Below are 50,211 nucleotides of genomic sequence, written 5' to 3' on the forward strand. Positions count from 1 at the left end.
AACAGGCTTATTGTGACCGTAATGTTGTCGAACGCTGTTTTGGTTTTTTGAAAGGTAATAGACGTATTGCAACACGCTATGAAAAAACAGCACGAAACTATCTGTCGATGGTGAAATTAGGCTGTATCCGACTCTTTTGCCGGAGATTATATAATTAAGGGACACTACCTAGTAGTAAATAAGTATCAAGGCGTTATCTGTCATTCCGCAGCTATATCTGTAATATACTGATTTAAAATCGTTTGTATAAAATTTATGCATTTGTTAATTCTTAATTAAAACAACAAATTATGAATGCGGTGCGGAATGTCGGGTTATAACTTGGAACATCTAATATTAATGTTTAAGGATACCTCCGATGCCAATGTTATTATCAAATACCCAAGAACGATTTTTTTTTGAATGGAAACTAACTCCCAATAGCCCTGCATTTAATACTCCTTTAGTATTCAAAATACAAGGTAATATAAATGTTAGTGCATTAAATTCAGCTTTGGCTTCAGTAGTGAAAAGACACAACACATTGAGAACAGTTTTTATAGAAGTCAATGATAAAGTTTTTCAAAAGATTCTGGATGATTTAGTTCCGGAAATGGAATTGGTGGATTTAACAGACATTCCTTCATATAAACAAAACGAAGTTAAAATAGACACCATAAATAAAATTATTAGTAAACCATTTGATTTAACAAAAGCACCCTTATTTAAATTTTGCCTAATTAAACTCTCATCAGAAAAATTTTATTTAGTTTTTAACTTGCATCATATTATTACCGATGGATATTCTGCAAACTTTATTCTACAAGATTTATCTTTCCATTATAATCAATTCATTATAAAAAATAGTGTCATTTTGCCAAATATAAATATCTCAATTAATGATTACCTAGATTATGAAGAGAATCTTATTAATAAATCTGAAGGATTTAAAGAAGGAATCAAATTTTGGCTTTCTGAATTAAAAGGGACTGAATTACTTATCAATCTACATGATAAAATTGCCGAAGAAACAACATATGATTTCAATGGAAAAAGATATTATTTTGATATTTCAGACGAATTAACCCATAGAATAAAAATTATTTCTAAAAAAGTAGGAGTAACTACTTTTATTTTATTAACTGGTCTTTTTAGCATATTAATTCGTTACTATACCGGGCAAGATAACATAACGTTAGGTTATACAAAATCAAATAGAAATAAAATGTTTAGCAATCTATTTGCCTGTCTTTTAAACCAATTGCCAATGCGTATAAAACTCAATGGTGATCTAACTTTTTCACAATTACTTGAACGTATAAAAAAGAACCGTAAGAATGCTCGTCAATATGAGAATGTTCCTACTAATATAATTCTAAGGTCGCTTAGAAAACAAGAAAATGCCTCCATACTCAGATTATATAATGTATCTATTTTAAGGACAAATTTTGTAACTTCAGGCCTTAATTTCACCAATGCCTGTTCTGAGTCTATTCTTATTGATACAAAAACCTCCAAGGACGATCTTACTTTCATCTATGACGAAGGTGATTCTCTTCAGTTTGCATTTGAGTATAAAACCGCTCTATTTAGCGACGAATATATTATTGAGATGGCACATAATTTCACTACTTTGCTCGAAAATATGCTCAAAAATCCAGATAGTAAAATCAGAAACATGCAAATTCTCGAAGATCAGAGATTAAAAGAAAAAATTCAAATAAATATAGAGCCTAGGATAGATAGATTACCTAACTTAACAATTTATGATCTATTTAATAAGCAAGTGTCGTTGGTACCAAATCATGTTGCGATAGAAACAAGCCATATAAAATTAACCTATGCAGAGTTGAATCAAGAAATAAATTCCCTAACAAATTTCTTAAAAGAAAAATTGATAAAATCCAATATAAATAAAAAGTTAATTGGATTATGCTTTGATCGTAATTATTACATGGTTGTTTCCATATTAACAGTATTAAGATTGGGTATAGGATATTTACCCCTTGATCCAGGATATCCAGAAGAAAGATTAAAATATATCAGCCAAGATGCTGATTTAGAATTGATTCTCACAAATACAAACGTGTTTAATAATAATAATTCGCTAAAATCAATTAACTGTGACTTAATTTGTGTGGATTCAATAGAATCCCAAGTAAAAAATGCAGTGATTAATTATCCAATATCACCGGATAATTTAGCATATGTCATTTATACATCTGGTTCTACAGGGAAGCCAAAAGGTGTAAAAATCACCCAAACGAATATAATAAGCTTTGTTCTCAGTGCTATTATAGAATTTAATTTTCAAAAAGAAGATAGTTTCTTGGGTATAACTTCATGGAGCTTTGATATTTTTCTTTTAGAAATATTATTACCTTTATTGACCGGAGGGAAATACATACTTTATGACCAATCCGATAAAAATGACTTTAAAAAAATAAGTGAATTTATAAAGCAAAAGAAACCTACGTTCGTGCAAGCAACGCCCACCTTTTGGGAAAGCATTCTAACTTTTCTAACTGGTTACAAAAATAAAATAAAAATCTTATGCGGTGGGGAACCTCTTACCACAAGTGTGAAAAATGGTTTGCTTAACATCAGCCAAAATGTTTGGAATGTTTACGGCCCTACAGAAACTACGATCTGGTCTACTGTTTATAAACTATCAAACGATCAAGCAATTAAAATAGGTTATCCTTTTAATAATACTGAATTATACGTCCTCAATAAAGACCTTAACCTCCTACCCACTGGCGTTATAGGAGAGTTATATATTGGAGGGCTAGGCGTTGGTCAAGGTTATCTCAATCAGGGGATTTTAACGAAGAAACATTTTCTACAAAATCCTTTTTCAAACTATAGCAATAAACTCTCATCAATAATATATAAAACCGGTGATTTAGTTAAATCAGGAAAAAATGGAGTGCTAGAGTATATAAGTCGCTGTGATTCTCAAGTAAAAGTCCGGGGGCATAGAATAGAGTTAGGTGAGATAGAAAAAGCGATTGAGCTTGAAGAGAAAATTGCTAAAGCAATCGTTGTTGTGGTTGAAACTAATAATGGGAAACAACTATTTGCCTATTATATAACTAAAAATAAGAATATCGTAGATCCAACAATAATACGTCAGCAAGTACAGCTTCATCTTCCATATTATATGGTACCTACACACTTTATTGCCTTACAACAATTTCCTACATTACCAAGTGGAAAAATAGACAGAAAAAAAATATCAATATTGAAACCCCAAAGTGGAGTTGTTGAAAAATATGATGAAGAGAGTTTCACAGAAACTGAAAAGCAAGTAGCTAATATTTGGAAGAATATACTGGACATATCCAGCCTAACTCATGAACAAACTTTTTTCGAACTAGGCGGTGATTCTATAACGGCAACAAAAATTATTTATCGTATAGAAGACTGTTTAAAAATCACCCTATCAATTCGTTCTATTTTTGAACACTCTACAATAAAAAGCCTATCAGAATTTATTGATAATAACATAATTAAAAATACTCATGCTATAAGTATTAAGCCAACACCATCACATATTAAATTATTGTCATTAAAATCCCCACTCTCAGATGCCCAAAAAAGACTTTGGTTTCTATATAAGTTAAATAAGCAAAGCCCTGTTTATAATATCTCTGAGGCCTTTATGCTTAACGGAGAAGTTAACGTTATTGCTATCAAATATGCTTTAGAACAGCTGACTAAACGACATGAAACACTACAAGGAAGATTTATTGATACTGACGGAGTAACTATTCAGCAATATGATAAAGATCCCCATTTGAATTTCCAGGTTATAGACCTTTCTACTTCAGAGAACCTAAAGAGAGAGAGTATTTCAGATATAATTTCAAATGAAAGTAATAAATATTTCAAGTTGGAAGAAGAATCTCCATTTAGAGCTTTATTAATTAGTATCAAGAAAAAAAAACATATACTGGTTGTTTCTCTACACCATATCATTTCAGACGGATGGTCTATGGGAATTCTTTTAAAAGAATTTGCCATATTATATAAAAATTATGTAGTACAAGATTCTGGAATCCTACCGCCTTTGAAATATAAATTCAGCGATTATGTTGTTTGGCGAAATGAAAGATTAAACTCATCATATATAAAAGAAGGAATTAATTATTGGAAAAAACGCCTCGAAGGATCACCTGCACTTCTCTCATTACCAACAGATTATCCTAGACCCTCCATCTTCAGTCACCAGGGTAAAAGAGCAAGTTTATCCATATCCAAACAGCTAAGTGATAGATTAAATCTATTATGCAATGAACATAACGTGACGTTATTTATGCTATTATTAGCGGCTCTAAAAACCCTCCTGTTCCGGTATACTGGTCAAAAAGATATTGTTGTAGGAACACTTGTTGCCAATAGAAGTCACCCAGATTTTGAAGATATTGTTGGGTTCTTTGTTAACACGCTCGCTATTAGAACAGAGTTGGACGAGAAATTTACTTTCCATGAAACTCTAAACATTATTAAAAATAATACATTAAAAGATTTTTCAAACCAAGAAGTACCTTTTGAATCTATTATTGAAGCTATCAACCCGACACGTTCTTTAAGTTATACTCCTTTATTTCAGGTATTATTTGTTCTACAAAACACACTACCAAGAAACATAGATTTAAGTCCCCTAAAAATAGAATTAATTGATCCTCAATTGAATGTTGCAAAATATGATCTAACGCTTTCATTAAATCCGACAATACAAGGGTTACGAGGATACATTGAATATAGTACCGATCTTTTTACTGAAGAAAGCATCATTAATATTATTGATAATTATAAAAACTTATTGGAAAAACTTACTCAAAATATTGATAAAAAACTAAGTTCAATAGATTTTATTTGTTCTAAACAAAAAAGTAATATATTAACTGAATATAGCGGCAGCAATAAAAAATATAATCTTAAAAAAGATATTATTCAAAGATTTGAAGAGCAGGCTACCCAATACCCTAACAATACTGCAATTATTGACAATAAGGCACACACTTCAATTGATTATCAAACATTAGCCAAAGAAGTCGAAATATTAGCTAGATATTTACAGTCATTAGGAATAAAAAAGCAAGACAAGGTTGCAATTTGTCTTCAACGTTCTGAATCACAAATTAAAATTATATTAGCTGTATTAAAAATTGGTGCTATATGTGTTCCTATTGATAACGCCATGCCTAAAAATAGGATTTTATCAATCTTACATGATGTCACTCCTGCTATTCTTATTAGCGAACAGATTGGCGAAATTGAGAGTTATGACTATTCTAATATACAATGCTGTCAAGTGGCCGAGCTTCTTCACAGTGCATTTAATCTTAATATAAGTAACGGTTATATAGAAAGAAATAATAATTTTAATACAACTGATTTAGCCTATATTATTTATACTTCTGGATCGACCGGCGAACCTAAAGGTGTTGGCATAACTAGAGGATGTCTATCAAATTTAATTGATTATCATATTGCTGATTTGAAACAAGACACACCGATATCAACACTCTATTATTCACCTCTAACATTTGATGTCTCTTTTCAAGAGTTATTTAGCACCTTATCTTGTGGTGGTACATTGCATATCATTCATGAAGATCAGAGAAGTGATTTTAGATGGCTATCATCGTATATTGATAACAAAAAAATAGAGCGAATTTTCTTACCTTATGTAGCACTAAATATTTTATCTGAAACAGCAACAAGTATTAATATATTTCCTAAACAGCTAAAGCATGTCATTACAGCAGGTGAAAAATTAGTCGTCACACCAGCAATAAGGACTTTCTTTTCTAAATTACCAGGTGCAAACCTTCATAACCACTACGGTCCAGCAGAAACGCATGTTGTAACAGAATTTATCCTAACCGGACAGCCAGAAACATGGCCTGATTCTCCGCCAATTGGTCAGCCAATAAGAAATGCTGAGATATATATCTTAGACTCAAATCTTCAGCCATTACCTATAGGAGGAATCGGTGAAATTTTTATTGGAGGTATACCTGTTTCGCCTGGCTATATAAATAAAGTAGATGAAACCGTTGCTAGATTCCTTTTTAATCCGTATTCCAATGATGATTTTAATTTATACCGCACCGGTGATATGGGATATTGGAGATTTGACGGTAATATTCAATATATCGGTCGGCAGGATTATCAAATAAAGAACAGAGGATTTAGAATTGAATTAGGGGAAATAGAATCAGCATTAGATAAATCTAAGCATATAAAAAAAGCTGCGGTTATTAATAAGCCTTTAGGTCAGGAAAAAGTAAGAATTGTCGCTTTTTGTATAGTGAATGAAACTAATTTATCCAGTGAAAATTATATAGAAATTATATTTAACGACTTAAAAGAATCCTTACCAGATTATATGCTTCCGGCAAAAATATTTATAGTTAAAGAATTACCAATCACGGCCAATGGTAAGGTTAACAGAAAAAAACTACTAAGTGTCAAAGAAGAAAATGAAGTTAAAAAGGTTAATAACAAAAACCTTAATGAGTATGAAAGGAAAGTATTCCTTATCTGGCAAGAAGTATTAGGTCATGATAAATTCAGTATAACCGATAATTTTTTTGATGTTGGCGGTAACTCCCTAGCGATGGTTCGAGTACAAAATGCTTTATCTAAAGAATTTAATAAAGAAATTAACTTAATTGAAATGTTCAAATACACAACCGTATCTTCAATAAGTAAATATTTAAACACACCACACATAGAAACAAATAAAAACCAAAGCATTGCAAGTGAAAAATTAATATTACGTAAACAGTTTCTCCTGCGAAAGCAGAAGAATAAATCCTAATTGGAGCATGGCAACATGAATATTGAAAATGAATTAACGTGTGATGATATGCTTAATGATGTAGCTATTATAGGAATGGCAGGACGATTTCCGGAAGCTGACAATATCGATCAGTTCTGGTCTAATTTATGTGAAGGGAAAGAGTCTATAAAATTCTTTTCCGAAGACGAATTATTGGCACTCGGCGTTAAAAAACAAGTTATAAAGCAATCTAATTATGTACCTGCAAAAGGTAGTATTGAAAATTCTGAGTTTTTTGATGCAGAATTTTTTGGGTATACTCCTTATGAAGCCGAATTACTCGATCCTCAACACCGGTTATTTTTAGAAACGGCCTTTCATGCATTAGAAGATGCCGGATATGACACTCTAAGATACAACGGTAATATTGGCGTGTTTGCTGGTGCTGCAATGAACACTTACTTAATAGATCTGTATTCGAATCCAGGAGATATCGACCCGGTCGGCGGTCTACATCTAATGTTGTCAAACGATAAAGATTATTTACCTACTCGCGTATCATATAAACTCAATTTAACTGGACCAAGTGTTAATATTCAAACAGCTTGTTCGACCTCTTTAGTTGCTGTCCATATGGCATGTCAAAGTGTTCTAAGCGGAGAGTCTGATATAGCTCTCGCAGGTGGTGTTTCGATTTCTATCCCTTCACAAACCGGTTACCTCTATCAAGAAGGCGGTTTTTTCTCTCCTGATGGACATTGCCGAGCTTTTGATGAAAAAGCCCAAGGGACAACTGACGGTAATGGGTTAGGCATTGTAGTATTAAAAAGATTGGCTTCTGCAATTGAAGATAAAGATCATATCTATTGCATTATCAAAGGATCATGTATCAATAATGATGGCAGTGGTAAAATTGGATACACTGCACCAAGTGAAGAAGGACAATTTACAGCAATTAATACTGCATTGAACATATCTGGTGTCAACCCAGAAGACGTCACTTATATCGAAACGCATGGAACAGGAACAATATTAGGCGATCCAATTGAGTTATCTGCCTTAAAAAGAGCTTACGCAAGCAAGAATAGAATTTCTCCTTGTCTGATCGGTTCCGTAAAAACAAATATCGGTCATCTTGGCATCGCCGCTGGAATAGCCGGTTTAATTAAAACTTCTCTTTCCCTAAATAAAGGAATAATACCATCATCGCTTAACTTTGATAAACCAAATCCAAAATTAAGACTTGAAGAAAATATATTTTATGTCAATACAAAGCTAACATCATGGAATACCATCTGTGCTAGGGAAAAGTATGCCGGCATTAGTGCTTTTGGCATAGGTGGAACTAATGCACATATTGTTCTAAAGGAGTACCAAGACCATAATATAAACTCAACCAATAATAAAAAAAATCCACACCTAATTATTTTGTCTGCTAAACGTGCTACCGATCTGGCTGTAATGTGTCAAGAATTATGCCATTTTCTAGAAAAAGAGAACTCTCCTAACTTAGCAAATATTGCTTATACTTATCAAATTGGCCGGAGTCAATTTGACTCAAGAGTTTCATTAGTATGTCATAATAAAACCGAGGCCATTAAACGTTTGCAGGAACTTCTTCATTCAACATCTGCCACAAAGGAAATTAACAACGACAAAGTGGTTTTCATGTTTCCTGGTGGTGGCACACATTATCTAAGAATCGGACAAGAGCTGTTTGAAACTCTCCCCATATTTCAAAAAACATTTAAACAATGTTCAGATCTATTATTAACTCAACTAAAATTAGATTTATGTTCAGCACTATACTCAGGGGACCTCCCATCTGAAGAAATAGAAACGTTACTAGAAAAAACATCTATTTCATTGCCATTAATTTTTTCAATCGAATACTCTTTGGCCTGTCAATTAATGCACTGGGGGATTCAACCGCATTCTATGATAGGTCATAGCCTAGGAGAGTATGTAGCTGCATGTATTTCAGGTATTTTCTCACTTGAAGACGCAATTTATTTAGTTGCATGTCGTTCTCGCTTATTAGAAGAAATCTCAGGTGAAGGTGCTATGCTATGCATTATGTGTAGTGCCGAAAAAACATTAGAATACCTAGACGGAACCGAGCTATCTTTAGCTGTTATCAATAGTCCTAATCAAACTGTCGTGTCTGGCCGTCCTGAAGAAGTACAAAAGCTTGTAGCTCGTTTAGATAAAAATAGAATCGCATATTACAAAATTCCTATCCATACAGCTGGCCACTCTCATCTCGTTGAGCCTGTCCTTAAATCATTTGAAGAGGTTCTGCAAACAATAAAGTTTGGTTTACTAACTATTCCATACGTTTCCAATGTAACCGGTACATGGATAACACAAGAAGAAGCACAGAGTAAAAAATATTGGTTAGAGCATTTAAAAAATACTGTAAATTTCAGTGCCGGGATAAGTAAGCTACTAAAAGATGACTATCAAATATTTCTAGAAGTAGGGCCGGGTAGGGCTTTAACAACGCTTATCAAGGACCATAATCCTATCAGCCCGATATTAGCAATAAATTGTATGAAACGAGCTAAAAGTAATGATTCTGACTCATCAATTTTATTAAATGCAGTTGGAAAATTATGGGAGACTGGCGTTACTGTAGACTGGTCTAAGTTTAATGAAGAAAACAAATTTAGTCGGGTTAGCTTGCCTAAGTACCCATTTCAGAGAAAATATTTTTCAAGAGCAAGAAAGCCAGAGCTTCCGGCTCTACTAAATGATCAACTATCTTCATCAATTGCAATTGAAAAAAGTAAAAATATTGATAGGTGGTTGAATATTCCAATTTGGAAAGAAGCTATTTTATTGTCGCAAGAAAAAAAACCTGAATGTGTACTCGTTTTCCTTCATAAGGAAGATAGCATCTCTTGCCAGCTTTTAAGCAAGATTCAGCGCATAGCTGAAAATACTATTATTGTTTATTCCGGAGCTGAACCATACGAAAAAGCAGAAAATACTTTTTATATCAATCCTGGCGATCACTCACACTATGATAAACTCTTTTCAGAGCTTGATAAAGAAGGGAAGACTCCAGACGTCATAGTTAATTTATGGCTCATACCTAATTATACATTTAACGAAAAAGTTGATACCGTACTTATTGATTATTCTTTTTATAGCATATTATATATAGCGAAATGTTTGTCACAATACGCGATTGGTAAAGATATAGCGCTGTATTACTTCACCTGCCAGTTAGCTACTTTTAACATATATGATATCCCGAATGCTCTTAAGTCACTCATTCTTGGACCGAGCAAATCAATCTCTCAAGAATATCCCAACATTACCGTTCAATGCGTAGATATACCCACTGAATCAGAAGATCCTCAATATTATTTAGATGCTTTAATTAAAGAGGTTTTTTCTGAACCAGAAAACTCTAATTTTATTTACCGTCAAGGAAAACGTTGGAAACAAAATTATATAACTTTACCGACAACAGACGCTATAAAAAACACTTCTGCGTTGAAATATAAAGGAGTCTATTTTATCACCGGTGGCTTAGGGCGTGTAGGTTTAATCCTGGCTGAATATCTAGCTACTCATTTTAATGCCAAATTAGTCTTGTTAACGCATTCAGATTTTCCTCCCGAAGAGGAATGGGATCGTATTGTTTCGCAAGTAGAAAGTAATCCAAAAATTATAAATTGCATAAATAAACTTTCCCAATTCAAAAAATTAGGCTCAGAAATAATGGTAATAAAAGCAGATGTTGCCAGTAAAGAGCAAATGAGTGAAGCGATCAACCAAACCTTAGCAAAATTTGGAAAAATTAATGGTGTTATCCATGGCGCAGCTACGGTGGGGGAAAGAGCGGTTAGGTCTGTAACTGAATTAAATAGGAATGATCTTGAATTACAGTTAAATACAAAAATATATGGAACGTTGGCGCTTGCCAATGCTTTGGATAACGTTGAATTAGACTTTTGTATTTTAATGTCATCACTATCCGCAATTTTAGGGGGATTAGGGTATTCAGCATATGCCTCGGCCAATGCCTTCATGGACGCTTATAGCCATAATAAGGGTAGGCCGTGGGTTAGCATAAACTGGGATCTTTGGGATACAAATGATGGGAAGGTTTTTGGTAAAAGTTTATCAAAACTACCTATGTCTCCTTCTGAGGGGGCGGAAGTTTTTCATAGAATTACAGGTTTAGCTACCTTTTCTCAAATTGCGGTTTCAACCGGTAATTTGAATTCTCGTATCAACCAATGGGTAAATAGAGAAGGTCTGCAATTACATGATAAAATAGCTGGAAATGATGTTTCCTGTCTAACAACTTATCCTCAATATACATCACAATATGTTATCCCGGCCAATTCACTAGAAACTGTTATCGTCAATATATGGCAAGAATTATTTGGTATAGCCGAGATTGGTGTAGAAACAGATTTTTTTGAAATAGGTGGGCATTCCTTATTAGCTGTACGTCTAGTTTCCCGAGTTCGAGATGTACTTAAGATTGACTTTCCACTACGTGAATTATTTAAAGAGCCGACTGTTAGAGCAATGAGTGGAAAATTAGAAGCAATTGGTCATGAAAATGGTATTAATATTCATGAAATCTCAGATCTTTTAATTAGGATAAGTGGCCTATCCGAAGATGAAGTAAAAAAGGAAATATGGAAGGAATTAAATGATTAACTCTATATCACAACAACAATCATCTTGTTTATTGGAAAGCGAAGATCCTTTATTAAGTTCATTGATAAACAAAGAATCTAAGCGCCAAAAAAATGCTCTATCAATGGTAGCATCGGCAAGTGTTGCCCTACCAAGCGTTATTGCTTGTGAAAATACGACATTAATCAATGTTACAACAGAAGGTTATCCGAATTCACGTTATCATGGAGGTTGTAGGTTTGTTGACCAAATTGAAGAATTAGCTGTTGAAAGAGCAAAAAGCGCATTTAGCGCCAAATATGCAAATGTCCAACCTCATTCAGGTTCCTCCAGTAATGAAATTGTAATCTTTGGCTTGCTAAATCCAGGAGATCGCATTTTGGGGATGGATATTTGTAGCGGTGGTCACTTAACTCACGGTGCTCCGGTTTCTGCTATTGCTAAATATTTTGAAGTCTACTCTTATGGAGTTGATCCAAAAGGATATATTGACTATGAACAAATAGAAGATATAGCTTTACATTGCAAACCAAAACTTATTATTTGTGGTGCAAGCTCATATCCGAGGAAAATAGATTTTGCCAAATTCAGAAAGATAGCAGATAAGATCAACGCCTTTTTATTAGCTGATATTTCTCATATAGCCGGCCTTGTTGCTTCCGGGCTACACATGAGTCCAATAGACCATGCCCATATCACAACAACTAGTACATATAAGCAATTATACGGCCCTAGGGGAGGATTGATTTTATGTGGTAAAGATTATGATATCTGCGTAGAAAAAAACGTCACATTATCCCAAAAACTGCAAAAAGCAGTATTTCCGTTTTATCAAGGGACGCCGATCTTAAATGCTATTGCAGGAAAGGCAAGGGCTTTGGATTTTGTTAATAGTAAAGAATTCGCTTTGTTAATGAAAAACGTTATCTTGCATTCTAATACATTAGCCAATAATTTAATCGAATTAGGGTACAACGTTATTACTCAAGGCACGGATAATCATATGGTTTTAGTTAATCTGCTTGACAGAGGAATTACAGGATATTGCGCAGAAAAATCATTGGAAAAATGTAACATCATTGTTAATAGAAACCGTATTGCCGGAGATAATAAATCATCAATGATAGCAAGTGGGTTACGTTTTGGTACAAATTCCTTAGCTTTTAGAGGACTTGGTCAACCAGAATTAAAACAATGCACTGAAATTATTAATGAGATTCTAACCCACACAACCGTAATATCCGATACACAATTCCGATTGGATGAAAGTATAAAGAACAAAGCTGTTAACCAAGTAAAAGCTCTGTGCGATCAATTTCCACTATATCACGTATAGCATGTTGCTGATTTTAGTAATTAGAGTTAAATGATGTTTAGATCATAATATTTGGAGCGATTTATGGCAGTAAAACTATCTAAAGGGTTCCCCATTCTTTCTGAACAGCAAAAAGAACTGTTTGATCTACTACTTAAAAAAAAGGGCATTCAACTGGCAGAAAAGGAAAAAATACAACCAACGACCCAAAGTGAAATCCCTTTGTCTCTTGCTCAAGAGAGGATTTGGTTTTTACATCAATTAGAGCCTAACAGTGCATTTTACAACACTCCTTTTGTCATTAAATTAAAAGGGCAACTGGATTATTCTGCACTGGAAATGGCGGTACAAACGGTTATTGATAGGCATGAAATATTACGAACCATTTTCCCTACCGAAAATAACATGCCACTCCAAAAGATAATGCCATCTCTTAGTATAAAGCTGCCTATCATTGATCTCAGTAATTATGATGATATTGGTGACAGAGAAGCAAAAGCGCACGAAATTACAGATGAATCAGTACAGGATATCTTTAATTTAGAAAAAGGGCCATTAGTTAAAACCAAGCTAATTAAATTAAGTAATGTTGAACATTGGTTTATATTCTTAACACACCATATGGTATTTGATGGGTGGTCTGTACCTGTTTTAGGGCGAGAACTAACTATTGCATATAATGCTTACCTTGAAGGCGTTAAGCCAAATTTGGATGTATTATCAATACAATACAAGGATTTCTCTGTTTGGCAAAGGGAGCGATTAACGACAAAAGAACACTCAGAAAAACTATTAAACTACTGGAAAAAAGAATTAAATAATTTTATCCCTAATTTAACCATTGATGGGGACTATTCAAGACCTTCTATTCAGAGGTATAATGGAGCCTCTATATTTTTCGATATATCCCAAGAAAAAGTTAAAATATTGGACAAAATTTGTCAGGAAAATCATGTAACCTTATTTGTCGGTCTATTAACAGTTTTTAAATTACTAGTTTATATTTATACGGAAGAAACAGATATTACGATTAGTACAGGGATAGCTAATCGTAATAGAGCGGAAATAGAACCACTAATAGGATGTTTTATTAATATATTGCTATTACGTAGCGATCTTTCGAACAATCCTACATTTATTGAGCTAATCCGAAGAATAGGTAATAAGACAAGTGAAGCTTTCTCACACCAAGATCTTCCTTTTGAACTATTAGTTTCAGAGTTACAACCGAAACGTGATTCTAGTTTTAGCCCTTTAGTACAAATGATGATCGTATTCCACAATGCAGACTTAGAAGTTGATACAATGAATAATCTTTTTTCAGAAATGATTTCACCTGAAAAAAACATTGCACAATATGATTTGTTATTACATTTAATTAAATCAGATAACGGCGTTAAAGCTGTATTAGAATACAATACTGATCTTTATAAAAAAGAAACGGCAAGAAGTATTACCCAACGTTTTAATATTTTATTAGAAAAAATAATCACAAATCCGGCAATAAATATCAATAGATTGAATTTACTTAATCAAGGTGACGAGTATTTCCTAGCAAAAGTCAATAATACAACAATACCGATAGAAAATATTCAACTGCATGAACTTTTTGAAAGGCAGGTAGCCAATAACCCACAAGCAGTTGCCGTTTATGACGGGGAACAGGTTATAACTTATTCTGAGCTGTCTCATAAAGTTAATCTGACTGTACAAGCTCTTTATCAGTTTGGTGTAAAGCCTGGAGCGATAGTAGCAATCTGTGTAGATCCTTCCACAGAATTAATTCAATATATGCTTGCTATTTTAAAAATAGGCGCTGCTTATCTTCCTCTAGACTCTAGTTATCCTGAAGAAAGATTACAATACATGCTAGATAATGCAGAGGTAGCAACGATAGTTACTCAGAAAAAGTATGTTAAAAATATCAATACCGAAGAAAATAATAGACAATTACTTATTGTAGAAGAAGTAAACAATAATAGTCTACCGACCGACTCTAAACTCTCTTATCATGCGGATCCTGAAAGTTTGGCCTATGTAATTTATACATCAGGTTCGACAGGAAGACCTAAAGGAATTGCAATCAAACATCGAGGAATTGTAAATAACCTGCTCGACTTAAACTTAAATTTTTCTCTCAAACCAAGCGATCGGCTAATATTAATTTCATCAACAAGCTTCGATATGTCTGTCTATGAAATTTTTGGTACTCTAGCTGCCGGTGCGGCTGTAGTTATACCAGAAAGAAGTAAACATAAAGATCCGCGTCACTGGGTTGAACTAATTGAAAAATTTAACATAAGTGTCTGGAATTCAGCTCCAGCAATATTGTCTCTGTTAATAGAATCAATAAAAATCGTAGATAAATATAAAATTCAATCAATTAGATTGATAATTTTAGGTGGTGATTGGGCCCCTATACCATTGTTAAAGAATATTAAAGAAGAGGTGATACCTAACTCAGAGATCGTAGTCCTCGGTGGTGCTACAGAAGCCTCTATCCACTCCATAATCTACCCAGTGAAGTCTATTCAAGACCACTGGAAGAGTATCCCTTATGGACATCCAATGAAAAATCAAACGGCCTATATATTGTCAAAAACATTGCAGCCGCTACCAATGGGTATGCAAGGTGAACTATATATAGGCGGAATAGGGTTAGCCAAAGAATACATAAACAACTCCTCTTTAACAGCAGAGAAATTTATACCTAATCCTTTTTCTAACATTACTGGAGAGCGACTTTATAGAACTGGAGATTTAGCTCGTTGGATGCCAGATGGGAATATTGAATTAATTGGCCGTATAGATACCAGCCAAGTAAAAATTCATGGCCTAAGAATTGAGTTGGAAGAAATTGCCAACGTTATAAAAAAAATACCTGGTGTTTTAGATTCGCTAGTAATTACTCTCAATAATGAGAATACTTCGAAGAGTTTAGCTGCATTTATTATTATGGCTCCAAAAGTGGAAACTACAGTTACACAAATTAAAAGCCATATTAGTGATTACCTTCCTACATTCATGGTACCTTCTCATATAGTTTTTATCGAAAAAATCCCTCTTTCGCCTAACGGTAAGGTTGACAGACGGCAATTACAAGAGTATTGCTATTCAAAAATTGAGTTACGTCAAGATATTACTCTTCCTATAACTCAAACAGAAAAAATGCTCACCGCAATTTGGAAAGAAATCTTAGATGTTGAAACAATATCTATAGATGATGATTTTTTTGAGATCGGAGGCAACTCTTTAAAATTAATCAGAGTAATACAAAAACTACCTATTAATATTAATGTGATCGATTTAATGCGAAATCCAACTATTTCTCAGCTAGCTACTAAGATTGATAATTATAACTCTTACCAAAAAGATGAAAAGCTCATATATCAGTTCTCAACCAATGCTAATCATGTTGAAGAAAAGAAAACGATTGTATGTGTACCTTATGGTGGAGGGAGTGCAGTTATTTATCAATATTTAGCAAAGTTAATCGAACATAAGTTTAATGTATACGCAGTAGCAATTCCAGATACTCAAAATAACAACAAGTCTATAGAAAGCATAGCCGAACAGTGCACAAATGAGTTAAAAACTGTTTTTGGGGAAACAATATCTCTTTATCTTTACGGGCATTGTGCCGGCGTTGCTTTGGCTCTTGAAATTGCTAAGAAATTGGAAAAAAATGGTTTTAAGGTTGAAAGAACATTTGTTGGTGCCGCATTGCCATGGGCAAGAAACAAATTATTAAAAGCAATAGGTAATATTCAACTAGTTAATCCTTTTAGGAACCAACAAGCTATATTGAATTACATACAAAAGTTAGGGGGAATTGAAGAGATAGAAGATCCAACAAAATTATCTTTTGTGACAGAAGCATTTGTTCGTGATGCTAATTTGGCTGAAGACTATATATATAATCACCTTAAATCAAAGGAAAAATTAAAATCTCCAATTACGTGTATTATTGGAGGAAATGACCCATTGACACCAAATTATATGAAAAAATATAAAGAATGGAGCGCTTTTAGTGACCAAGTTGATTTAGTTGTAATAGAAAATGCTGGTCATTATTTCCTAAAAGATAAAGTTACAGAGTTAAGCCGTATTCTAATCGAGAGTACTAGTAATATATCATCTGCTACTAATGGAGAATAACATGGAACAAGTAGAAGTATGGATGTTATACAAGGGGCTTGAAAGGAAAAATCTTGAAAGAGAAATGATCTATATTAAAGATATTGAGCCGGAGGAAGTGTTAGCTGAACCTCTTTATGGATGCTGGGAAGGTAATATGGAACACGCTTTAGAACGCCAACCAATTGACATCTGTAAAGAAAGAAAGGAGGACAAAGTTGTTATTGGTAATTCAGGTGTTGTTCGCATTCTCAAGGTTGGTAATACTATAAAACATTTACGAGAAGGTATGATCTGTATTTTATTTTGTGGTGAAAATACAAGAAATGATAAATTTCCGCAAAAAATTTATGCCTATGATCAACCTAATACAATAGGATTATTATCGAAAAAAGTTAAGTTACATCATAAATATCTTATTCCAATACCTGAAAACTCAAAATATACGCTACCACAGTGGGCTGCTTTTTCTTTACGTTATATTACAGCCTGGTCAAATTGGCAAGTATCTTATAACTGTTGGCTAGCTAACATTAAAAACAATAAAGCTGCATATTCTGATGCCTATGTATGTGCTTGGGGAGGCGGAGTTTCATTTGCCTTTGTCACTCTAGCAAAAATTCATGGTTTTAATGCAGGACTTATCTCATCGAAAAAAACGATGTTAAAATATATTACAGATGTCGGTCTTGACTCAATCGATAGGAACTTATTCCGCGATCTGGCTTATAATGAGGAACTTTATAACACGGATAAAAATTTCAAAAAAAATTATCGGCAAGCTGAAAAAACCTTCTTAAATATTATTAACGAAAAAACTTCTGAAAAAGGCGTTGCTATTTTCATGGATCTAGTAGGTTTTCCAGTGTTCAGGGCAACATTAAAGGCATTAGCTTCTCCAGGCGTAATAACAACGTCCGGTTGGAAAAAAGGAATGCATCTGACCTCTTCCCGGGCTGTGGAGTGTATTAAGCGCCACACTCATGTTCACACACATTATGCTTCTTATGAAGAAGGCCTAGACGCTGTTACCTTTGCAGAAACAAATGGTTGGCTCCCCCCTATAACCGATAAAATATGGCAGTGGGATGACATCCCTCATCTTTCTAAGCTCGGTTTATATGAAAGTTTAGACACTTATTTTCCAATATACCAAATTAATCCTATCTAATAATTCAGGAAATAGACTTTTATGAAAAAATTGTTTAAATATTTTTTTTTCCTGTTCTGTTTCTCAACTTTCGGTTTTATTGCCTTAGTCGGCTATCTGTACAACTCGACCAGTCCAAAACATGACGGGCAGATTAAATTCAAAGGGTTATATGGAAAAGTTACTATTGCGCGCGATGAACTAGGTATTCCTCGCATAAAAGCCGAATCAAACGATTTAGATGCCTACTTCGCTTTAGGATTTACTCATGCACAAGATAGATTTTGGCAAATGGAGGTCCAGCGGCGTATCGTTCAGGGTAGGCTCAGTGAAATCTTCGGGGAGGAAGCGCTTGATAATGACAAGATTCTTAGAACCTGGCAATTTCAACGAGCGGCCAAGTCGTCACTCGATGTTTTGAATGATAATACTCAAAAAATTATAGAAAGTTATACTGCTGGCGTTAATGAATTTTTAAAGTTAAAAAAGTACCCTATCGAAATTTTACTATTAGGATATGAGCCAGAACCCTGGACGAATATTGATACTATATCCTGGCAAAAAATGTTAGCTTGGAATTTAGATCGTGCCTGGGAGGAAAAATTAAAGAACTATCTTGTGATAACACAACTTGGCCAAGAAAAATTTAATCTTGCAAGCATAAGCTACCCCAAAGATGCGCCTATCACACTTTCTGATAGTGATTGGACTTCTTCTATAAGGGAAAGCAATAAGTTAAATCATAGTGTTAGTACTAATATATCTACAATAAAGAATATTAAGAAGAAAGATCTGTTTGATGGAAAAATTAGTTCTTATATTAGATCCGTGGAGTCTTATGGTCTTGGTTCTAATGCTTGGGTTATCTCTGGGCAACATACAGAAACAGGGAAACCAATATTAGCAAACGATCCTCATTTATCTTTTTCTGCACCTAATTTATGGTACTTAGCTACCATGCAAGGACCTAATTTAAACGTAACCGGAGCAACAATTCCCGGTTTCCCATCGATAGTAATTGGACACAATAAAAATATTACTTGGGGAGTTACTGCCGCAGTCATTGACAATCAAGATTTATTCATTAATCCTTCAAACCAAGTGATAATTGAAGAAAGAATCAAGGTAAAAAACAAACAGGACGTACTCTATTCTGTAAAATTAAGTGATGAAGGCCCTGTTATTAGTAGCATAGAACCTATAAATAGGATTGGAAAAGATATTGCAATAAAGTGGCCAGCGCTTATGCCTAGTGATAAATCTGTGCAAGCACTAATAGCATTAGGGTATGCAAATAACTGGGAAGAATTTAAATTATCTTTAAGCGAATATGTTGCACCCGCACAAAATTTTCTCTATGCAGATATAAAAGGTAACATTGGGTATTATCTGGCTGCAAGGATACCAATTAGGAACAATATCGACCCGAGATTTCCAGTAAATAGCGGTAGTTGGACAGAATATATTCCCTTCAATGAAATGCCCCATGTTTTAAATCCAGAAAAGGGTTATATTATATCAGCAAATAACAAAATTATTTCTGAACAATATCCGTTTTCACTCACCAGCAGCTGGAATGTTCCCCCCTACCGCGCAAAACGTATTACCGATACAATCATCAATAGTCAAAAAATCAATATTGAAGATACAAAGAAGCTTCAAAATGATGTAAAAAGTTATTTATGGTTAGATTTTATGCCTATCTTATTGGAAAAAACTAAACCAAATGACGATCTTAGTGAAGTCGCCCTTGAAAAATTACAAAAATGGGATGGTGAAATGGTTAGGGATAGAATTGAACCTACAATCTGGTCATATTGGTACGAAGAATTATCCAAAATGAATAATATAATTGATACGCCCTTTAAGTGGTCCGAATCATTATTCCTTAAAAAACAGCTAAGCTCTGAAGGCTCTTTTTGTCTTACAGAATTTACACAAAATTGTTCAGATTATTTATCTAAATCACTTCATGCGGCGATGACTAGGCTTAAATCAGATAATGGAGATAATTTATCGAAATGGCAATGGGGAAGGGTACACCAAGCCCAATTTAAAGGATTAGTCATTGGTGAATCGCCATGGCTAGGTTGGTTATGGAACAGGAATATTGCCACTAGTGGCGGGAAGTATACAGTAAATGTTGGAATATATGATGATGACTTCAAAAACACCGTTGGTCCAGGTTATAAACAAATTATAGACCTAGCAGATATAGATAATAATAGCCTGTTTATTTTATCACTAGGTCAGTCAGGAAATACTTTACATAAAAATTATGATGATATGTTACAATTATGGCAAACGGGCGATTATATTAAATTATACAATAATAATTTTATAAAAAAACTTTCTTTTGAACCATCATCTAAATAGATTGTTATTAACAACCATATAAGGATTTCACATTATGAAATCAGGCTTGCTTATTATAGATATGCAAAAAGGCTTGTTTATGTTAGATAAGCCAATTTATGATGAAGTACGATTGATCAAAAATATAAGCTCTCTTATTAGTCAGGCTAGAAAAGCTGGAATACCAATTATATATATGCAACATTGTGGTGGTGAATGTCATCCGTTGGAAACAAATAATATTGGCTATCAATTTGTTGATCAGATAAACGTAACGCCCAATGACATAATAATTCAAAAAAAACACCCGGATTCCTTCCAGTCAACAGAATTACATAGCGTTCTTAGTGAGTTAGCTATTAATAACATTATACTTGTTGGAATGCAGACTGAATATTGCATTGATTCTACTTGCCGCCGAGCATACTCATTAGGCTATAATGTTACGCTAGTTGGGGATGCCCATAGTACTTGTGATGGCGATGTATTAGATGCTAAACAAATTGTTGCTCATCATAATGAAATTCTTGGTGCGCTATTTGCGTCGGTCATCTTAACTGACAAAGTCATATTTAATAATAATTAGAATCCCATCATCAGCTATACCTGTGTTCAATGAAGATACTTGATTTCCCCCAAGAAAGTGATCATGCAGGGAAAGATCACTGAAAGTGTATTTTTCGAATATAAATCGCATGTTTCCGTAACTAAAATGCAATACATCCATCAATCAGATATCCAACTAACCATAAATATGATTTGATATTATCCATTTGACATAAAATGGAAACGACATAATGAATCTGTAGAACCAATTTAGTAATGTCACTTTTTATGGCATAAAGGATAAAACCCTTATTGCCATAAGAAGGACATTCGGATGTTGGTAATTATGTCAGATAAAGCATTAAACCGAGTTAGCGTTATTCAGATCATGATTAGAGTCTAATCATATGATTACCCGATACAGAAAAGCATACTGGGCAAAACCAGAAAGAATGACGATAAAAAATTCAGCATGAAAAAATGAAAATTACACACCATATAAAGTGTTATTTTTCCTGTTTCACCACCACCATAACACCACAGGCAGCCGTCGGAACATAACGCCACTCATACAGTAAGTTTTGTAATGTAATTCCTGTTCGCTCCCAGCGAGGGATAACCACGTTAACCATCCGGTAACGCCATGTTGGATAACGTGCCAGAACCGAACAGGCCAGCTGTATCTGAGCCGGCCGCATCAAATGAGAACGAAACAGAATATCCCTGTCTGCCCGCAAAAATGCCCCCTCAAGTTCGCGAACAAATGCCGCATGAAAACACCGGGTTCGGCTTCGCGTCAGACGCCCTATCCTGTCAGTCGGGGACAGATGAATGACGTAATACCGTTTTTTCCTGTGCCGGAAACCCAAACAGATAAATCCCCGCCAGGGCGTTAATCTACTCACCAGTGCAAAGCAAGGACAACACAAAACCACCAAAATAAAAATCAGATATACGCACATGTTACGTTTTTATTTACAGCAGGTAATGACATAGGCTGATTCGCTGCTTTGGTGACCCACAAATTTAAGTCCCGCCGCATAATATCCGGGCTTACATCGGTGTTCAGCGAAATCACGTCCGCCCCAGTTTCCATCCCGATAACATTGATTCTGCTGCAAGGTGGCTTCTGCTTTTGTCCACAGACCGGACTGGCAGGACAGTATAGCGCCTTTGCTGTCGCGGCTAATCAATCCGTTGGGTAAACAGGCCGTACCCGCCACAGCCACTTTATCAAGTTGTAAAAACTCCCCTGTCGACAGACGACCATCAGCCCGAAGGGTGCCGCTTTTGATTTGTCCCTCAGTATAAACGCTTTTATTATTGACACTGCGAAGCCAGTTGCTGTCTGACATCATCCAACCACCACCATAGGTTTCATTTAACCAGCCTTTATTCTTTGTCGTCACAATCCAGCCATCGTGGCTACGAATATCCCCCTGAAACTGGCCGGCATTCGCCCGGATATCACCACTAAAATGTCCAGCCTGTGCATTCACAGTCGCCGTATTGTTCAGGTTGTTGCCTCCCATGTTAATGTCAGTATGCATTTTGTTCAGCTCCGGACGACCGGGAATAGCAAAACGGTACAATCGGTCACTCTCCTCACGAGCAGTGGATAACTCATCTGCGCTCAATAACACGGCCAGGTGACCTTCACCACTGTTTATCCCAAAATCCAAAGGCACCGTCCATGAACTCATTGCGCCAGTAGCCGTCTTTCCATCCCGAATATATCCCCCCAATCCGCTAGAGATATCCATCGATATCAGGCGCAGGGCTTTATAAGGTAATGGACTCCCTTCTTGTGTCACTACTATTGCCTGCAATAGTGCCGGATCCTGGGTATTGCGCACTACAGCGGTCTGATAGCGCTGTCCTGAACTGTTGGTGTCTTTGAATCCGGATGGCAACAGCCCCGTTTTTCTCAACATATCCGGGGTGATCATCACCGGTTGGGTTGTCGTTGCTGAATTCCGTAACCTATCATAATAACGGCCAATATAAGCTTTCGACGCGGCACTGAAACGACTGCTTTGCGCCGCCATGACCTGCCAGGACTTCTCTGTCAGATAATCGTTGTAAATGCGGGTTCCCAACGCCGCCAGTACCAGCAATATCATGAGTCCGGCAGCAGTGCCCAGCATCATATATCCCCGGTCAGGTTCACTGTCGTTACAGCCATTTCTTTCTGTCATTACTAGATTACCCATATTGGCTGATATAATCGCTCCAACAACATGACCACACTCCCCAAACTAAGCCAAGGCCCCAGCGGCCCGCCTTTCGTACCTTGATGAGGTAATTGTGCCAAATGCCACAACACGAAACCGGATAAACCCATCAAGCAACCTATCAGTGCCGGTAACCCTGTCAGCCAGGCACACAGTGCTCCCATCAGCCAGACATCCCCCATCCCCAGCACTTCACATTGAGAGTGCCAGTTCATCAGCTCGCGTAACACTCCCATCCCAGCAAGCATAAGCACCGTAGCCAAAAGAGTTATTGATACTGACGGCAACGAAATATTGATCAATACACCGGACACCAGACAAGCCAATGTAAACTGACGAGGAAGCCAGCCACTCAAAACATCCATAACCGATAATTGCAGCAAAAAACTCAGCAGCAACAGTGCGGCTATCCGCTCCATCAGCGGCGCTGGTGATAACAACATCAATGTGCCCGACACCACATACAAACAGATAGCTATTCTTGGTGCCGGATGCACTGAACACATCAACAGACCGTATTCCTGCAAAAATTTACTCACCGGACTAAGCAACACGCATCCGATGACAAATAACGTTATCATAACCAGAGGGGTATATTCTGTAGGAAAGCTAACCGCAATCAGTGTCTTCATTTAACCGTTAATCGTAAAGATCAGTTTATTGGTACCGGTACGACCGTTGTTCCTTGTGCATTCTGTACTGGCACTTTCCAGTGTCACCTTGCCATCAGCGTGATGAGTATTATTAATAGTAATCTCTGACGCACTTCCTCCCCGGCTCATCCCAGTCGCTAATGAAACACAGGCAGACTGCGGGACTCTCTCGTAAGTTACCGTGAACCCATTATTAAATCCCCCCGTGCTGCTCGGTCCGACCTTAACCTGACCACCCCATGTATTCCACAGCGTGGCATTACCGACAGTTGTATCTCCGCGAACCGTCATACTCTTCGGCACGCCACCCAACTGAATCAGGACACCGGTCATCTTGTCTGCATGACTAAATTCATACCCGCCGCTTCCTTTCATTAACCCCTGAGTACTGGAGATGATAGTTTGCAGATTCGTTGTTTCCACAACCGCATCCTTACGGTCATACAACATATAAATTCCCCCCAAAACCACAGTAATCACGGCAATCACAACCAGAGCAACCGCACCATTTTCCAAAATAGCCCAACCCCGTTCAGGGGAACGGACCATTCGGTCTTGTTTCTGTATCACCATGTACTGCATTGATTTATTCCTTATATGAAGTGTTCTTTACGGAGAAAGTCGTTAAAAGGAGGTTTAATTTAAAGGGATTACGGCATGATGTTAGCCATATTCTGTATTTCCATGACGGCCAGCAAAATCAACATAAATGCCCCGACAACCAGCAACAGTGAACACAACATGACCAAATTGGCCCGCCTGTTCACCCGAACGATGGTTTGGTCCAGCCACCGCTCACCATAGCGTCCAATCATGTCAGGAGTGCCATCACCTTCCGTCAATAATGACAGAAAATTCACCGCTTCCTTTGACGGAAAGTCATAGCCACAGTGATGCAATGCCCGGCCAAAGTGATCCCCTTCGCGGACACAATCAGCAATAGACTCCAGACGAATCTGTAACCAGGGAGATGCAAAGCGTTGCAGGATAATTAACGCATCCAGCGTCTGAACCTGGGCACGCAAAAGGGAAGCCATGTTCAGTAAAAAAATGGCACCCTGAATATCGCTATAGATCGACCAGGGGATAAAATGATCCGCTATGCGGCGCAGACGGTTGACCCACTGCGGTAGCGAATACGCCACGCCCACAATAAAAGAGAGCAGTAAGACACCACACCACAGAAAAGCATGCTCAAAGAATGTCGCCACCCCGTTCAGCCATGCCAGCACACCCGGCCAGTTTTCCGGATCGGCAATATTTTTTAGCGTTGGTACCAATTCTGTTGCGGTGATCACCAGTAATCCCGCCATCAGTAGCACCAACAGCAAGGGATAAACCATCATTCTGAGCGACACCATCAGAATACGCTGACGGCAACCTATCAGTGTAATAGCCTGACTCAACGCTTCAGGCAAATGACCGCTGCGCATACCCGCACTAATTAACGCCGCCTCTTCTACCGGTCCCCAAACAGCCAGCACATGTTCCAAAGTATTCGTTTGACTGTTATCAGTGAGCGCCGAGATGCAATCGTCAATGAGTTCAGCAAACGGATGCCAATGGGTATCGAAATGAGTATACACATCACGTATCTGCCGCAACGCTTTCAATAACGGTATCTTGTTTTCCAGTAAAAAACGCAACGCCTCATAAAAAATGATGCGATAACTCGGTAAGAAAGTGTGGCGAACTAACACATAGCGCAGACGCCTGCCCGATGACATTTCACGCATCACACGGCTCCATCAGCAAATAATCATCTTCATCCAGCGGACAAACTAAGTCGGCTTCCAATGGATCAATCAGCCCGGCATTCAGCTTATGCAGTAGATGCTGGCAACGAGTTATTCCACTTAAATTCGATACCCAGTGTTGTCTCGCGGCCTCTTTGCCCTCAGTCATCAACAAGGTAAAAAATCGGGCATCTGGCCTAATGACTTCTGCCACCACGCTACGACCGGTCACTCCCCGGTTAACAATCCGTCCGCTCAGGGTAATCGTCTGGCAACAATGTTCACATCCTTCGGGATGACGAAAATACAAATTCTCTATGCAACAGGTACCGGGAGCATGGCAATAACGCATCAGATAAGCCCGTTGTTCCTCATCCAGTACCGCCTGTTTCTGTGCCCAAGGTACTCGACAGTACGGACATAATGTCTGTACTAAACGCTGACTAATCAACGCAATCAAAAGCTGTGCATCGGCAATCAACCCCGCATTCACCCCCATGGTTATCATGCGTTCAGGAATACCGACTGCGCTATTGGTATGCAGCGTCGTCATGACACTATGTCCCGTTTGCGCAGCATAAATTGCCGTTAGCATGGAAGTCAGGTCTCGCATTTCGCCTGGCATAACGGCATCAGGATCAAGACGCAGCGCAGAGGTGAGCGCCCGGTGCCAGGCAAGCCTGACCGCCTCTTCATCACTTTTGTCACACACGATGGGCGTTTGAATCGCACCGGCAATCCTCCCCTCCGGAGGGTCTTCAACGGTCAATAACCGCTTTTTACCTCTTGTCCTGTCAAGATACTGGCGACAAAAAGTGCGTAATGTCGTGGACTTCCCAGAACCGGTTGGTCCCGATAACACAATCAGGCCCTCGGGCAGTCGCAAAATACGGGAAACCAGTTTGATTTGCTGCGGCAAAAAACCTAATTGTGTCAGTGTAGGCACTTTGTCACCATCATCAGCAATCACACGCATCACAACATACAAACCATCTGCGGTTGGCGTATGGCTGTACCGGGCACCATACAAATGTACCCGACGCAGAAAATCCGCTTTAATCCTCCCGTCCTGCTGACGGCCGGGAAAAAATTGCGTTTCAGTGACATCACACATCGACAGGATGATTGTGGATGCGAGTGCCATTCCCTCCTCTTCCGACAGTTCATTGACAACTTCCAGCTCACCGTGAATACGCATTTCAATTCGGGTTAACCCTGGACTGATAGTCAGGTGAATATCTGACGCATTCAGTTTTTTTGCCAGTTCAAAACAGGTCAGTACCTGCTTCTGGCGTTCACTCACATCAGTTAGGTCCGACAGACACACGCCCTGTTCATTCGTCCGCTGATTTTGTTTCTGGCGGTTCGCCTGCAATTCTGACAAATTGACAAAGCGAATTTCTGCTTCTGGCATGGCTTCAAGTAATTGCATGACCCGGGTCTGGACCTGTGGATCGCCCCGACGATTGTTGTCAATTAATACCGTAGCCTGCTGTTCTTCACATAACAGCAACACAGCATCATTAACCTGGATGTTTTCTTTCATTCCCTGTCTTCCCTCAGAACGTGAGTACCGAACCATCACTTAGCGTAACCGCAGAAAGCGTGATCACCTTAACTTTGAACTGAGTGCCAGGCACTGCGTCACCGACAGCTAATTCCATCACACCGCGGCCCGGCAGGCTTACGCTAGCCCGCAATGCCTTCCCCCGACCATAAATCTCCTGAACCACCGGACGGGTCACAGGTTGTCCCGCCGTTATCACAGGCGATACGGTCACCGGCAGACCAATATCATTACTGCCCGTCAACCCCAAAGGCTGACTTTCTGTCAGTTGGCGTTGTAATTTAGCCCGCTGCAATTCCGCTTCCAGCAACAAATTTTTCGCGTGTAAATGCTCTAACTGCCCCACAGTCACACCCGCAGATGCTTCTGTCATCCCTGTTACCGAAAGAGCGCTATCCTCTGTTGCCCATACGGGTGAACTGATAAAAATTAGCCCACTTAACACACTGATACACAAGGCAGTATTATTTCCGGGCATAAATGTATCCCTCAGTCTGATAGGTTAACTGTCCCTGTGAGGTCAGGGTAAACGTGAGGCTGTTCAGTCGCAGCCCTGTATCATCCAGTTCAGCAAATAGCCATGCTGGCATCACCCGACTACTGAAGCTGAACAGGTATTCTCGCCAATCCTGGGAAGGTATAGATTGCCCGTCTCCCGGTAATGCCGATGCGGGAGTCAGTTCATTTAACGTCAGAGGGATCTGCCATTGCTGGAAATTCGAAACCATCTTCATCAACTGTACTGAAACAGCAGGCACCGCTTCATTGCGAACCGGCAAAGGTTTCCACGGCAGGAATACCCGGCCTTCTTTTGCGCCCTGAACCAGGTCAAAAACCGGTGACTGCTTAAATACACTCTGTACACGCTGAACAAAATGCGCTGCTGTACCGCCAGGCATAATCTCGTAGTGAAGGCGGACGCCATCTTTTCGGCATGAACCTGCCGTCAAGCGCCAACCCGCCAATAACACAGGGATCGTCCGACTGGTCATGACACAACGTGCCAAAAACGCGGGTAACAACGGCTTATCGGCCCACGGATGAGGTAAGTCAACCGGTTTTGGCGTTTCTTCAAACAATCGTGATGCCCTGACTTGAACGGTTTCAGTCATCGGTAATCTCTCATCGGGAGATTTTCCTGACTGCAATAACCCCCATACGACAATCAACAACATGATAAATACGGCCATCAACAATAATGGTGTCCGCCACCGCCGTTGCAGGCGACACATCCGATACTGATGAGCAGACAAAGCAGAAGTTATTGAGCGCCAATGCGCCGGATTATCAGGGTCAGATACTACCCGCCAGCTTTTATCTGGAGCCAGGTTAAAAGTTAAAAAACGGGACAGTGCTGCATTGACACTCTCGCGAGTTCCAACAATATCGGCCATTACGGACGGCAAACCATTCTGCGTCGCCAAAAATAACCATTGCCCCTCGCCCAAATCGTAAATCCCGTACCCGTTTGGGCCGGAATGCGATAAAAAAGCGATGGCTAAAGAATACGGTGTGTGACGGCAATACAATTTCCTGATTATTCCCGTTCCCATCATGCGTGTAGTCTGCTGACGTCTCCCCGAACGATTGCCCACGACCCGATGTACATCGGCGTATTGAGATCGACTGGCTACCGGACGAACACGTTGCCTTCTGCGGGGTCCCCGTTTCACCTTCATGTACGGTGACCAGCGTAGGCCACCGATCCAACAATGGCGCTCGGCCTTTACAACCGTGACTTCGGGTATCTCACCGGGTATTTCTAAATCGATGCTTTTCATTGATTCATGCAGCCTTTCATTCCTCAATCCAGTAATACGGGGGTGATCAAAATAACCAACGTGCTGCGCTGATTCTCTCCGGACTGTCCTCCCCCAAGCAGGAAATTACCTGGTGTAAAGGTTCCCGTCTTAGTCACCCGAGTATCAGCCTGTTCAAATCCGGTGAGTACCAGGGCCTGCCCGGCACGTAGATTCACTTTCTGACTCAGTGAACGTAACCGGGTATACGGCATCTCGATATAAGAATTGCCTTCTTTAGATGTGAATGAACGGATAGTCGGCGGATCAGACAGGTTAAAAGCCACTTGTAACTGAACATCACCATTACGCTGTATCAACGGCAATAAGGTCATATTAAACCCGGTAGTAATCATCCCGGGTGTCAGAGCTGTGGTCGAGCCCACATCTGCGGCAGTCGTTGTACTGCTTTGAGCCACATACACCGTCTGATCAGCCATCTGTATCGGAATGGGGGTCAAATTAGTGGTCGCACTTCCTTGAGAGGTCACCACACTGACATTACCTTGCTCGCTCAACGCCTTTATCAGCAGGCTGGAACCGGAGAGTTTTGCCGCTTTCCCTGTGGCACTTTCCAAAATACTGACACCCGCAGACGTTGCCCCACTGCCCATACCGCTAAAACTGCCAGACAGCGTAGCCCCCAAATTGTGCAATGAGTTATAAACTAATCCCCAGTCCAACCCCATTTGCTCTTTACGGGTAGTGCTGACACTCAGCACCTGAACATTCAACAAAACCTGACGGTTGAGAACAGTATTTTGCTCTTCCACATAACGGGATACCGAATCGAGTACCGCCGGCGTGTCTGTTACCATCAGCGTTCCACTGGAGCTTGACAACCAAAAACGACCACGCTCAGGCGTCAGCATATTCTCTACCGTCTTACGGATGTCTTCATATAAATCACTGTTCAGATCAACCGTCGTTTTCTGTGAAGAACTGGCATCCCCAGAGACAGAATTGTTGACATTACCACTGCCCCCTGATGTCCCCATACTACTGGTTGACCCTGAGGCAACACTGGCATTACTGCTGGTACGGGTGTTGAGAACATTTAACTGAAATGTCCGGGTTTCAAATCGATAAAACACGACGGCCCTGTTATCCCTCTTCCATGCAATCCCTAACCGGCTGGCAATATTGTCTAAAAGCCCCGTCAGCTCCCCTTGCCAATTGAGACCCGTGAGGACTTCTGGCTCTCGACGCTCATCAGCATCAATTGAGTGTATATCGCGATCATCCAGCCAATCCAATGGCATACGTCCCTTATCATCAGCTGTCGGTAATGCCCTATTCATCTGGCGCGTCAACCCACCGGCAGTGGTTGATACTCGTGATAAAACATCGGGCGCTACCGTGACCCGAATACCACAAAGTTGGGTAATGCGTTGTCCCAGTTCAGGTAATGTCAGCCCGACTTTACTGTTAATCGTTATCTGACAGGACGGTAACTTTACCGATGCGACAGGCTGAACTACCGGTTTCAGATTCACCCAGGGTTTATCTACCCAGGTTACCCCCGGTTGTTTCAGGCTATGCTGTTGGTGCAAATGTTGTTGTACTACCCGACTTTGCACACTGGCCTCACGCGCCATATTATCCACTGCCGGCAAGGTACAACCGGACATCAGCGCCATGCCTGTTACCGCCGCTAATGGAACAAGGCAAGTACAAAGCCTGAGTGAATACAGTTTATTTTTCATCACATCCTGTCCGTCTTTTCAGTTGAAATACACCACATCACCATCGCTAATCCCGTCAGGAAGAGTGAGTCCTACCTCTCGACCAGATAAGCCATACAACCGTCCCTGCCGGACTTCACCAATCAACATTGACCCCTTAGTGCGTTCGCGCAGAGCAGTTACAAGACCGGGTATTTCCGGCATCCACACCCAGAGCCGGCCTTGACTGATAACATGCCGGATACGGGCATCAGGCTGAAAAGGCAGAATGAGCTTACGAAGATCCACCGTGTCATTTTTAGATGAGCCGCCACGCCAGTGATTAATGGCACTGGCTAATAGCAACATTTGGTCTGCCAGTATTCGAGCCCTTGCGTTGTCAAGATTGACGTGCAATTGTTCTGCCTGCCTCATCTGTACACCACCTGCAATCAACAGAAAAACCAAAGCAAATGCACTAATGACGTACCCCATTATGGTTTACCGTGCCACAGGTTTATCACTGACTGAAATCAGGCACTGAAAACGACTGACTTCGGCAAACAACGGCTTCTCAGCCTGGCGGTAAAGATCAAACACTTGTACCAACAAGGACTCAAAGTTACCTTTGAACGTCAGCGGTGCATCAATGCGGTAATCCGTTGGTGACGACCACACCACTACCCAGTGTCCCCCTACCGGACAATCAGTCGCGTTGGCCCACCGCTCCAAAGTTCTACGCAAAGTGGTTCCTGTTTCCGCATGCCAGATGTTTCCTACCGGTACCGTTGTCACTGGCGTACTACCGCTGAGTAGGGATTTAACAGGCTGAGTGGGTAGTACAGAAGAAATGGCAGTAGGTTTCCCTCCTGTCACAGGAATTTTAGGGGTATCTGTTTTTGGTCTTTCAGTTATCGCTGGCTTCTCCGGTAACGGAGTAGCTAATGTGCTGTTGGACAATGTAAGTGCCGGTACCCGCATTTTTGGCGGTGCCATCCGGCCAACCGTTGTCTCGGAAAATTGACGATATTCATCACGTAAAACAAAACACACTTCACGGTTCACCTCATCTACCCAGATACGCCATGCAGACCCGGCAACAATCTGTAACGCTTCACTGAGCCGTATCGGCCCAATTTTGCGTTGAATAGCCGGTAATGGCCTGCCTATCAATTTAACGAAATGGGGTGCGGTGGTATCACACAACGAATAACCGGTTCCAAATAGCAGATAGCGCAATCCATCACCAATGCGTTGTACCAACGGTACTTGCATGGTGATATTGATGATTTGATTTAGCGGTTCACGTTGTGCAGCCTGGCTGCCTACACCCACCAAGGTATAACGATCATAGCGTGTAACTTCCGGTGTCAGAGGATAAATATCGGATACGGCGGGACGTGTCTGATGAGAATGGTGAAAACTTACACCTGACGCGGTAGTCTCCTGAGCTTGTCCGGTACACCCAGCCAGCACAATGACGGACAACCAACTAAGTGAGAAAAAAACAGGGTTTTTCATGCGCATTCCCATGCAGGTGATCCTAAATGCGGCTTACTGTGCGGGGATCCGGGACTGTGCTCAATGCAGAACTCTTTTTACAAAATCAAAAAAAACGCACCAATCGAAGTCAGTGCGTCAGATGAGTCAATTCGTCAGAGTGAAAAGTTAATGCCAGAACAGATCTGCCTGCCAGTTATGAGCAAACCCAGAGCTACGCAGATAAGGCTGAATCGCCGGATATCGCTGTATCAGATCATCAATCGTGTCAAAAAAGTTCAGGCTGGTAATACCGAGTGTTTTTATCATCTGATTCATGATTACCAGAACATTATAAAGGCGATTCGTCTGTAGCGGCGCAACGGTAAGAAGATGCATACGTCCCGTTGAAATATTTAGCTTTATAAATTACTGTGCGCGGCAAGTGTGTGATCGAGACGGCTGCGTAATTTAACTTCCAGTCCGACGATGACCTTAAAAAGGTAAGCTCGGAGCTCTTCATCAAACCGGTAAATCTGAACGCCATGCTCAAAGAACGCTGTCGGACGGTAATGCTTACCACCGGGGCTAGCCGGATCGAGGAACAGATGCAGGTAAATTTTGAAGTGGTGATAGCTTATCTGGCTAAGAATTTGTTCTGCATCGGCAGTATTCTGAAACTGAAGATACTTAGCCTGTAAATCGGCAACAAGATCCCCCCAGTGAGCGATACGGCTTTGGATAGAAGGCATAAGGCATGATTAGCAGTCATCCCTGAAGGGGAAAAAAGAGGCCAAAAAAAAGCCCACTAACATCCCCTAAGGGAACATTGCGAGCGTTGTTAAAGCTAATACTACGCCTGACGTAGATTTTGTCAACGCATTTTGACACTTTTGTCAGATTCGCATAGGGTTATTCTCGGTATCTGTGAGTAACCAGGCTTTTGAATTGCCCTAGAATATTAAACTGCAACATAGTGTGGTGAAGATAAAGGCAACCAATCCCACGCTATTGAATTGGCAAAAACCATTGCCACGCAATGGAAGGAGTAACCGATGAAAAGCCAAGAAGTAAAATTCAGCCACTACGATACTGCCGATTATCTCCAAACAGAAGAAGATACTGCGGCGTATCTGGAAGCTGTGATAGAAGATGGTGATCCTTCCCTTATTGCAGCTGCTTTGAGTGACATAGTACGAGCCCGTAACATCAGCCAACTAGCAAGAAATGTTGGAATGAACTGAGAAGGGCTTTACAAGGCCCTTTCTGGCAAGGGAAACCCTACATTCACAATAATCACAAAGGTTGCTAACGCCTTGGGGCTACATTTTATTATGCAACCCATTAGAACACCGGCAACGCACACTCAATAGGATCAAACCTTGTTTTTCTCCAACATATTGGACTAATTTTCGATCGAAGTAGAATAGGTGGAAAAGACGGACATAAAGCCTGTTTCTATCTACACAAATTCCCTGTTGCAAAATAGGGAATCTTTTTGAACTTATCGTAATAACAACAATCAATCCCTTAAGACAAGAACATAGAGTAAGCCTCTGGTTTGAAGTCACCTCCCCAGCGGTTTCTCATCAAACCGTGCTTCCGATTACTCTACACACAGCCTTGCTGTGTGGTTAAGATTTACGGTTTATTCAGGTTCACTTTCGTTACAGTTTGCCCGCCCTGACAATCTGTGGTAGGAGGGAACTTGTTCGGCATTATTTCCATGCTTCAATCACCATCTACACATATGACATAGCTACATCGTTAAACTAACCAACTACGGCGACAGGACTATTACCTGCAAGATATCAAACAGTTTTTCAGTCCATTCAGAACGGCTATGAATACTAATGGATATCTAAAATCAAAAAGTACTAATATTTTCATTAGGTTAATGAAAGATCTTGAAACGTAAATTATTTTGTCAATTTAAAGTGAATTTTCTAAACAAAACTTACAAGTTCTGGTTGATGGGTTGATGGTCAGTAACCAACAATAGTGAATAAACTGCCCCCCAACATCATGATAATAGATGACACCATTCCCTGAAAATTATTTCAGTGCGAGTAAATTGGCCCCTTCCCCAAATTTAATACCAAGCTCAATCAGAGAGCTTCGTCTTTCTGGTAAAGTTGGATAAATTCCACCGGTGTAATGATTTTTTAATGGTCATTTTTTCCTGCCGAAACAGTAATATCAAAACCATTTCAGCTCTTGGTTGTTGCAAGAGCGCTATAGTAACCACAATAAACCACTTTAGCTGACTGACAACGCTACAACCCCTATCAGCTATTACAACAATAATGTCCTTAGGACATTATTGTTGTAATAGTAACATGTTGTCAAGCTGTTTTTTTGTTTCCCTTTAATTCATGCAGTTACAGTCTCATTTCGAAGTCTTAAAACTTGACATTAAACATCTGTCAATGTATAAGTCCTTAGGACTTATACATTGACAGGTATCATATTAAATATGAAGAAAACAACTTCACTGCGAGATGCACTAAGGCTCATAATTCTTAACTATCATCCTAAACCGATAATTGCTCTTCATGAACTCAATATGTATATCTACATGCTCTACCGTGACAGGATGTTTGATGGTATCCGCATTGGCAAAATCCAGGCAACTGAACCGGACAAACGAATCATGGATGATGCTCTGGAAGACATGGTTAATCAGGGAATTCTGTCACCCATTATTCCTAGTTTTATCTGGCAAATCAGTAACAAAAACCAAGCGAGTGCTCAGCAGATTGCCTGCTGTCTCACACCTTACTCCCATCTTGCCTATCTGTCCGCAATGGAATGGCATGGCATCACCGATCGTATTCCACATATTGTGCACCTGATCCAAGCACCTCTTAATACTGCCCGGAGCCTTTATCAGGAACATTTACTGAAGGATTTCCCCGCTATAAGCAACATGCAACCTCTGATGATCCGCGGGTTCACTCCATACGAAAAAATCGATGGCAAGGAGCTGATTTTCCATACCCATAGAAACTACAGAAAAAAGCAGGAACTCCATGACTCCGGTGGGATTCGGGTAAGTAACATAGGTGAAACCTTTCTGGATATGCTCAGGGAGCCGGATCTGTGTGGCGGTTTCTCGCATGTACAGGATGTGTTCCGTGAATATGCTGGTGAATACCTGCCTGTAATCGTCAAAACAGTTGATAAAAATGGAAAAGGTATAGATAAAGCCAGGGTAGGTTACCTTCTGGAAGAAGTCTGTGGACTAACCCACCGCACGATTGAAACATGGAAGAAGACTGTTCAGCGTGGAGGAAGCCGTAAATTAATAGCATCAAACCCTTACAAAAAGACATACTCCGAAGTATGGTGTATATCCATCAACAACTGATAAATACTCTATATGGAATACTTTATAGAAGACTGGATCGCCGATGCGCCACAGGACCGCATCACCTTCCGCCAGGCCGTACATATAGTTCTACAGGCCATTGCCTCCAATGAATACCTGAAACCAAAAATGATAATGAAAGGCGGGATACTGCTTGGCCTGAGATATCAGAGTTCAAGATTTACTGAAGATATTGATTTCTCAACGAATATGCGACTTGCCGATATAGATCAGCAGACTTTCCATGAAGAGCTCGACGATGCCCTAGCCATTTCTTCCGCAGAATTGCCTTATCAAGTGACCTGTGCCGTTCAAAGTCTTTCCATTCAGCCAAGGAATACCGAAGAGGCAACCTTTCCGTCCTTCAGACTGAAAATAGGATATGCCAGGAACAACAATAACGGTGAAATGAGACGTCTGCGACAGGGACAATCTCCCCATACCGTCAAGATTGATTACAGTCTGAATGAACACAGCCTGAATGTTGATCACATCACCCTAACAGATGACAACGATATCCAAGCTTACAGCTTCACGGATCTTGTGGCCGAGAAAATTCGTTCAGTGATCCAGCAGATTGTCCGTAACCGTTCACGTCGTCAGGACATCTACGACCTCAATCTGCTTTTAGACAGCATCCAACCTGAAAACAAGGACAAATTGGCTATACTGACCACACTACTGGAAAAATCCACCGGTCGCTTGGAAGACGGAATGGTCAACCCCGAAACCCTAGGCAGAGTGGATATACGTGAACGATCCTCACGGGAATATGAACTCCTGAAAGACGAGGTCGAAGGGGAACTTATGGACTTTGATACCGCCTATACACGTATTGTGGATTTCTATAAATCCCTGCCTTGGGACTTAGTAACAGGTTGGCAGAATGTTGCAAAATAGCCTGTATCTGTGTCATCAGGGGCAACGAGACGAGCAGCTGGATAGATTTTTCTTTATCAACACTGGTGTATGTTCGGTCTCCGTGATGGCAGATGGATTCAGCCACTGCCATGCCAGTCCGCATTATGTTGACTGGCTGGGTGAACAACTTTATGCACTGGAAAATACCGGAAGTTGCTGCAACGAGCTGTGCGGAGAAGTCCTCCGGATCCTGAGCTGTAATGACTGTTATCCGGGAAAGGCTAGTATTGCGGTTATCGTGTCTGATCAAGAAAAATACCGCTATGCCACTCTGGGTGATACACGGATTTACTGGCCCTCACACAGCTTCAGAACCACCGACCATTCACTGGCCCAGCGCTGTATTGACCGAGGAAACTGCCCAGCAGAAAAACTTCGTGACCACCCGCTGCGTAACCAGCTCACTCAGTTTGCCGGTGCTGACAGCAAACATACACTCACCTGGTCAGAACGGGAACGCACATATCATGATGCCATCATTATGTGTACTGATGGCTTCTGGTCCCATTTCGATGATAGGTTTATCCACGAAATACAGACCGAAGCCTCTCTCCACAACGCGTTCAGTGGGATGATAAACAAAAAGACAGTACCTGAAGATAATGTCTCCGTAGTCCTGCTCCGAGATCTGTGACACCCGTATCGGTTGTGATAAGGACCGACCAAGGGGCCTGATTTTACCTTGCCGTACACCCGAACAATGGGCTTATCATAACAGTGCTGAACTGAGAATCACTCAGCTGGGTAAGCTCACACAAAACAAATTTATTGAGAGTTTTAATAGCCATTTTCGTGACAAATGTCTTAATTCAATGATATTGAAAGATCTCTGACTCCTCTATCCTGCATCTCTCAGAATTTCAGCGGTTACCTTATATCGTTGATTACGCGATAGGTTAGACCATGACAGGTAGAGGTCTCGTTCGTTCCATTCAGTGCTATATATGCATCCCATCCTCAATACCCCGGATCCCTGCCATGACTTCATTTGGTTGTTAATCCGTCATGATTCGCTGATCTTCGCCCCCGTTCTACAGGCTCGACGGAACCACCCTACACCACACTTTCCCAGTATCACTGTGTGGCTGAAATTTACGAAGCTCGTTCAGATTCACTTGCTGCATACTTGCGTGCTCCCACTGTCTAGGTCTAGGGACACATTTATCCAACGTTGCTCCCGTGCTTCAGTCACCCTCCCATACGTACGCCATAGCCACACAATCAAACATACCAATTACTGCGGCAAGACTTTCGCCTGCAAGATACTTTTACTTTTTACACAACTATAAAAAACAAAAAAGCCCCGTATAATCGGGGCATTACAGAAAAAAACTTACCTTTTAACTCTTAGGTGAACTCTAAAAAGGGATCAACTCGTCAAAATCGATTGGTGGTTCACTTCCTCGGGGCGGCACTGACGAAGAGGATTGCGATTGTTCCCGACCACTTGAACGGGAAGGCTCACTTTGACTACGCCCCCCTAACATCTGCATCGTACCCTGCTGATTGAGCACGACCTCCGTGCTATACCGATCTTGCCCACTCGCCTTGTCAAACCATTTACGGGTACGCAACTGACCTTCAATATATACTTGGCTGCCTTTTTTCAAATATTCACCAGCAATTTCGGCCAGTTTGCCGAAAATGACCACCCGATGCCATTCGGTACGCTCTTTCTGCTCACCCGTTTGTCTGTCCCGCCAGGTTTCCGATGTTGCCAGTGACAATACCGCCACTGTATCACCCTCTGGCCGATAACGCACCTCTGGTTCTTGTCCCAATCGTCCAATAAGTATCACTTTATTCACGCCGCGTGAAGCCATGTAACTTCCCTTTCAAAATGTAGATGAAAAAAATTCCCCGAAAAAATGCACTCCGGAGAGACTTCAGGGGCAGTCAAAATGAATTCTCTGCATAATGCTTTTGCGAAGACTTATTCTGTACAGGCGGCACGGATTCAGGTTTTTCAGCTTTATAAACCATCTCCTGCCCGATTTTGATCCAGTCAATTTTAATCAACCGCGCTCTTAAACTGACACGCTGTTCACCGGCATGCTCACCCTTGTTCAACGTAAAAATCCCGGTAGACGGCTGACTTAATGTGAAACCCAGTAAGACTTTTTTGTCCTCATCAACCGCTTTCTGACAGCGGCTGATTAAGTCACTGTTTTCCTTACCGGCAACAGTGACATCAAAGCGAACATAAGACGGATTCTCTGTTGGTCCACTCAATGCATTGATGACCGCGCTGAAAAAACTGCCATTCGGACCATTCACCTTGCGGACATTGCTGAGATACCCCAATCCATTGATATTCAGGTTGAAATATTTATTTTCAGTGGTAATTGCAGACATGATGTTCTCTCTATGAAGTGAAAAAAAGAAACGACGGAGAACACATCACCCAAGGCGGGAAGTGATGTTTCCCGCCGGGAAGCCAGTGTCAAACACAGGCTATCTGATAAGTTAAAAATACACCTTCATCACTGTTATCAGTGATACCCGTTTCCAAAGGATAAACGGGTTTACCGCCCGCAGGCGCCACCTCTCAGGCTACAATGGCTTTGTGACAGGTCACACGAAAGCGTCAGTCTCAGACCTTTCTGACATTGAGAGCAGTCACCCAAAGGCATTCCTCTCAGACTGCGGGAATATTGGCGATTGTCCGAAGACAACAAGTTATCCCACGCATTTTTGAATCAGGGGGCCAGACTGTCAACGAGGAAAATGATTTTTGGGAAGCGGTAAAAAATAGCGCCGCCCAAAGGACGGCAAGGAATCTGCACTGGCATATGGTACAAGGTTGGAAGCTAAGTAGTCTCAACAAACTCCAGGGACATTCAACTATCCCGGCGCGGCTATTTACCAACCCTTCAAAGGAAGCCGTTTACCGGACTGACAACAGAGAAAATCTATGCACGACTTGCCTGTCAAACCGCAGTCGTGGGGTGCAATGTACCAAAGCCAGTTTACCTTCCCAGATCTCCAGCTTAGGTACACAACAAAAAATCAGCTCACCCTGTCATTGCCGGTTTTTTCGGTATGTTCTTATGCCGGGCAGATCTGGTTTTTCTTTTTCCATCGACGGTGCTGACTACCCCACTGCATTCCGGGTATTTTATACATCCCCAGAAAACACCGTTTTTTCCCTGGCGTTGACGCGTTACGCCTCCACACACCGGACAAGGCAATGAAGGCGGCGGCGTGATCACGACTTTCTGCGCCTGAACCTGCTCCACTAAATATTGGGTCCATTGTATCTGACGAGCCATAAAATCCGGCAACTCCGCCTGTCTCTGAGCAATATCATCCAACGCCTGTTCCCACAATGCAGTCAATCCAGGGTTGGTCAACGCGGTAGGCAACGCGGCTATCAACTCGCTGGCAATCTGCGTAGCGTGGATATACTTGCCCTTTTTCGTCAGATAACCCCGTTTAAACAACGTATCCAGTACCCCTGCCCGGGTAGCCTCCGTTCCCAGCCCGGCATTGTCCTTCAATACCTTCTTAAGTTGCGGGTCACTGACAAAAGCAGCGGCATTTTTCATCGCCGCAATCAGTGTACCCTCCGTGAAGTGAGCGGGTGGCTGAGTTTGCAACATTCGTAAAGTAGCCTCATTAACCTGACATGGACTGCCTTTGACCATCGACGGCAAACTTTCTCCCAAAGAATCGTCTTTCCCGATGGATGCCGATTCATCTTTACCCGCTGAAAACAATACCCTCCAGCCAGGAACAATCACTACATTGCCCCGGGTACGAAACAATTGCCCACCGATATCAAAAGTCACTTCAGTTATATCCATTTCATGCAGAGGAAGGAACTGTGCCAAATAATGTTGACGGATAAGCTGATACACTTTACGCTCATCATCCGTCATCTTCTTCATATCACAGGGCTGTTTTGTCGGAATGATACCGTGGTGCGCCGTAATTTTTTTGTCATTCCAGATACGCGAAATCAATGTCCTGTCCAGACTATCCACCACAATCCGCATAGCCGGATCACTTTTAACCACAGCATCCAATACTTGAGGAATTTCCGCCTGCATAACCGTAGGCAAATAGCCACAATCTGTGCGGGGATAAGTGATAGCCTTATACGTCTCATACAAGTTTTGAGCAATGTTCAGTACTTGTTGAGCTCCCATATCCCATTTTTTTGAGCACGTTTGCTGCAAACTGCCAAGATCGAATGCCAGAGGAGCCGCATGCTTTTCCCGTTTAGTGTTGATTTCCAGGACCGTAGCCGTACCAGCTTGTTGGCATAACTTAACCACTGTCTGTGCCACATTCTGATGAATACAGCGTTTTTCTTCATCGCAATAGGTCGCAGCGGGTACCCAATCCGCCCGGAAAATTCGTCCGTCACACTGAAGGTCAGCCACCACCTGCCAATAAGGCTTAGCCGTAAAAGCGATAATCTCCTGATCTCGAAAGACAACCAGTGCCAAAGTTGGTGTCTGGACACGTCCAATAGACAAAATGTCACTATATCCGCCTTCACGGGCTTTCACGGTATAGAGTCGGGTAAGATTCATACCGATAAGCCAATCTGCTCTGGCTCGTCCCAGTCCCGCCAAATACAACGATGCCGTTCGTTCACCGGGCAAAATATTAGCAAGCGCCGCACGAATACTCACCTCATCCAGAGCAGACAGCCATAAGCGAGATATCTGTCCCTGAAACTGGCAATAATCCAGTAACTCTCGGGCAATCACTTCCCCCTCTCTATCAGCATCAGTGGCAATCACCACTTCATCCGCTTGTTTCAACAGACAATTGATAACAGCAAACTGGTCAGCCGTCTCCTTTTTAACCACCATTTGCCAGGACGTCGGCAATATCGGCAATACCGATACCCGCCAGGGAGCACCATATTGTTCACCGTAAACTTCTGGACTGGCAGTTTCCAATAAATGCCCAACTGCCCAAGTCACCGTCACCCCCGGCCCAGTTAAATACCCCTGCCCGCGCTTTGTTGCACCTAATACCGCCGCTATATCCCGCCCTTGAGACGGTTTTTCACACAGAAACAGTTTCATCGCTTATTTCTGCTTTACCGTACTTTTTAATTCAGGAGAAAAAACAGAACGTTTTTCGCCCCGCATAACAGCCTCATCCGGTAGCCCCAAACGGGTAATAGCTTCCCTGCCGACAGGGGTTTGGGAAAGGATATCGTCACGAGTAACAGCAAAACTACGGTACGGCTGGACAACACCGTAGATTTGGCGTACCCAGTGTCCCCCTTTTTTTAAAAACCCGTCACATTGTTGACGGGAAATCAGCGCATAATGGTGCGCCTGCAAGGCTTTCATCACCAGTTGATCGTAACCCACTAATAGCCAAACACAGCGGTAACCCAAAGGAGTGCGACTGTAAACACCAATATTGAGCGGAGCGACAGAGGCAATCTCAGATAAATGGATTTGAGCAGGTACCCCCGAGAGTGTAGCCGCCAGTTCCGCTAACGCCGCCTGCATCTGGTCATGAGCAGAAGCGAGCTTAGTTTCCAGTGCCAACATCGCCATATCGGCATACGGATTATCTATCAGGGAATCCTGACTGATCCGACCGGCTAGTGAGAAAAATCGCGGCATGCTAATAATCACCGGTTTATTCTTTTTGCTACTTTCATCCCGGCGGCCATTCCACAGGCTGATAGCGTAATGAGTATGCAACTCAATGGTAAGTGAGGAATGCAGTGCGCCTGAGCGAACAGCATGTGTCTCTTTAGTTTCAGTCATGGTACATTCTCTCTGTGACATAAGGATATCGCTGAGATAGTTGCGTTATCAGGCTGTGACCACAATTCAAAACTCTTTTTTGCTCACCCCAAAAACCTGATTAACATCCCATAACCATAATGATTAGACTCTAATCACTGTATGTCTTTTGGCCCATGATTAGACTCTAATCACCGTTTTTATCTATTTGATGGCATTTAAAAATACCCATATACCTCGGAATGCCTGACTCTATAACCCCTTTAAGACTCATCCAAAGTGCCCCTATTTATCTTTTCATCAAATTCTGCCGGATTTCAGCAATCACTTTTTTCATTACGGCAGGATTGGCCTTTCTTTGCACCTCTGGCAAAACAGGTCTGTCTTTCTGACGGCTGGCAGGCACAGGCTTTTTCATGCCGGGGTTTTCCCCCTGATTTGCTGTACCGGGGCTTCTCAACTCTCCCTGTCTGGCACGTTTCATCAGTGTCAGTAGGTAACCCACCGGATTTTTTAACGAGCCATTTTCCAATGGAACTCGCAGGCTATCCAACACCAAATGCCTCTGATCAGACGGAAGTGCCTGGAGTTGTTCCGTCAGCATTCTGATGTCGTCATCAGAAAGCTGATTTCGTAACGCTACAGGCAACAAATGCTCAACAATCGGGTTGTCGCCATCCGATGGGGCTACGTACGTATTTTTATTCACACTCTGTGTGAAATGACGTACGTAACCGTTCGATTGCCGAACTCTGTCATAACTCGTTGATTTTAGACTGAGTTCGGTTGCCGAACTCGGATTACTATCCCCTGTTTTTGTATTGAATTCGGTTACCGAACTTGGCTGACTTATTGCTTGCAACGCCGCCATTTGCTGCGGCGTTTGTACCTGACCTAACCGATTTTCCAGTAAAGCAATGCGGGAACGGCGATGCCGCATCATCGGATCATCTTTAACTTCCATCAATACTGACCAGGCAGTCTGACTAATCACCCGGTTTTTGTGGCGACACGCCTCCCCCACCGTGTCCAGCCAGTTGGGATCAAGCGCTTCAGCATCATGAAATGTCAGAGGCTCATCATGCTGGGCGTAGATGTTTCCTTTTACCCGCCCTTTTTCATCCCTGACGCGTTTGCACAAACTTAGCCAGCCGGTTATTCGCAACATCAACAATACCCGGCTGACGGTTTCCCGGGAGGCTTTACCGCTGTGTGGAGAGGCCAGTTGCAATTGCAGTTCATCATAGGTAGGGAAGACCGCTCCCGCATTTTGTTGTGCATACAGCCGTATCATTATCCAGGCCATCTTATCGAGCGGAGATAATCGGGTATCCAGAATTAACTGACGGGGAATAGCATCATGCACGTTCCCCAGATACAACAGCCCACTGCGCAACTGTTTTTTTTCATCACCCTCAGCTTGCTCTGCCAGTCGTGCATTCATCTGCTCCAACGTAAAAGCAATGAGGCTATCAGAGGACAAAGGAGCCTTCCGTGTGTTATTTCCAGATTTCATTGTTGTACCGCTCATGTGTCATCATTTCCCAATCTCGTCCTCCGTTACGACTTAACAACCGCCAAAACATGCCAATATCAATTTTTAGGCAACGATGAGAAACTTTACCTTTGCCTTTCGCCCTGATCCGAGTGTAATTTTTGCTACCCTGTCGATAACGTTTCAATTGTTCTACCGCTTTCTTTCTATAGACAAGCGGTACAGAACAGGGGGCCAACAAACCCTGAGTGATCTCTGTCTTTTTCACCGGTCTTGCCGTCCCTGGCCAACCTCAGGTTTCACCGTGTTCTTTTCGTCTTCACTCCAACCACGTACAGCATTCCAGACTGCCGTCAGTGACACAGCCAGCTGTTCAGCAGCCTGCATCATCACATCCAGCCCATCTGCACTATCCAGATCAGTGACATTCGCTTTCCACAGTCGCCAGACCTCAGCACTGTCTTTATCTGTCAGCATCAGGCATCGACCCTGGCGAGCTTCAATCCCTAACATACGACGACGGGAACTCACCTCAACAGAAGTCAACCCAAAGTAGTGTTGCATCAATTCAATTGAGCCCCCTAACATCAGTGCCCGATCAAGACGTTGCAGACGTTTTTGTTCACGTCGGGCTTGTTGCAGCATTAACGCAAAATTTTCATGATGGATACGCAGCGTAAGGACTGACACCGGGCTATTCATCAGATAATGCAAGTCTTCCACAGTCAAACTGTGTAACATCCGCATTTCTTCGTCCATCAAACCCAGTGCTTCACAGCGACGGAGATAACCCGATTTCAACTCCATGACCAGTTGAGTTAACAAGGCGTTGGTTACCTGGGATATCTGACTCATAAGGCACCTCTCTCAATGCAATACGATACGTCTGAACAAAATTGGAACATATAAGATCTGAACTTACTAACCACGACGGCCTCCGATAACACGTCTGACCTGTTCCCAATGCTCAGCAATTTCCTGACATCCAACACACAACTGGACCCCCGGTAAAATCTGCCGACGTTGCTCATCAATCCGATCACCACATTCTTCACAATATTTCAGTGACACCCCACCGGTATGCATCTCACGCCGTACAACAGCGATCTGCTCTTCCAGCCACATCGCGGTAACAGCCTGAGCCCTCGTGTCATCAATATCATCAGACATTGCAATTCCCTTCTGCTGAGACGACTGACAACTCACGTTGCAGTTCACGTAACCGGCGCAACACCCGAATAAGACGCATAAATTTCACTACCGCCACATCAGACAATACTGGCGCATCCTTGTCAGACCCTATAAACCAGGTTCCCAACATGTCTATATCTGATTCACCGTTATTGTCACTATCCCCCGTTAACGACAGCAGAACCTGTACAAAACGTGATGCCGTATGGGAATCAGCTAATCGATAACCCACTTCACAGGCCGTATCTTTAGCTTCCTCAAGTTCATCCGCTCCCCCCATTTCTTCGGCTAACTCGAATGCCAAACGAAACGCCATATCTTGTAAATGCTCAATATCATCTCGTACCGGTGAGATAGACCAGATATCACTGACCGGCTCCAGACCAGTCTGTGCAAAACTCAATCCATCAGATGGCGTAGGCTCTGTTAATAATGAAGTCTGTGGTGGTGTTGGAAGACAGTGATTAAATTCACTTAAAGTAGAAGGAACTATCTGCGATAAAGGTGCTGATACTAAAGGCGCAATATCTTCCTTATCCTGTATTGTCGATAACTCACTGGATAAAGTTGGCCGAGTTTCATACACATCAGGCTGAACTTCAACTTTGGGCGGACAAGCTTCATATTCCTCGGTCTTTTTATCTTCCTGACATTCGATAACATCCCCATGCGACTCAGGTTCCACTGCCGAAACGCAGGCAGCGCTTTTAGTCACAAGAGGTACCGACTTTTCAGGCACTTCAGCGGCTTGTCTATCCGCATCGCGCAAATGTTCAGCAATAGGAGGGGGCTCACCAAACAACTGACGACGGTTTCGCTCTTTCGGATCGAGCTCCAATAACCAGCGATCATAATTAAGGGCAGGATGTGGCAAAGCTTTTATTAATTCCCCAATCAGTTCATCCCGTAGCATGTCAAAAGAATAGAGTTCAGGATTATCAAAGCGCTGACATACCTCACCAAAAACTGAATCGAAGTCCTTCCCACACGATGCCTCTGAAGAAAAACTATTCCAGGTTTTTTGAGCATCAATGCGTAAAGACAATATGTTTACTGCTTGCGGACGCCCCATACCCGATATCAACAAATTAGGCATATGAGGATATAAATATTGCACCGTGTTATGCATCTGACTGATGCTGGTTTGTGATATTGGAAACCCTTCTTGTTTTAATAAATCTGTCAATTCTCGTTGTGAGATCGGTCTTCCCAAACATTTCTCATGCATAGAACTTGCGTTAAAAACACCAAGCGCTTTCTCTATAAACGTTAAATCCCCCCGAACATCATTTTCTGCCAGATGCCCAATGACACACTGCAACCGACCAGGCCAGGGTTTAAACAAACAAGGGATTCGGAAAAAACGTTCCTCACCCGTTTCTTTCCATAATTCACATAGGATTTGGTAACGGGTATTGCCTCCATCACTGAAAATGTAAACATTTCCACTCTCTTCTGGATCTCGCGTCACTTTCGGTACAGAATCCAGTCCTCTGGCACGAACAGAAGCCTTAATATCGTCGAAACGGGGATTACGACTGAGGCGAGGGTTATCCGGGTTTGGCTGTAACTCATCCAACGTTAATACCATTGGCATTTCTGCCATAGGCAAAACAACAGTACTGGTTGGTGATTGTGGTGTTTTGCCACGTTGAAGTATTGCATCGCTTAGAGAGGTTTTATACTTACTCATATATTTCCCCTTTCAGCACCAAGATCATAATACTTCTCAGTAAGATCACTAAACCGGGTACAGGCACCATCAAACTGGATCTTGACTGTTCCAATCGATCCCTGGCGATGTTTACCAATAATGATTTCTGCTACCCCAATATCCGATGTATTGGCGTCATACACTTCATCTCGGTAAACAAACAAGATCAGATCAGCATCTTGCTCTAGCGCTCCCGATTCCCGTAAGTCCCCGTTATTAGGGCGTTTATCTGCACGTTGCTCTAGTTGACGATTAAGTTGTGAAAGCGCCAGTACTGGGCAACCCAATTCTTTACCCAGCGCTTTCAAGCTACGGGAAATTTCTGCAATTTCCTGGGTTCGGTTTTCCTGCTCCGGGCTTCGGATAAGTTGCAGATAATCCACCATAATCAATGAAGGTCGACCGTATTTACGTACATTTCTGCGGGCACGTGCGCGTAATAAAGCCGGGGTCTGATAACTGCTGTCATCAATTATCAACCGGTTTTCCCACTGAATTAATGTCTCCATTGCTCTGCTGAGCCGTGCCCAATCTTCATCATCCATTAATCCACTACGCAGACGTTCAAGCGGAACACGTTCCAACATGGATACCATACGCATCAGTAATTGATCCATCGGCATTTCCAGACTAAAAATCTGAACAACAACATCAGGAGCACTCTCCAGTGCGCCCAGACAGAAAGCCAGTGCCAGTGCGGTTTTCCCCATAGAAGGCCGACCAGCCAGCAGGATAAGATCACCCGGCTGAAGACCACAGGTTTTGGTATCCAGTTCACTAAAGCCTGTCGGAGTACCCGTTACCCCATTACCGCCATTGGCCTGCTCCAATTTTTCAATCAGCAAACCCAGCCCTTCTTTCAAGCTAATATCTTGATGCGCAGCTCTCTGCTCAGACAGCGTATATAAACGCTGCTCAGCCATTTCAGTAATGTCAGTAAACTCAGCACGGGGATGACTAGCCTGAGCACTCATCTCATTTCCCAGCGTTATCAATTGACGCAAGCGACTTTTAGCCTGAACAATTTCCGCATAGGCAACAATATTTGCCGCACTCGGTGTGTTTTTGCCGAGTTCGGCTAAATAAGCAAATCCTCCAACCTGTTTTAGTTGCTCCTTTTGCTCTAAAATTTCAGACAACGTTAGTACGTCAACAGGCAAATTGGCCGCAAACATGGTTGCGACAGCGCCATAAATCCGTCGGTGAGCGGGCAGGAAAAAATCATCAGCATGTATCAGCGGTATGATTTCATCCCATCGATCATTGTCCAACATCAGTCCACCGAGAACAGCTTGCTCGGCATCACAAGAATACGGTTGCTCAATGCCATCCGGTAAAGAGAAAGGGTCACGCATTCTTTGCCCCCTTATTCGCAATCAACGCATCAAACTGTTCATACCATTCAGGAAACAATTCACAAGCCAGACAATGCATCGTTTGCGCAGCAGCAGGACTTTTACGGGTAGTTTTGTATTCAAGACGGTGAACAGGTTGAGCACGTACATGCCCCAGCTTATAAATATCAAGCAGATCGATGCGGGTTTTCAGCAGTTGGTATACTCTTCGCCCACCAAAAGAGGACGTATCGTAACGTTTATGCTCGATAATATGGGCCAGTTCATTCAACGTATCGCGGTCAAGATTAGTGCCTTCAATACCATTCGCCAATATCTGAATTAAAGGTAATCGAATACCATAATTTTCAAACGGTTGCAGTCGCGTCAACATACGCAACGATCCCCGCAGGAATTCACGTACATCCGGTAGAATGGGCTTAATCACCCCCAATACAAATTCAGTAGCCGTCAGCACAACCAGCTCGGCCATCACACCAGTAGCGCCCTTTGAATCAATGATGATAGCGTCATACTGACTGAACAGGGGGTGCTGCAATATATTCCTCAGACGCAAACGTCCGTCAGGCGCATGAAGCATGGCCGTAGGCAGGAGTTCATCGGGATCATTGGAAATGATGACATCCAGATTATTTATAACAGAACGGGAAATAATCTGGTCTTTCTGACCCAGGTCAGCAGTCTGCATAAGAAGTTCATACAAACCAGCTGGGGCTTCGTACTCAAGTGCAAAAATACTGCTTGAAGTAGGTTGAGAATAATCAGCGTCAAGAAGGAGAGTTTTGAATCCGGCATCTGCAAGAAAACCGGCTACATTGGCGGCATGTGTGGATTTACCTTCGCCACCTTTAGGCGAAATTACGGGAAGTATCTTCATTTTGCACACTCGAATTTAAGTAATTTCAAGAGTACAAAACTGAATCAATTTTAGTTACAAAACATCAACATCTCAGCAAGAGGATTGAAAATCCTCGTGTCGGTGGTTCGATTCCGCCTCCGGGCACCACTTCAAAGCGCGTTGATTGAGAGATGAAAGCTCGACGGGCGTTCGATACTGGGACCTAAGTATATCGTTACAGTTGACTTAATCTTGCATCGCTTAGATATAAAGTATAAAGGTTCTAGATTCAGGATATCTGAGAGATCAGACGTCCTTTTTTTCTTTTTAGCGCAATACTTACAAGTTCTATTGCAACTGTCAAACCATCCAAATCAAAATTAATGAATTAACACGATGTTGTATGTTAGTCATTCAACCTTCCTCATTGATCAGAAGAAAGTTAATTATAAGTGATTTGTATCAGTTCAAAAAATTCCCTATCTCACAATAGGGAATTTGTGAAGATAGCTTCGAGAGATGGGCTCACCCTTTTAACTGCCCTGATTCATGTAATTTGGGATTGAGTCCTGCATAAGCCACAACCTGCCTACTGTGATGAAATCGTGAACCATCACCAATATATACCCTATGGATTTCAAGATACATCGCGACAGCAAGGGAGTGAATCCCCGGGAGTATAGCAAAGTATGTGACCGGGGTGAGCGAGTACAGCCAACAAAGAGGCAACTTGAAAAATGATGGGTATAAGCTAATAGATGAGTATAAGCTAATAATAGTTAATAACCTGTCGACCCGCTTTATTTTTAATCTGAGCCCGCCCCAGTAAAAATCGACCAATAAATACTGGTCAGTGTTAATGATGCCCCATTAATTAAAGCCGTGGTGGTATCTATTAAGGAGTTTTATCGGTATTAGTGAAAGGGTGTTAAGGCATCCAAGAAGAAACTGTCGCATACTTTACATGCGGCATGGCAATGATCTCATTGAGTTGGTGGAACAATCTGTAGATCACATAACGCTATGCCTGTCTATTTTCTGGGGATTCCTCAGAGCTCAGCTAGGGTTCTATCCAAAATTTTATTGCTTACTTTTTTCTCAATGGATTTAATCGACTGAAACATCCACCCCCCTTTCTTTTAAAATATGCGTTATCAAGCCGGTAAGCCTGTATCCCGATATTAATTAAAGCAGCCGCTTTAAGGGTGTATCCCATATACATTGGAGGAAACAGAGCCATTAACACGTATAAGCATAACGCTAGCCCCACCCGTAGCCAAGCTTTCTGGCCCTCACTAATTAGTTTCTTGAAGTATCGTGTTGCCAGAAAATTGATACTGAGCTCGGTAAGCCAACAGGTTGCAAATACCAGACAAACAACGATACACATCATTAACACTAGGTAGTGTCCCTTAATTATATAATCTCCGGCAAAAGAGTCGAATACAGCCTAATTTCACCATCGACAGATAGTTTCGTGCTGTTTTTTCATAGCGTGTTGCAATACGTCGATTACCTTTCAAAAA

The 50,211-nt window shown here is 41.4% G+C and carries 37 protein-coding genes and 2 pseudogenes; 13 read left to right on the forward strand and 26 right to left on the reverse strand.

The window, feature by feature from the left end; translation table 11 throughout:
* From EAE91_RS20830 to EAE91_RS20865, 8 genes and pseudogenes are all read left to right on the forward strand, one after another.
* A pseudogene (locus EAE91_RS20830) lies at positions 1 to 158 on the forward strand (IS5/IS1182 family transposase); the annotation flags it as partial.
* 200 nt (positions 159 to 358) lie between these two features.
* Positions 359 to 6,814, forward strand: coding sequence for a non-ribosomal peptide synthetase (locus tag EAE91_RS20835; protein WP_214090164.1), 6,456 nt, complete (start codon positions 359 to 361; stop codon positions 6,812 to 6,814).
* Between the two features lie 15 nt (positions 6,815 to 6,829).
* Complete coding sequence (locus EAE91_RS20840) at positions 6,830 to 11,461, forward strand: type I polyketide synthase (protein WP_214090165.1); 4,632 nt, start codon at positions 6,830 to 6,832, stop codon at positions 11,459 to 11,461.
* Positions 11,454 to 12,776 (forward strand): serine hydroxymethyltransferase, encoded by a 1,323-nt coding sequence (locus EAE91_RS20845; protein WP_214090166.1) that lies wholly within the window; start codon positions 11,454 to 11,456, stop codon positions 12,774 to 12,776. The genes EAE91_RS20840 and EAE91_RS20845 overlap by 8 nt, the downstream gene beginning before the upstream one ends.
* Before the next feature lie 63 nt (positions 12,777 to 12,839).
* Positions 12,840 to 16,913, forward strand: coding sequence for a non-ribosomal peptide synthetase (locus EAE91_RS20850; RefSeq protein WP_214090167.1), 4,074 nt, complete (start codon positions 12,840 to 12,842; stop codon positions 16,911 to 16,913).
* A 1-nt stretch (position 16,914) separates the two neighbouring features.
* Positions 16,915 to 18,063 (forward strand): MDR/zinc-dependent alcohol dehydrogenase-like family protein, encoded by a 1,149-nt coding sequence (locus tag EAE91_RS20855; protein ID WP_214090168.1) that lies wholly within the window; start codon positions 16,915 to 16,917, stop codon positions 18,061 to 18,063.
* Between the two features lie 21 nt (positions 18,064 to 18,084).
* A complete protein-coding gene (locus EAE91_RS20860) occupies positions 18,085 to 20,418 on the forward strand; it encodes a penicillin acylase family protein (RefSeq protein WP_214085524.1) in 2,334 nt (777 codons plus the stop codon).
* Between the two features lie 34 nt (positions 20,419 to 20,452).
* The gene (locus EAE91_RS20865) at positions 20,453 to 20,983 is read left to right on the forward strand and encodes a cysteine hydrolase family protein (protein WP_214085523.1); all 531 of its coding nucleotides are present in this window, start codon (positions 20,453 to 20,455) and stop codon (positions 20,981 to 20,983) included.
* A 466-nt stretch (positions 20,984 to 21,449) separates the two neighbouring features.
* On the opposite strand, the gene EAE91_RS20870 is transcribed toward EAE91_RS20865, so the two are convergent.
* From EAE91_RS20870 to EAE91_RS20930, 13 genes are all read right to left on the reverse strand, one after another.
* Entirely contained in the window at positions 21,450 to 21,848 is a 399-nt protein-coding gene (locus tag EAE91_RS20870; protein WP_214090169.1) for a hypothetical protein, read from the reverse strand.
* Positions 21,849 to 21,914: 66 nt separating this feature from the next.
* A complete protein-coding gene (pilV, locus tag EAE91_RS20875) occupies positions 21,915 to 23,141 on the reverse strand; it encodes a shufflon system plasmid conjugative transfer pilus tip adhesin PilV (RefSeq protein ID WP_214090170.1) in 1,227 nt (408 codons plus the stop codon).
* A gap of 2 nt (positions 23,142 to 23,143) precedes the next feature.
* Positions 23,144 to 23,809 carry a prepilin peptidase gene (locus EAE91_RS20880; protein WP_214090171.1) on the reverse strand — a complete coding sequence of 222 codons (666 nt, stop codon included), beginning with the start codon at positions 23,807 to 23,809 and terminating at the stop codon, positions 23,144 to 23,146.
* Positions 23,810 to 24,412, reverse strand: a complete 603-nt coding sequence (locus EAE91_RS20885) for a type 4 pilus major pilin (RefSeq protein WP_214090172.1) — start codon at positions 24,410 to 24,412, stop codon at positions 23,810 to 23,812. It abuts the gene before it with no gap.
* Between the two features lie 68 nt (positions 24,413 to 24,480).
* Positions 24,481 to 25,566 (reverse strand): type II secretion system F family protein, encoded by a 1,086-nt coding sequence (locus EAE91_RS20890; protein ID WP_214090173.1) that lies wholly within the window; start codon positions 25,564 to 25,566, stop codon positions 24,481 to 24,483.
* Positions 25,559 to 27,112 (reverse strand): GspE/PulE family protein, encoded by a 1,554-nt coding sequence (locus tag EAE91_RS20895; RefSeq protein WP_228900656.1) that lies wholly within the window; start codon positions 27,110 to 27,112, stop codon positions 25,559 to 25,561. Before EAE91_RS20895 ends, EAE91_RS20890 begins: the two co-directional genes overlap by 8 nt.
* A 13-nt stretch (positions 27,113 to 27,125) precedes the next feature.
* Positions 27,126 to 27,611, reverse strand: coding sequence for a type IV pilus biogenesis protein PilP (gene pilP, locus EAE91_RS20900; protein WP_214090174.1), 486 nt, complete (start codon positions 27,609 to 27,611; stop codon positions 27,126 to 27,128).
* Entirely contained in the window at positions 27,598 to 28,914 is a 1,317-nt protein-coding gene (locus EAE91_RS20905; protein WP_214090175.1) for a type IV pilus inner membrane component PilO, read from the reverse strand. Before EAE91_RS20905 ends, pilP begins: the two co-directional genes overlap by 14 nt.
* 23 nt (positions 28,915 to 28,937) lie before the next feature.
* A complete protein-coding gene (gene pilN / locus EAE91_RS20910; RefSeq protein WP_214090176.1) occupies positions 28,938 to 30,638 on the reverse strand; it encodes a PilN family type IVB pilus formation outer membrane protein in 1,701 nt (566 codons plus the stop codon).
* A gap of 18 nt (positions 30,639 to 30,656) precedes the next feature.
* Positions 30,657 to 31,091: a type IV pilus biogenesis protein PilM gene (pilM, locus tag EAE91_RS20915; protein WP_058588738.1), complete on the reverse strand. Its 435-nt coding sequence runs from the start codon at positions 31,089 to 31,091 to the stop codon at positions 30,657 to 30,659.
* A gap of 6 nt (positions 31,092 to 31,097) precedes the next feature.
* A complete protein-coding gene (gene pilL2 / locus EAE91_RS20920; protein ID WP_244868973.1) occupies positions 31,098 to 32,117 on the reverse strand; it encodes a PFGI-1 class ICE element type IV pilus protein PilL2 in 1,020 nt (339 codons plus the stop codon).
* Between the two features lie 147 nt (positions 32,118 to 32,264).
* A complete protein-coding gene (locus EAE91_RS20925) occupies positions 32,265 to 32,474 on the reverse strand; it encodes a hypothetical protein (RefSeq protein WP_214090178.1) in 210 nt (69 codons plus the stop codon).
* A gap of 23 nt (positions 32,475 to 32,497) precedes the next feature.
* The gene (locus EAE91_RS20930) at positions 32,498 to 32,827 is read right to left on the reverse strand and encodes an Abi family protein (protein ID WP_011145405.1); all 330 of its coding nucleotides are present in this window, start codon (positions 32,825 to 32,827) and stop codon (positions 32,498 to 32,500) included.
* Between the two features lie 303 nt (positions 32,828 to 33,130).
* Between EAE91_RS20930 and EAE91_RS24775 the strand changes: the two genes are divergently transcribed.
* The 5 genes from EAE91_RS24775 to EAE91_RS25105 all read left to right on the forward strand — a co-directional run bounded on the left by EAE91_RS24775 (position 33,131) and on the right by EAE91_RS25105 (position 37,199).
* Entirely contained in the window at positions 33,131 to 33,319 is a 189-nt protein-coding gene (locus EAE91_RS24775; RefSeq protein WP_011145404.1) for an addiction module antidote protein, read from the forward strand.
* Between the two features lie 1,232 nt (positions 33,320 to 34,551).
* A complete protein-coding gene (locus EAE91_RS20940) occupies positions 34,552 to 35,445 on the forward strand; it encodes a type IV toxin-antitoxin system AbiEi family antitoxin domain-containing protein (RefSeq protein ID WP_011145401.1) in 894 nt (297 codons plus the stop codon).
* Positions 35,446 to 35,457: 12 nt separating this feature from the next.
* Positions 35,458 to 36,345 (forward strand): nucleotidyl transferase AbiEii/AbiGii toxin family protein, encoded by an 888-nt coding sequence (locus EAE91_RS20945; RefSeq protein ID WP_214090179.1) that lies wholly within the window; start codon positions 35,458 to 35,460, stop codon positions 36,343 to 36,345.
* A 259-nt stretch (positions 36,346 to 36,604) separates the two neighbouring features.
* Positions 36,605 to 37,000: a PP2C family protein-serine/threonine phosphatase gene (locus tag EAE91_RS20950; RefSeq protein WP_214090180.1), complete on the forward strand. Its 396-nt coding sequence runs from the start codon at positions 36,605 to 36,607 to the stop codon at positions 36,998 to 37,000.
* A 97-nt stretch (positions 37,001 to 37,097) separates the two neighbouring features.
* The gene (locus tag EAE91_RS25105; RefSeq protein ID WP_369931627.1) at positions 37,098 to 37,199 is read left to right on the forward strand and encodes an integrase core domain-containing protein; all 102 of its coding nucleotides are present in this window, start codon (positions 37,098 to 37,100) and stop codon (positions 37,197 to 37,199) included.
* Between the two features lie 525 nt (positions 37,200 to 37,724).
* Here EAE91_RS25105 and ssb read toward each other — a convergent pair.
* The 13 genes and pseudogenes from ssb to EAE91_RS21020 form a co-directional block, all read right to left on the reverse strand.
* Positions 37,725 to 38,189: a single-stranded DNA-binding protein gene (ssb, locus tag EAE91_RS20960; RefSeq protein ID WP_011145397.1), complete on the reverse strand. Its 465-nt coding sequence runs from the start codon at positions 38,187 to 38,189 to the stop codon at positions 37,725 to 37,727.
* A gap of 73 nt (positions 38,190 to 38,262) precedes the next feature.
* The gene (locus tag EAE91_RS20965) at positions 38,263 to 38,721 is read right to left on the reverse strand and encodes an STY4534 family ICE replication protein (RefSeq protein ID WP_011145396.1); all 459 of its coding nucleotides are present in this window, start codon (positions 38,719 to 38,721) and stop codon (positions 38,263 to 38,265) included.
* Between the two features lie 659 nt (positions 38,722 to 39,380).
* Complete coding sequence (locus EAE91_RS20970; protein WP_214090181.1) at positions 39,381 to 41,411, reverse strand: DNA topoisomerase III; 2,031 nt, start codon at positions 41,409 to 41,411, stop codon at positions 39,381 to 39,383.
* A gap of 3 nt (positions 41,412 to 41,414) precedes the next feature.
* Positions 41,415 to 42,113, reverse strand: coding sequence for a PFL_4669 family integrating conjugative element protein (locus tag EAE91_RS20975; protein ID WP_214090182.1), 699 nt, complete (start codon positions 42,111 to 42,113; stop codon positions 41,415 to 41,417).
* A 268-nt stretch (positions 42,114 to 42,381) separates the two neighbouring features.
* Positions 42,382 to 43,623 carry an STY4528 family pathogenicity island replication protein gene (locus tag EAE91_RS20980; protein ID WP_214090183.1) on the reverse strand — a complete coding sequence of 414 codons (1,242 nt, stop codon included), beginning with the start codon at positions 43,621 to 43,623 and terminating at the stop codon, positions 42,382 to 42,384.
* A complete protein-coding gene (locus EAE91_RS20985) occupies positions 43,592 to 43,855 on the reverse strand; it encodes a ParE family toxin-like protein (protein ID WP_041379952.1) in 264 nt (87 codons plus the stop codon). The genes EAE91_RS20980 and EAE91_RS20985 overlap by 32 nt, the downstream gene beginning before the upstream one ends.
* Positions 43,852 to 44,442, reverse strand: a complete 591-nt coding sequence (locus tag EAE91_RS20990) for a DUF2857 domain-containing protein (RefSeq protein WP_214090184.1) — start codon at positions 44,440 to 44,442, stop codon at positions 43,852 to 43,854. The genes EAE91_RS20985 and EAE91_RS20990 overlap by 4 nt, the downstream gene beginning before the upstream one ends.
* Before the next feature lie 66 nt (positions 44,443 to 44,508).
* The gene (locus EAE91_RS20995) at positions 44,509 to 44,757 is read right to left on the reverse strand and encodes a TraR/DksA C4-type zinc finger protein (RefSeq protein WP_214090185.1); all 249 of its coding nucleotides are present in this window, start codon (positions 44,755 to 44,757) and stop codon (positions 44,509 to 44,511) included.
* On the reverse strand, positions 44,750 to 46,471 hold the full coding sequence (locus EAE91_RS21000) for a ParB family protein (RefSeq protein ID WP_214090186.1): 1,722 nt from the start codon (positions 46,469 to 46,471) through the stop codon (positions 44,750 to 44,752). The genes EAE91_RS20995 and EAE91_RS21000 overlap by 8 nt, the downstream gene beginning before the upstream one ends.
* On the reverse strand, positions 46,468 to 47,847 hold the full coding sequence (gene dnaB-PI, locus EAE91_RS21005; protein ID WP_214090187.1) for an SPI-7-type island replicative DNA helicase: 1,380 nt from the start codon (positions 47,845 to 47,847) through the stop codon (positions 46,468 to 46,470). The genes EAE91_RS21000 and dnaB-PI overlap by 4 nt, the downstream gene beginning before the upstream one ends.
* Positions 47,840 to 48,724: a ParA family protein gene (locus tag EAE91_RS21010; RefSeq protein WP_214090188.1), complete on the reverse strand. Its 885-nt coding sequence runs from the start codon at positions 48,722 to 48,724 to the stop codon at positions 47,840 to 47,842. Before EAE91_RS21010 ends, dnaB-PI begins: the two co-directional genes overlap by 8 nt.
* Before the next feature lie 486 nt (positions 48,725 to 49,210).
* Positions 49,211 to 49,333, reverse strand: coding sequence for a transposase (locus EAE91_RS25110; RefSeq protein ID WP_214090189.1), 123 nt, complete (start codon positions 49,331 to 49,333; stop codon positions 49,211 to 49,213).
* 764 nt (positions 49,334 to 50,097) lie between these two features.
* Positions 50,098 to 50,211 (reverse strand): annotated as a pseudogene (locus EAE91_RS21020) (IS5/IS1182 family transposase); the annotation flags it as partial.

Source organism: Photorhabdus noenieputensis, assembly GCF_018448935.1.
Classification (GTDB): domain Bacteria; phylum Pseudomonadota; class Gammaproteobacteria; order Enterobacterales; family Enterobacteriaceae; genus Photorhabdus; species Photorhabdus noenieputensis.

What these genes read in the sequence shown, in the direction of transcription:
- EAE91_RS20835 (WP_214090164.1), top strand. Translation starts at nt 359, where the DNA reads ATGCCAATGTTATTATCAAATACCCAAGAACGATTTTTTTTTGAATGG.
- EAE91_RS20840 (WP_214090165.1), top strand. Translation starts at nt 6,830, where the DNA reads ATGAATATTGAAAATGAATTAACGTGTGATGATATGCTTAATGATGTA.
- EAE91_RS20845 (WP_214090166.1), top strand. Translation starts at nt 11,454, where the DNA reads ATGATTAACTCTATATCACAACAACAATCATCTTGTTTATTGGAAAGC.
- EAE91_RS20850 (WP_214090167.1), top strand. Translation starts at nt 12,840, where the DNA reads ATGGCAGTAAAACTATCTAAAGGGTTCCCCATTCTTTCTGAACAGCAA.
- EAE91_RS20855 (WP_214090168.1), top strand. Translation starts at nt 16,915, where the DNA reads ATGGAACAAGTAGAAGTATGGATGTTATACAAGGGGCTTGAAAGGAAA.
- EAE91_RS20860 (WP_214085524.1), top strand. Translation starts at nt 18,085, where the DNA reads ATGAAAAAATTGTTTAAATATTTTTTTTTCCTGTTCTGTTTCTCAACT.
- EAE91_RS20865 (WP_214085523.1), top strand. Translation starts at nt 20,453, where the DNA reads ATGAAATCAGGCTTGCTTATTATAGATATGCAAAAAGGCTTGTTTATG.
- pilV (WP_214090170.1), bottom strand. Translation starts at nt 23,141, where the DNA reads ATGACAGAAAGAAATGGCTGTAACGACAGTGAACCTGACCGGGGATAT.
- EAE91_RS20880 (WP_214090171.1), bottom strand. Translation starts at nt 23,809, where the DNA reads ATGAAGACACTGATTGCGGTTAGCTTTCCTACAGAATATACCCCTCTG.
- EAE91_RS20885 (WP_214090172.1), bottom strand. Translation starts at nt 24,412, where the DNA reads ATGCAGTACATGGTGATACAGAAACAAGACCGAATGGTCCGTTCCCCT.
- EAE91_RS20890 (WP_214090173.1), bottom strand. Translation starts at nt 25,566, where the DNA reads ATGCGTGAAATGTCATCGGGCAGGCGTCTGCGCTATGTGTTAGTTCGC.
- EAE91_RS20895 (WP_228900656.1), bottom strand. Translation starts at nt 27,112, where the DNA reads ATGAAAGAAAACATCCAGGTTAATGATGCTGTGTTGCTGTTATGTGAA.
- pilP (WP_214090174.1), bottom strand. Translation starts at nt 27,611, where the DNA reads ATGCCCGGAAATAATACTGCCTTGTGTATCAGTGTGTTAAGTGGGCTA.
- EAE91_RS20905 (WP_214090175.1), bottom strand. Translation starts at nt 28,914, where the DNA reads ATGAAAAGCATCGATTTAGAAATACCCGGTGAGATACCCGAAGTCACG.
- pilN (WP_214090176.1), bottom strand. Translation starts at nt 30,638, where the DNA reads ATGAAAAATAAACTGTATTCACTCAGGCTTTGTACTTGCCTTGTTCCA.
- pilM (WP_058588738.1), bottom strand. Translation starts at nt 31,091, where the DNA reads ATGGGGTACGTCATTAGTGCATTTGCTTTGGTTTTTCTGTTGATTGCA.
- pilL2 (WP_244868973.1), bottom strand. Translation starts at nt 32,117, where the DNA reads ATGAAAAACCCTGTTTTTTTCTCACTTAGTTGGTTGTCCGTCATTGTG.
- EAE91_RS20925 (WP_214090178.1), bottom strand. Translation starts at nt 32,474, where the DNA reads ATGCATCTTCTTACCGTTGCGCCGCTACAGACGAATCGCCTTTATAAT.
- EAE91_RS20930 (WP_011145405.1), bottom strand. Translation starts at nt 32,827, where the DNA reads ATGCCTTCTATCCAAAGCCGTATCGCTCACTGGGGGGATCTTGTTGCC.
- EAE91_RS24775 (WP_011145404.1), top strand. Translation starts at nt 33,131, where the DNA reads ATGAAAAGCCAAGAAGTAAAATTCAGCCACTACGATACTGCCGATTAT.
- EAE91_RS20940 (WP_011145401.1), top strand. Translation starts at nt 34,552, where the DNA reads ATGAAGAAAACAACTTCACTGCGAGATGCACTAAGGCTCATAATTCTT.
- EAE91_RS20945 (WP_214090179.1), top strand. Translation starts at nt 35,458, where the DNA reads ATGGAATACTTTATAGAAGACTGGATCGCCGATGCGCCACAGGACCGC.
- ssb (WP_011145397.1), bottom strand. Translation starts at nt 38,189, where the DNA reads ATGGCTTCACGCGGCGTGAATAAAGTGATACTTATTGGACGATTGGGA.
- EAE91_RS20965 (WP_011145396.1), bottom strand. Translation starts at nt 38,721, where the DNA reads ATGTCTGCAATTACCACTGAAAATAAATATTTCAACCTGAATATCAAT.
- EAE91_RS20970 (WP_214090181.1), bottom strand. Translation starts at nt 41,411, where the DNA reads ATGAAACTGTTTCTGTGTGAAAAACCGTCTCAAGGGCGGGATATAGCG.
- EAE91_RS20975 (WP_214090182.1), bottom strand. Translation starts at nt 42,113, where the DNA reads ATGACTGAAACTAAAGAGACACATGCTGTTCGCTCAGGCGCACTGCAT.
- EAE91_RS20980 (WP_214090183.1), bottom strand. Translation starts at nt 43,623, where the DNA reads ATGAGCGGTACAACAATGAAATCTGGAAATAACACACGGAAGGCTCCT.
- EAE91_RS20990 (WP_214090184.1), bottom strand. Translation starts at nt 44,442, where the DNA reads ATGAGTCAGATATCCCAGGTAACCAACGCCTTGTTAACTCAACTGGTC.
- EAE91_RS20995 (WP_214090185.1), bottom strand. Translation starts at nt 44,757, where the DNA reads ATGTCTGATGATATTGATGACACGAGGGCTCAGGCTGTTACCGCGATG.
- EAE91_RS21000 (WP_214090186.1), bottom strand. Translation starts at nt 46,471, where the DNA reads ATGAGTAAGTATAAAACCTCTCTAAGCGATGCAATACTTCAACGTGGC.
- dnaB-PI (WP_214090187.1), bottom strand. Translation starts at nt 47,847, where the DNA reads ATGCGTGACCCTTTCTCTTTACCGGATGGCATTGAGCAACCGTATTCT.
- EAE91_RS21010 (WP_214090188.1), bottom strand. Translation starts at nt 48,724, where the DNA reads ATGAAGATACTTCCCGTAATTTCGCCTAAAGGTGGCGAAGGTAAATCC.
- EAE91_RS25110 (WP_214090189.1), bottom strand. Translation starts at nt 49,333, where the DNA reads ATGTATCTTGAAATCCATAGGGTATATATTGGTGATGGTTCACGATTT.